The sequence below is a fragment of the Streptomyces sp. NPDC090025 genome, from assembly GCF_044748125.1.
In the GTDB taxonomy this organism is placed as follows: Bacteria; Actinomycetota; Actinomycetes; order Streptomycetales; family Streptomycetaceae; genus Streptomyces.
On sequence record NZ_JBIVFL010000001.1, the window covers coordinates 429,316 to 485,058 of the forward strand.

The 55,743-nt window shown below is 72.7% G+C and carries 51 protein-coding genes and 1 pseudogene (2 of these 52 cut by a window edge); 27 read left to right on the forward strand and 25 right to left on the reverse strand.

Features of this window, described 5'->3' with window-relative positions:
- Both ACIPXM_RS02070 and nuoN read left to right on the forward strand, forming a co-directional pair.
- On the forward strand, positions 1-794 hold the 3' end of the coding sequence (locus tag ACIPXM_RS02070) for an NADH-quinone oxidoreductase subunit M (RefSeq protein WP_401650864.1). The gene continues 805 nt to the left of window position 1, outside the view; the window shows 794 of its 1,599 coding nt (coding positions 806-1,599); the start codon falls outside the window, past its left edge; the stop codon is at positions 792-794.
- A complete protein-coding gene (gene nuoN / locus ACIPXM_RS02075) occupies positions 791-2,440 on the forward strand; it encodes an NADH-quinone oxidoreductase subunit NuoN (protein ID WP_401650866.1) in 1,650 nt (549 codons plus the stop codon). Before ACIPXM_RS02070 ends, nuoN begins: the two co-directional genes overlap by 4 nt.
- A gap of 91 nt (positions 2,441-2,531) precedes the next feature.
- On the opposite strand, the gene ACIPXM_RS02080 is transcribed toward nuoN, so the two are convergent.
- Complete coding sequence (locus ACIPXM_RS02080; RefSeq protein ID WP_401650869.1) at positions 2,532-3,044, reverse strand: hypothetical protein; 513 nt, start codon at positions 3,042-3,044, stop codon at positions 2,532-2,534.
- Positions 3,045-3,241: 197 nt separating this feature from the next.
- Between ACIPXM_RS02080 and ACIPXM_RS02085 the strand changes: the two genes are divergently transcribed.
- Together ACIPXM_RS02085 and ACIPXM_RS02090 are read left to right on the forward strand one after the other, a co-directional pair.
- The gene (locus ACIPXM_RS02085; RefSeq protein ID WP_401650871.1) at positions 3,242-4,141 is read left to right on the forward strand and encodes an AraC family transcriptional regulator; all 900 of its coding nucleotides are present in this window, start codon (positions 3,242-3,244) and stop codon (positions 4,139-4,141) included.
- Between the two features lie 40 nt (positions 4,142-4,181).
- On the forward strand, positions 4,182-5,039 hold the full coding sequence (locus ACIPXM_RS02090; protein WP_401650873.1) for a carbohydrate-binding protein: 858 nt from the start codon (positions 4,182-4,184) through the stop codon (positions 5,037-5,039).
- A 29-nt stretch (positions 5,040-5,068) separates the two neighbouring features.
- Here ACIPXM_RS02090 and fahA read toward each other — a convergent pair whose 3' ends face one another.
- Positions 5,069-6,298 carry a fumarylacetoacetase gene (fahA, locus tag ACIPXM_RS02095; RefSeq protein WP_401650876.1) on the reverse strand — a complete coding sequence of 410 codons (1,230 nt, stop codon included), beginning with the start codon at positions 6,296-6,298 and terminating at the stop codon, positions 5,069-5,071.
- 302 nt (positions 6,299-6,600) lie between these two features.
- On the opposite strand from fahA, the gene ACIPXM_RS02100 reads away from it, so the two are divergent.
- The 3 genes from ACIPXM_RS02100 (at position 6,601) to ACIPXM_RS02110 (ending at position 10,752) form a co-directional block, all read left to right on the forward strand.
- Positions 6,601-7,881 (forward strand): LPXTG cell wall anchor domain-containing protein, encoded by a 1,281-nt coding sequence (locus ACIPXM_RS02100; RefSeq protein ID WP_401650879.1) that lies wholly within the window; start codon positions 6,601-6,603, stop codon positions 7,879-7,881.
- A gap of 134 nt (positions 7,882-8,015) precedes the next feature.
- On the forward strand, positions 8,016-9,326 hold the full coding sequence (locus tag ACIPXM_RS02105; RefSeq protein WP_401650882.1) for an LPXTG cell wall anchor domain-containing protein: 1,311 nt from the start codon (positions 8,016-8,018) through the stop codon (positions 9,324-9,326).
- Positions 9,327-9,405: 79 nt separating this feature from the next.
- A complete protein-coding gene (locus ACIPXM_RS02110) occupies positions 9,406-10,752 on the forward strand; it encodes an LPXTG cell wall anchor domain-containing protein (RefSeq protein ID WP_401650884.1) in 1,347 nt (448 codons plus the stop codon).
- 60 nt (positions 10,753-10,812) lie between these two features.
- Here the strand turns inward: ACIPXM_RS02110 and ACIPXM_RS02115 are convergent, their stop codons facing one another.
- Positions 10,813-12,960 (reverse strand): CocE/NonD family hydrolase, encoded by a 2,148-nt coding sequence (locus tag ACIPXM_RS02115; protein ID WP_401650887.1) that lies wholly within the window; start codon positions 12,958-12,960, stop codon positions 10,813-10,815.
- 41 nt (positions 12,961-13,001) lie between these two features.
- Entirely contained in the window at positions 13,002-14,507 is a 1,506-nt protein-coding gene (locus ACIPXM_RS02120) for a peptide MFS transporter (protein ID WP_401650890.1), read from the reverse strand.
- Positions 14,508-14,808: 301 nt separating this feature from the next.
- Here ACIPXM_RS02120 and ACIPXM_RS02125 point away from each other — a divergent pair, with 301 nt between their 5' ends.
- The gene (locus tag ACIPXM_RS02125) at positions 14,809-15,819 is read left to right on the forward strand and encodes a polyprenyl synthetase family protein (RefSeq protein WP_401650893.1); all 1,011 of its coding nucleotides are present in this window, start codon (positions 14,809-14,811) and stop codon (positions 15,817-15,819) included.
- 188 nt (positions 15,820-16,007) lie between these two features.
- A complete protein-coding gene (locus ACIPXM_RS02130) occupies positions 16,008-17,276 on the forward strand; it encodes an outer membrane lipoprotein carrier protein LolA (RefSeq protein ID WP_401650896.1) in 1,269 nt (422 codons plus the stop codon).
- A gap of 97 nt (positions 17,277-17,373) precedes the next feature.
- On the opposite strand, the gene ACIPXM_RS02135 is transcribed toward ACIPXM_RS02130, so the two are convergent.
- From ACIPXM_RS02135 to ACIPXM_RS02180, 10 genes are all read right to left on the reverse strand, one after another.
- On the reverse strand, positions 17,374-18,687 hold the full coding sequence (locus ACIPXM_RS02135) for a M28 family metallopeptidase (protein ID WP_401650899.1): 1,314 nt from the start codon (positions 18,685-18,687) through the stop codon (positions 17,374-17,376).
- A gap of 292 nt (positions 18,688-18,979) precedes the next feature.
- Positions 18,980-19,537, reverse strand: coding sequence for a GNAT family N-acetyltransferase (locus tag ACIPXM_RS02140; RefSeq protein ID WP_401650902.1), 558 nt, complete (start codon positions 19,535-19,537; stop codon positions 18,980-18,982).
- A 146-nt stretch (positions 19,538-19,683) separates the two neighbouring features.
- Positions 19,684-20,436, reverse strand: a complete 753-nt coding sequence (locus ACIPXM_RS02145; RefSeq protein WP_401650905.1) for a class I SAM-dependent methyltransferase — start codon at positions 20,434-20,436, stop codon at positions 19,684-19,686.
- Positions 20,437-20,497: 61 nt separating this feature from the next.
- Complete coding sequence (locus ACIPXM_RS02150) at positions 20,498-21,235, reverse strand: DUF4232 domain-containing protein (protein ID WP_401650908.1); 738 nt, start codon at positions 21,233-21,235, stop codon at positions 20,498-20,500.
- 106 nt (positions 21,236-21,341) lie between these two features.
- Positions 21,342-21,938: a hypothetical protein gene (locus ACIPXM_RS02155; RefSeq protein WP_401650911.1), complete on the reverse strand. Its 597-nt coding sequence runs from the start codon at positions 21,936-21,938 to the stop codon at positions 21,342-21,344.
- Entirely contained in the window at positions 21,935-22,378 is a 444-nt protein-coding gene (locus ACIPXM_RS02160; protein WP_401650914.1) for a hypothetical protein, read from the reverse strand. Before ACIPXM_RS02160 ends, ACIPXM_RS02155 begins: the two co-directional genes overlap by 4 nt.
- Positions 22,379-22,569: 191 nt before the next feature.
- Entirely contained in the window at positions 22,570-23,217 is a 648-nt protein-coding gene (locus ACIPXM_RS02165) for a hypothetical protein (RefSeq protein WP_401650917.1), read from the reverse strand.
- Positions 23,214-23,957, reverse strand: a complete 744-nt coding sequence (locus tag ACIPXM_RS02170; protein WP_401650920.1) for an ATP-binding cassette domain-containing protein — start codon at positions 23,955-23,957, stop codon at positions 23,214-23,216. Before ACIPXM_RS02170 ends, ACIPXM_RS02165 begins: the two co-directional genes overlap by 4 nt.
- A 157-nt stretch (positions 23,958-24,114) precedes the next feature.
- On the reverse strand, positions 24,115-25,056 hold the full coding sequence (locus tag ACIPXM_RS02175; protein WP_401650923.1) for a helix-turn-helix domain-containing protein: 942 nt from the start codon (positions 25,054-25,056) through the stop codon (positions 24,115-24,117).
- Positions 25,057-25,338: 282 nt separating this feature from the next.
- The gene (locus ACIPXM_RS02180; RefSeq protein ID WP_401650926.1) at positions 25,339-25,731 is read right to left on the reverse strand and encodes an ATP-binding protein; all 393 of its coding nucleotides are present in this window, start codon (positions 25,729-25,731) and stop codon (positions 25,339-25,341) included.
- Between the two features lie 167 nt (positions 25,732-25,898).
- On the opposite strand from ACIPXM_RS02180, the pseudogene ACIPXM_RS02185 reads away from it, so the two are divergent.
- From ACIPXM_RS02185 to ACIPXM_RS02195, 3 genes and pseudogenes are all read left to right on the forward strand, one after another.
- Positions 25,899-26,763: pseudogene (locus tag ACIPXM_RS02185) on the forward strand (Scr1 family TA system antitoxin-like transcriptional regulator).
- A complete protein-coding gene (locus ACIPXM_RS02190) occupies positions 26,760-26,951 on the forward strand; it encodes a DUF397 domain-containing protein (protein WP_401650929.1) in 192 nt (63 codons plus the stop codon). Before ACIPXM_RS02185 ends, ACIPXM_RS02190 begins: the two are co-directional and overlap by 4 nt.
- Positions 26,952-26,953: 2 nt before the next feature.
- On the forward strand, positions 26,954-27,148 hold the full coding sequence (locus ACIPXM_RS02195; RefSeq protein ID WP_401652457.1) for a DUF397 domain-containing protein: 195 nt from the start codon (positions 26,954-26,956) through the stop codon (positions 27,146-27,148).
- An 8-nt stretch (positions 27,149-27,156) separates the two neighbouring features.
- On the opposite strand, the gene ACIPXM_RS02200 is transcribed toward ACIPXM_RS02195, so the two are convergent.
- Positions 27,157-28,140, reverse strand: a complete 984-nt coding sequence (locus ACIPXM_RS02200; RefSeq protein ID WP_401650932.1) for a GNAT family N-acetyltransferase — start codon at positions 28,138-28,140, stop codon at positions 27,157-27,159.
- Between the two features lie 169 nt (positions 28,141-28,309).
- Between ACIPXM_RS02200 and ACIPXM_RS02205 the strand changes: the two genes are divergently transcribed.
- Positions 28,310-28,828, forward strand: coding sequence for a DUF1203 domain-containing protein (locus ACIPXM_RS02205; RefSeq protein WP_401650935.1), 519 nt, complete (start codon positions 28,310-28,312; stop codon positions 28,826-28,828).
- 26 nt (positions 28,829-28,854) lie between these two features.
- Here the strand turns inward: ACIPXM_RS02205 and dapB are convergent, their stop codons facing one another.
- Positions 28,855-29,694 carry a 4-hydroxy-tetrahydrodipicolinate reductase gene (gene dapB / locus ACIPXM_RS02210; protein ID WP_401650938.1) on the reverse strand — a complete coding sequence of 280 codons (840 nt, stop codon included), beginning with the start codon at positions 29,692-29,694 and terminating at the stop codon, positions 28,855-28,857.
- A 95-nt stretch (positions 29,695-29,789) separates the two neighbouring features.
- The gene (locus ACIPXM_RS02215; protein WP_401650941.1) at positions 29,790-30,245 is read right to left on the reverse strand and encodes a VOC family protein; all 456 of its coding nucleotides are present in this window, start codon (positions 30,243-30,245) and stop codon (positions 29,790-29,792) included.
- 21 nt (positions 30,246-30,266) lie between these two features.
- On the opposite strand from ACIPXM_RS02215, the gene ACIPXM_RS02220 reads away from it, so the two are divergent.
- Positions 30,267-30,896, forward strand: a complete 630-nt coding sequence (locus ACIPXM_RS02220; RefSeq protein ID WP_401650943.1) for a CGNR zinc finger domain-containing protein — start codon at positions 30,267-30,269, stop codon at positions 30,894-30,896.
- Positions 30,897-30,941: 45 nt separating this feature from the next.
- Here the strand turns inward: ACIPXM_RS02220 and ACIPXM_RS02225 are convergent, their stop codons facing one another.
- The 3 genes from ACIPXM_RS02225 to ACIPXM_RS02235 form a co-directional block, all read right to left on the reverse strand.
- A complete protein-coding gene (locus tag ACIPXM_RS02225; protein WP_401650946.1) occupies positions 30,942-32,192 on the reverse strand; it encodes a GNAT family N-acetyltransferase in 1,251 nt (416 codons plus the stop codon).
- A 115-nt stretch (positions 32,193-32,307) separates the two neighbouring features.
- Positions 32,308-33,360, reverse strand: a complete 1,053-nt coding sequence (rarD, locus tag ACIPXM_RS02230; RefSeq protein ID WP_401650949.1) for an EamA family transporter RarD — start codon at positions 33,358-33,360, stop codon at positions 32,308-32,310.
- 122 nt (positions 33,361-33,482) lie between these two features.
- Positions 33,483-34,358: an NmrA family NAD(P)-binding protein gene (locus ACIPXM_RS02235; RefSeq protein WP_401650952.1), complete on the reverse strand. Its 876-nt coding sequence runs from the start codon at positions 34,356-34,358 to the stop codon at positions 33,483-33,485.
- Positions 34,359-34,468: 110 nt separating this feature from the next.
- Between ACIPXM_RS02235 and ACIPXM_RS02240 the strand changes: the two genes are divergently transcribed.
- From ACIPXM_RS02240 to ACIPXM_RS02255, 4 genes are all read left to right on the forward strand, one after another.
- Positions 34,469-34,930: a winged helix-turn-helix transcriptional regulator gene (locus tag ACIPXM_RS02240; protein WP_401650955.1), complete on the forward strand. Its 462-nt coding sequence runs from the start codon at positions 34,469-34,471 to the stop codon at positions 34,928-34,930.
- A 121-nt stretch (positions 34,931-35,051) separates the two neighbouring features.
- Complete coding sequence (locus ACIPXM_RS02245; protein ID WP_401650958.1) at positions 35,052-35,936, forward strand: hypothetical protein; 885 nt, start codon at positions 35,052-35,054, stop codon at positions 35,934-35,936.
- A 371-nt stretch (positions 35,937-36,307) separates the two neighbouring features.
- A complete protein-coding gene (locus ACIPXM_RS02250; protein WP_401650961.1) occupies positions 36,308-38,425 on the forward strand; it encodes a bifunctional serine/threonine-protein kinase/ABC transporter substrate-binding protein in 2,118 nt (705 codons plus the stop codon).
- A gap of 32 nt (positions 38,426-38,457) precedes the next feature.
- A complete protein-coding gene (locus ACIPXM_RS02255; protein ID WP_401650962.1) occupies positions 38,458-40,701 on the forward strand; it encodes a bifunctional serine/threonine-protein kinase/ABC transporter substrate-binding protein in 2,244 nt (747 codons plus the stop codon).
- Between the two features lie 38 nt (positions 40,702-40,739).
- On the opposite strand, the gene ACIPXM_RS02260 is transcribed toward ACIPXM_RS02255, so the two are convergent.
- From ACIPXM_RS02260 to ACIPXM_RS02280, 5 genes are all read right to left on the reverse strand, one after another.
- Positions 40,740-41,810, reverse strand: a complete 1,071-nt coding sequence (locus tag ACIPXM_RS02260; protein WP_401650965.1) for a 2-oxoacid:ferredoxin oxidoreductase subunit beta — start codon at positions 41,808-41,810, stop codon at positions 40,740-40,742.
- The gene (locus ACIPXM_RS02265; protein ID WP_401650968.1) at positions 41,803-43,740 is read right to left on the reverse strand and encodes a 2-oxoacid:acceptor oxidoreductase subunit alpha; all 1,938 of its coding nucleotides are present in this window, start codon (positions 43,738-43,740) and stop codon (positions 41,803-41,805) included. Before ACIPXM_RS02265 ends, ACIPXM_RS02260 begins: the two co-directional genes overlap by 8 nt.
- A gap of 359 nt (positions 43,741-44,099) precedes the next feature.
- A complete protein-coding gene (locus ACIPXM_RS02270; RefSeq protein WP_401652458.1) occupies positions 44,100-44,759 on the reverse strand; it encodes a LuxR C-terminal-related transcriptional regulator in 660 nt (219 codons plus the stop codon).
- Between the two features lie 224 nt (positions 44,760-44,983).
- Complete coding sequence (locus ACIPXM_RS02275; protein WP_401650971.1) at positions 44,984-46,273, reverse strand: sensor histidine kinase; 1,290 nt, start codon at positions 46,271-46,273, stop codon at positions 44,984-44,986.
- 212 nt (positions 46,274-46,485) lie between these two features.
- On the reverse strand, positions 46,486-47,685 hold the full coding sequence (locus tag ACIPXM_RS02280; protein WP_401650974.1) for a sensor histidine kinase: 1,200 nt from the start codon (positions 47,683-47,685) through the stop codon (positions 46,486-46,488).
- Between the two features lie 207 nt (positions 47,686-47,892).
- On the opposite strand from ACIPXM_RS02280, the gene ACIPXM_RS02285 reads away from it, so the two are divergent.
- The 9 genes in view from ACIPXM_RS02285 to ACIPXM_RS02325 are tightly spaced (at most 27 nt apart) and all read left to right on the forward strand, a layout consistent with a single transcriptional unit that may run on beyond the window.
- Positions 47,893-48,300 (forward strand): NADH-quinone oxidoreductase subunit A, encoded by a 408-nt coding sequence (locus tag ACIPXM_RS02285; protein ID WP_401650977.1) that lies wholly within the window; start codon positions 47,893-47,895, stop codon positions 48,298-48,300.
- Positions 48,291-48,944: an NADH-quinone oxidoreductase subunit B gene (locus ACIPXM_RS02290; protein ID WP_401650979.1), complete on the forward strand. Its 654-nt coding sequence runs from the start codon at positions 48,291-48,293 to the stop codon at positions 48,942-48,944. Before ACIPXM_RS02285 ends, ACIPXM_RS02290 begins: the two co-directional genes overlap by 10 nt.
- Positions 48,941-50,203: an NADH-quinone oxidoreductase subunit C gene (locus ACIPXM_RS02295; RefSeq protein WP_401650981.1), complete on the forward strand. Its 1,263-nt coding sequence runs from the start codon at positions 48,941-48,943 to the stop codon at positions 50,201-50,203. Before ACIPXM_RS02290 ends, ACIPXM_RS02295 begins: the two co-directional genes overlap by 4 nt.
- Positions 50,200-51,168, forward strand: coding sequence for an NADH-quinone oxidoreductase subunit H (locus ACIPXM_RS02300; protein WP_401650984.1), 969 nt, complete (start codon positions 50,200-50,202; stop codon positions 51,166-51,168). Before ACIPXM_RS02295 ends, ACIPXM_RS02300 begins: the two co-directional genes overlap by 4 nt.
- A gap of 2 nt (positions 51,169-51,170) precedes the next feature.
- A complete protein-coding gene (locus ACIPXM_RS02305; RefSeq protein ID WP_401650985.1) occupies positions 51,171-51,740 on the forward strand; it encodes a NuoI/complex I 23 kDa subunit family protein in 570 nt (189 codons plus the stop codon).
- On the forward strand, positions 51,737-52,321 hold the full coding sequence (locus tag ACIPXM_RS02310; protein ID WP_401650986.1) for an NADH-quinone oxidoreductase subunit J: 585 nt from the start codon (positions 51,737-51,739) through the stop codon (positions 52,319-52,321). The genes ACIPXM_RS02305 and ACIPXM_RS02310 overlap by 4 nt, the downstream gene beginning before the upstream one ends.
- On the forward strand, positions 52,321-52,698 hold the full coding sequence (nuoK, locus tag ACIPXM_RS02315) for an NADH-quinone oxidoreductase subunit NuoK (protein ID WP_401650989.1): 378 nt from the start codon (positions 52,321-52,323) through the stop codon (positions 52,696-52,698). Before ACIPXM_RS02310 ends, nuoK begins: the two co-directional genes overlap by 1 nt.
- On the forward strand, positions 52,695-54,692 hold the full coding sequence (locus ACIPXM_RS02320; RefSeq protein WP_401650991.1) for an NADH-quinone oxidoreductase subunit L: 1,998 nt from the start codon (positions 52,695-52,697) through the stop codon (positions 54,690-54,692). The genes nuoK and ACIPXM_RS02320 overlap by 4 nt, the downstream gene beginning before the upstream one ends.
- Before the next feature lie 27 nt (positions 54,693-54,719).
- A protein-coding gene (locus ACIPXM_RS02325; RefSeq protein WP_401652460.1) for a NuoM family protein crosses the window boundary here: on the forward strand, positions 54,720-55,743 show its 5' portion. It continues 530 nt past the right edge of the window; the window shows 1,024 of its 1,554 coding nt (coding positions 1-1,024); its start codon is at positions 54,720-54,722; its stop codon lies beyond the right edge, outside the window.

Here is a 55,743-nt window from a genome sequence, read left to right on the forward strand (position 1 = left end):
GGGAGGCCACCGCCCCGGTCGCCGTCCTCATCACCGCCGTCGTCGACAAGGTCGGCACCTTCGCGATGCTCCGCTTCTGCCTCGGGCTCTTCCCCGAGGCGTCGAAGTGGGCCACCCCCGCGATCGTCGTCCTCGCCCTCATCAGCATCGTCTACGGGGCGCTGCTCGCCGTCGGTCAGCGCGACATCAAGCGCCTGGTGGCGTACGCGTCGATCTCCCACTTCGGCTTCATCATCATGGGCATCTTCACGATGACCAGCCAGGGACAGTCCGGCGCCACCCTCTACATGGTCAACCACGGGATCTCGACGGCCGCGCTCATGCTCGTCGCCGGATTCCTGATCTCCCGCCGCGGCTCCCGGCTCATCGCCGACTACGGCGGCGTCCAGAAGGTCGCCCCGGTGCTCGCCGGGACCTTCCTCATCGGCGGCCTCGCGACCCTGTCGCTGCCCGGACTCGCCCCGTTCGTCAGCGAGTTCCTGGTCCTGGTCGGCGCCTTCGCGCGCTACCCGGTGGCCGGCATCATCGCCACCACCGGCATCGTGCTCGCCGCGCTCTACGTCCTCGTCCTCTACCAACGGACGATGACCGGGCCGGTGAAGGACGAGAAGGTCGGCCGGATGCCCGACCTGAGGGCCCGCGAACTGGCCGTGGCCGTCCCGCTGATCGCCGTGCTGATCTTCCTCGGCGTCTTCCCGAAGCCGCTCACGGACGTCGTCAACCCGGCGGTCCAGCACACCATGTCCGACGTCCAGCAGAAGGACCCCCAGCCCGAAGTGGAGGCGGCCAAGTGACATCCACGGCTGTCCACACCCTGTGGACGACGGCCGCCGGGCCGATCGACAAGATCCCGTCCCCGCACATCGAGTACACCCAGCTCGCGCCGGTCCTCATCGTCGTCGGCGCGGCCATCATCAGTGTCCTCGTCGAAGCCTTCGTCCCGCGCAAGGCCCGCCACTACACCCAGGTGTTCCTCAGCGTCCTGGCCCTCGCCGCCGCCTTCGCGGCCGTCGTCGGCCTCGCCGCCGGGGGCTACGGCTCCACCAAGGCCCACATCGCGGCCATGGGCGCCATCGCCGTCGACGGACCCGCGCTGTTCCTCCAGGGCACCATCCTGCTCGGCGCGATCCTCTCGGTGCTCACCTTCGCCGAGCGCAGGCTCGACCCGGCCGACCACGGCCACCAGGTCGACTCCTTCGCCGCCGAGGCCGCCGCCGTCCCCGGCAGCGACCAGGAGAAGGCGGCCGTCAAGGCCGGATTCACCACCACCGAGGTGTTCCCGCTCGCCCTGTTCGCGGTCACCGGCATGCTGGTCTTCCCGGCCGCCAACGACCTCCTGACGCTCTTCATCGCCCTTGAGGTCTTCTCCCTCCCGCTGTACCTGCTGTGCGCCGTCGCCCGCCGCAAGCGCCTCCTCTCCCAGGAGGCCGCGGTCAAGTACTTCCTGCTCGGCGCCTTCTCCTCGGCCTTCCTGCTGTTCGGGATCGCCCTGCTCTACGGCTACGCGGGCTCCGTGTCGTACGCGACGATCGCCGAGATCGTCAGCGGCGACGTCACCGCCATCGACCCGGCCCTCGCCGACACCATGGGCAACGACGTGCTGCTGCTCATCGGCTTCGCCCTGGTCGTCATGGGCCTGCTGTTCAAGGTCGGCGCCGTGCCGTTCCACATGTGGACCCCGGACGTCTACCAGGGCGCGCCGACCCCCGTCACCGGCTTCATGGCCGCCGCGACGAAGGTCGCCGCGTTCGGCGCGCTGCTCCGGCTGCTGTACGTGGTGCTGCCCGGGCTCACCTGGGACTGGCGCCCGGTCATGTGGGGCGTCGCCATCGTCACCATGCTGGGCGGTGCGATCGTCGCCATCACCCAGACCGACATCAAGCGGCTGCTGGCCTACTCCTCGATCGCGCACGCCGGGTTCATCCTGGCCGGTGTGATCGCGGCGACGCCCAGCGGCGTCTCGTCGGCGCTGTTCTACCTGGGGGCCTACTCCTTCGTGACGATCGGCGCGTTCGCCGTGGTCACGCTGGTGCGGGACGCGGGCGGCGAGGCCACCCACCTGTCCAAGTGGGCCGGTCTCGGGCGGCGTTCGCCGCTGGTCGCCGCGGTCTTCGCGGTGTTCCTGCTGGCCTTCGCCGGTATCCCGCTGACCTCCGGGTTCTCCGGCAAGTTCGCCGTCTTCAAGGCGGCGGCGGACGGCGGCGCGGGCGCGCTCGTCGTGGTCGGTGTGATCTCCTCGGCGATCGCCGCGTTCTTCTACATCCGGGTGATCGTGCTGATGTTCTTCAGCGAGCCGAAGGCCGACGGCCCGACGGTCGCCGTGCCGTCCGGGCTCACCTCGGTGGCGATCACCGCGGGTGTCGTGGTCACGCTGGTGCTCGGCTTCGCGCCGCAGTACTTCCTGGACCTCGCGAACCAGGCGAGCGTGTTCGTGCGCTGACCGCAGGCGCCATCGGCAGGGAGGGGCCCGGCAGGGGACTGCCGGGCCCCTCTCGTCGTACCCGGGACTGCTGCCCGGAACTGCCGCGCCGCTAAGGGCACTTCACATCCGGGTTGTAGCGGGCGAACAGGCCCTTCGGGTTGTCCTTGTAGAGCCAGACGTGCCGGTCGAAGATCTTGCCGAGGACCATGTTGTCGAACGGTCCGTCGAAGCTGCGGCCGAACATCTTCGGCGCGGGCTGACCGGTGCTGGGGACGACCCACTCGACGGCGACGAGATGCCGCTCGCCGTCCTTGCCGGTCGCGTAGATCACCACGGCGGGCCGCTCCGGGTCGGTCGAGCCGATGTTGGCGGGGTTCACATAGTGGTAGCCCATCCCGCCCATCGTCGGATCCGAGACGCACATGTCGGTGCGGGCGAAACCGTCCTTCACCGCCAGCGGCTCGTAGGCGTACTTCGCCGTCACCACGTACGCCTTCGACAGATCCAGCGGTACGGAGGACTCGTCGGCCCGGGCGGGGGCCGCCGTCAGCAGGGCGGAGGCCAGGACGGCGACACCGGTGCCCGCTATCAGCGGGCGGCTCCGGCGGGGCGATGCGTTCATGCGCTGCTCCTCGCGTGTGGGGGGATGCCAGCAGCGTCACCCCGGCGGCGGGGGCGGCGCACGCGGGGGTGACCCATTGGAGGGCCTGTGTCATCGTGAGTGACCGGATTGGTCTCGACCTGTCGACGGGCGCGGTCGGCGAGGACGGTCGACGCGGACGGTCGACGGGGACGGGCGACGAGGACGGAGGCGCCACGATGCGAGGGACCCCCGCGTTACCGGTGCACCGCCTCGAAGTCCGGCTCCCCGACGGGGTGCCGTTCGCCGTCGGCAGCTTCGACGACATCGGCCCCATGTCCCGGGCCGCCTTCCCGCACCGGCACACCTTCTACGAGTTCGTCCACGTCACCCGGGGCACCGGCACCCATGTCGTCGACCTGGCCCGCTGGGAGCTGCGGCCCCCGCACCTGGGCCTGATCCTGCCCGGCCAGGTCCACCACTGGGAGGACGCCCGGGACCTCGACGGCACCGTCCTGCTGTTCACCCCGGAGTTCCTGCTCGACGACCCCGGCGACCGGGAGCTCCTGCGCCGCCTCGGCGAGCGCCCCTGGCTGCGGCTCGATCCGGCGGCGCACGCCCGGATCGGCCGCCTGATGGGCGAACTCGTCGAGGAGTACGGGCAGGTGGACACCGGGTTCGCCACGGTGCTCCGCTCCCTGTTGCACGTCCTGCTGGTCCGCGCCGCCCGGCTCGGCGACCGGGCGCCCGCCGCTCACCAGCCGCCGCCGGGGCGGGCGGCGGTCGTCGCCGGGGAGTTCACCCGGCTCGCCGCGCGTACCGGGGCGGACAGCGCCCGTTCCGTGCGGGAGTGCGCGGAGCTGATCGGCGTCACGCCCGGCTATCTGACCGAGGCGGTACGGGCGGCCCTGGGCCGGACCCCGGCCGAGCTGCTGCGGGAGGCGCGGGCCACGGAGGCCCAACGGCTGCTCGTACGAACCGACCTGTCGGTCCGTCAGGTCGCGGCGCGGACCGGGTTCGACGACCCCGCGTACTTCTGCCGCTTCTTCCGCCGTGAGGTCGGGACGAGCCCGGGCGCCTTCCGAAAGCACCACGACCGCCGGGCTGCGTCCATCGAAGCGGACCAGGGCCCGGCCTAGGTTTCTGGTCGACCGTTCAGCCCCCCCACGAGGAGCAGGCATGGACAGCGAGACCAGCAGCACCGGGCATGTCACGAGGAAGGCCGTGCTGCGCGCGGCGGTCGTGGCCGGCATGGCCGTCCCGGCGGCGCTCATGGGCGTCCCCGCGCTCGCCCGTACGCTCACCGACGGCGGCGCGGCCGGGCCGGTCGCGCCCGAGCTCACGCCGGAGTGCGACGACGGCGACCACCCCACCGTCGAGCAGATCGAGGGGCCGTACTTCAAGCCCAACTCGCCGCTGCGGTCGAGCCTGTTGGAGCCGGGGGTGCCCGGCGTACGGCTCACCGTCAGCGGCTATGTCTTCGGGCGGGCCTGCCTGCCGGTGTCCGGGGCGCTGCTCGACTTCTGGCAGGCCGACACCAACGGCGCGTACGACAACACGGGCTTCCGCTTCCGCGGCCACCAGTTCACCGGCGCGGACGGTTCCTTCCGGCTCAGCACGATCGTGCCGGGCCTCTACCCGGGCCGCACCCGCCATCTGCACGTCAAGGTGCAGGCGCCCGGCCGGCCGATCCTCACCACCCAGCTGTACTTCCCGGGGGAGCCGCGCAACAACACCGACTCGATCTTCGACGCGCGGCTGCTGATGACCGTGCGGGACGCGGGCGGGGCGAAGGAGGCGGCGTTCGACTTCGTCCTGGACGTGCCGCAGAACCCCGGGCCCACGCCCACCCCCACCCCGACGCCCACCCCGACGCCCACCCCGACGCAGCCCGGGGGTACCTGGGCCGTGGGCACGGCCTACCGGGCGGGGGACGCGGTCACCTACGCCGGGCGGGGCTATGTGTGCCTGCAGGCGCACACGGCCCAGCCCGGCTGGGAGCCGCCGGCCGTGCCCGCCCTGTGGCGGGCGCGCTGAGCCGGAGGGCGACGGGCGCTGCGGGGCGGTCAGCCCGCGGTCGGCGCGATCCGGCCGGTGACCTCGCCGAGCGCGACCCGGGTGCCGTCCGGGCCCGGGGCCCAGGCGGTGAGCGTCACCTCGTCGCCGTCCTCCAGGAACGTCCGCTTGCCGCCTTCGAGTTCGAGGGCGTCCCGGCCGTTCCAGGTGAGTTCGAGCAGCGAGCCGCGCTGTGCGGTCTCCGGGCCCGAGACGGTCCCGGAGCCGTACAGGTCGCCGGTGCGCAGCGAGGCGCCGTTCACCGTCATGTGGGCCAGCTGCTGGGCGGCGGTCCAGTACATGGTGGAGAACGGCGGCTCGGCGACGACCTCGCCGTTGATCGTCACGGTGATCCGCAGGTCGAAGCCGCCGGGCTCCTCCTCGGCCGAGTCGTCGAGGTACGGCAGAAGGCCGAAGTCGCGGGCGGGCGGTGCCGTACGGGCCGCGTCCAGGGCCTCCAGGGGGGTCACCCAGGCGGAGACGGAGGTCTGGAAGGACTTGCCGAGGAACGGGCCGAGCGGCACGTACTCCCACGCCTGGATGTCCCGCGCCGACCAGTCGTTCAGGAGGGTCAGCCCGAAGACGTGCTCGCGGAAGTCGGCGAGCGGGACCGGGCGGCCGAGCGTGGAGGGGGTGCCGACGAGGAAGCCGACCTCCGCCTCGATGTCCAGCTTCACCGAGGGCCCGAAGACCGGCGCCGGGTCGGTGGGGGCCTTGCGCTGGCCGGAGGGCCGTACGACGTCGGTGCCGGAGACCACGACCGTGCCGGCGCGGCCGTGGTAGCCGATCGGCAGGTGCTTCCAGTTGGGGGTGAGCGCGTCGCCGTCCGGGCGGAAGATCCGGCCCACGTTGGTGGCGTGGTGCTCGCTGGCGTAGAAGTCGACGTAGTCGGCGACCTCGTACGGCAGGTGCAGCGTCACCGTGTCCAGCGGGTGCAGCAGCGGCTCCACCACGTCCCGGTGCGCGGGCACCGTCACCCAGCCGGTGAGCGCCCGGCGCACATCGCGCCAGGCGGTCCGCCCGGCCGCGAGCAGCGGGTTCAGGCTGGGCCGGTCGAGCAGCTCCGCGTACGGCGAACCGAGCGCGTGCGCGGCGGCCCCCGCGTCGAGCACGTACCCGCCGATCCGGACGCCGACCCTGCGGCGCTCCGGCTCGTCGGCGGTGGAGAAGACGCCGTACGGAAGGTTGTGCGGACCGAAGGGATCGCCTTCGGGCAGGTCGAGCGGGCTCTGCTCGGGCATCGGTGCTTGCCTCGCTTTCCGGGTGTGTGGGGGACACGTTACGGGCCGTGCGCCGAGCCGCCGATGAGATGGATCACACAGAAAGTGCGGCCTCCGTGGGCAACTGTCCGGTTATGCCGGAGATGTGGTCGCTGTGTGGTCGCTGTGACGTGAGGTGCACCTGACGGAGCCGTCAAAGACGCTGGTCGGGTGGCTTGTTCCAGTCTTACGATCAGGCCGTCGTCGCGCCGCGTGAGGAACCCGCAGGCGCACGGCCCCCACATTCGATGCACGTCTTGGCTCGACCAGAAAAAGGGTCCATCTTGAAGATCCGCCGTACCCTCGCGACCGCCGTGGCCGTCGCCGCCGTGACCGCTCCGGTGATGCTGCTCTCCGCCGGCTCCGCGTTCGCCGACACCAAGCCCGCGCCCGCCGCCGAGTCGAAGGCGAAGCCGTCGATCGAGGAGCTGCGCCTCGCGGTCACCGCGGCCCAGCACGTCTACGACGAGGCCGTCATCGCCGAGGCCAAGGCCACCGACGGCGTCAAGGCCGTCGACAAGGCCGACCACCCGCTGCAGGTCGCGGCCGCCGACGCCAAGAAGGCGTCCGCCCTGGCCGCCGAGGCCAAGAAGGCCGCGGACACCAAGCTCGCCGACGCCAAGAAGGCGCGCGAGGAGCTGAAGCCGGGCGAGGACACGACCGCCGCCGACAAGGCCGTCGCCGACGCCCAGACCGCGGCCGACGCCGCGAAGACCGAGGCCGAGACGAAGGCCGCTGCCGCCGCCGAGGCCGTCGACAAGCTCGACGACGCGAGCGTCGAGGCGTTCCGTCAGCTGGGCGTCGCCCAGACGGCCAAGAAGGACGCGGCGAAGAAGCTGGACGCGGCCAAGCGGGCCCTGGCGGACGCCGAGGAGGAGCCGGACGGCTGCGTCGACGTCACCAAGTCCCTCACGGTCAGCGTGACCGGCCCGAAGACGGTCGCCGCCGGTGCCACCGGCACCTTCTCGGTGCGCGTCACCAACGGCACCAACGGCACCCTGGACATGCCGGGCGCCGCCTTCAACCTGGTCAACGCGGCCAACGGCGACGACTCGATCAACAAGTTCCTGGACGTCAAGGCGTCCGTGGGCGGCTCGGCGTGGCAGGGCCTCGACGGGGACTTCGGCGTCGTCGCCCTGAAGGCCATGAAGCCGGGCGCCACCGCCGACGTGAAGCTCCGGGTCGCGGTCAACACCAAGGCCCCGAAGGCCGAGGTCGTCCTCCTCGCGGCAGCGGGCTACGACAACAAGGACGAGTCCTGCGGCTGGGGCGGCGAGGCGGACGCCGAGTTCGCCATCACCAAGTCCGGCGCCACCAAGCCGACCCCGAAGCCGACCGAGTCGGGCGACGGTTCGACCGGCTCCGGCAACGGCAACACCACCGAGCAGGGCGGCTCCTCGAAGACCCCGGTGACCGGCGGCACGTCGGGCAGCACCACGGGCGGCAACCTGGCCAAGACCGGTGCGGGTTCGTCGACGATGCCGATCGCCCTCGCGGGCGGCGCGGCCGTGGTCCTGGGCGCGGGCGCGATGGTCATCGTGCGTCGCCGCAAGACCAACGCCTGAGCCTTCGGCACGGGGCCTCTGGTCCTGATCGCCGAGCGCTGATCACTGATCGCTGAGTACTGAGCACTGAGCACCAAACGGGTCCCGGTTCCGCACTGCGGAGCCGGGACCCGCGCCGTACGAGAGGAACCACCATGAACACCCGCCGTATTCTCGCGACGGCCGTCGCGGCTGCCGTGTCGGCGCCGCTGCTGCTGGCGGCCACGGCTCCCGCGTTCGCGGCCGGGACGCAGCCGTCCACCGGCGTCGCCGCCGAGGGACAGAAGGAGACGAAGCCGTCGATCGAGGAGCTGAAGCTCGCGGTCGAGAAGGCGCGCGGCCGGATCCACGAGGTCCACGAGGAGGCCGTCGTGGCGACGCGGGAGATCATGGCCGTCATCAGCACGATGGAGCCGGGCGGCACCCATTCGCTCCGCGTCGCGTACGACGAGGCCAAGCGTAAGGCCGTCGCCGCCGCCACCGCGAAGCGGGCCGCGGACGACAAGCTGACCACGGCGCAGAACGCGCTGAAGGCGCTGCCGGAGACCGCGCCGCAGGCCGAGAAGGACGCGGCGCGACGGGACGTGGCGGAGGCCACGACCGCGGCCGAGTCCGCCGCTGCCGCCAAGACCGCGGCCGACGCGCTGGCCGCCACGGCGGACGACGCCATCATCGATGAGCAGGCGCGGCTCTTCCACGAGTACGCCGTGAAGTTCGTCCCGCTCAGGGAGCAGGCCGAGAAGGCCCTCGCCGACGCCGAGAAGGCCCTCAAGGACGCCCTCGCGGCACGCCCCCCGTGGCAGTGCGACGACACCGTGGCGAACCCCGGCCTGGTCACCACGGCCACCGGCCCGGCCACCCTCACGGCCGGCCGGGACGGCGTCTTCACCCTGCGGGTCACCAACAAGGGCACGACCGCCGTCGACAAGCTTCGTCTCGAAGCCGGGTCGTTCGGCGTGGACCAGGCCGCGAAGGACCACCGGCATGTCCGGGTCGCCTCCGTCTCCCCGGGCGTCGCCTCGCTCGCGGCGGGCGGATCCGTCCAGTTCTCGGTACGGGTCAAGGTCGACGAGCGGACGAGGGCGCGGCGGGGGGTGCTGACCGCGAACGTCCGGTACGAGAACAAGGACGGCGTGTGCGGCGTCGGCGGCGAGAGCGCCGTGCGCGAGTACGCCATCGCCAAGGCCCCGGGGAAGCCCGGTGAGCCGACCGCACCCGGTGAGCCGACCGCGTCCGCCAAGCCGACGGCGCCCGCGAAGCCCGGCACCGGGACGAACGACGACAGCGGCACCACCGGCTCCACCACGGGCACCACCGGCACCACCGGCTCTGCTGGCGGCAACCTCGCCAGCACCGGCGCGGGTTCCTCCACGATGCCGATCGCCCTCGCGGGCGGCGCCGCCGTCGTGCTCGGCGCGGGCGCGATGGTCGTCGTCCGCCGCCGCAAGGCCGACGCGGACGCCTGACGCTCCGCCGGGGCGCGCCCCGCCGAGGCGCGCCCCGCACCTCCTCCGCCTTCGTTCGATCCCGACCAGAGAGGTCCCCATGAAGATCCGCCGTCTTCTCGCGACCGCCGTGACGACCGCCGTCGCGGCCACCGTCACCACGCCCCTCGTGCTGCTCGCCGCCGCGCCCGCCTTCGCCGACGAGAAGCCCGCCGGTCCCGCCGGTCCCGCCGCGCGCGAGCAGCAGCAGGACGAGCTGACCGGGCTGCGCGAGGCCGTCGCCAAGGCGAAGACGGCCTACGAGGCGGCCTACGCGGCCTACGGCGAGGCGAACGCGGCGCTCGCCGAGCTTGAGTCGGGCACGACCCCGGTCCGTACCGCCGCCGAGGAGGCCGAGAAGGCCGCGGCCGAGGCCGCCGAGGCCAGGGCGGCGGCGGACGCCGTCGTCGTCGACGCGCGCAAGAAGCTCGACGAGGCCGCCGAGGCGGACAAGGCCGCCGCGCGGCAGGCGCTCGAAGCGGCCGAGGCGAAGGCGGCGGAGGCCGCGAAGGCCCAGGTCACGGCCGAGGCGAGGAAGAGCGACACCGCGCGGGAGCTCAGCGGCGCGCTCGCCGAGGCCCGCCGGGCGAAGGTGGCCGCGCTGACCAAGGTCAACAGTGCCAAGGACGCGCTGGACGCCGCGGAGAAGGCTCTGGCGGACGCCGAGGCGGAGGGCCCCTGCAAGCCGCAGCCGCGGCTGGGCGTCCGGCTGACCGGGCCTTCGAAGGTCACCGCGGGTGTCCCGGCGGACTACACCCTGCGGGTGACCAACGGCACCGGCGGCAAGCTGGACCTGGTGGGCCTCGACTTCGTGGCCCAGACGACCGACAAGCACGACGAGCCGACCAACGACCGGATGAGGCTCCAGTACTCGACGGGCGGCGGCTGGCAGCGGTACGACCCGACCCAGGGCCTGCCCGACCTCGGCGCGATGGCCGCGAGCGCGCACAAGGACGTCAAGCTGCGGCTGACGATGGACGCGAAGTCCCCGGCCGGGTACGGCGTGTTCGGGTACGGCGCGGCCTTCATGAACGACGACGAGTCCTGCGGCTACTCGCCCGACGCGCAGTTCCTCGACTTCGGCATCGCCGCGGCGAAGCCGGGCAAGCCCGGCAAGCCGGGGGAGCCGGGGGAGACCGGCGGCACGTCCGGCACCTCCGGCACCACCGGTGCCGGTGCGAACGGCGGTTCCGGCACGGGCGGCGGCAACCCCGCCGAGCAGGGCGGCTCGTCGAAGACCCCGGTCACCGGCGGGACGTCGGGCACCGGCACCACCACCAGCGGCGGCGACCTGGCCACCACCGGCACCGACTCCCGCACGATGCCGCTGGCCCTCGCGGGCGGCGCGGCCGTGGTGCTGGGCGCGGGCGCGATGGTCGTCGTCGCCCGCCGCCGCAAGAACGCGTAGGCGCGCAAGGCACGCGAGGGGCCGGGGGCGGGCGGGGGAGCGGGGCCCCGGCCCCGCTCCCTACCCCGCCGTCCTGGGGATCCGCTCCTCCCACGTCCGGTGGAACACGACCTCCCCGCCCTCCCGGCAGATCACCTCGTCCGACGTCACGAACGCGTCCGCGTCGCACCCGATCTCCGACCGCGTCTCGATCCGCACGTCCCACGCCAGTTCGGGCCGGTGCAGCCGGATCGACCAGTCCGAGCGGGTACGGGCCGTCAGCGGGCCCGCGTCGGCGATCGTGTACGTCTCCAGGGCGTCCTCGGTGAATTCGAGGCCGTCCGGGTAGACCCGGGTGCCGCCGTAGCGCGGGTCGACCTCCAGGCGCCACTCGCCCTTGGCGACGTCCCGCACCACCAGGCGCTCCGGGCGCGGCTCGTCCAGGGTGCGCGGGTAGACCACGCCGAGGGGTTCGGACTGCTCCGGCGGGCCGAAGTCGACGGCGTCCGCGGCCGCCGCCGAAGGGGCCGGGCGGGTGCGGACCGGCAGGGTCAGCGAGGAGCCGTCCGGGTCCAGGGTGAAACCGGCCGCGTCCGGCTGCGGCCAGATCCACGGCCAGTACGTGGAGGAGACGGCGAGCCGGACCCGGTGGCCGGGCGGGAAGGTGTGCCCGATGCCGTTCAGCTCGAAGACGAACTCCTCCGTCTCGCCGATCTGCGCCTCCACCGCCCGGTCCCGCCCGTAGCGCGCCGAGAAGTTCAGCGCGCCCCGGGTGACCAGCGTGGACGAGCCGTCCGGGGCCACGTCGCAGAGCCGGGCGATCACCTGCCCGGTCGGCGCCGCCGCGCGCAGCGCGAGCCGTACCGAGGGCCGCCCCAGGATCTCGATCGGCGTCCCGCCGTCCGCCGCCTCCGGCACCGGGAAGTCGAAGCACGCCCCGTACGCGTCCTCCGCCCGCTGGTCCGGCGGCAGGTCGGCGTCGTTGCCGAACGGGAAGAAGCGCCCCGCGTCCAGGCCGGTGTGCTGCGGCGAGTCGACCTCGACCGGGTCGCCCTGGAACCCGTACTCCACCGGCGTCACGTGCGGCGAGGGCCAGGCCGGGTCCGTCACCCAGCGCCCGGGCAGTTCCGCGTACACCGTCGCGGGCGGGTGCGAGTCGCTGATCCAGGAGCGCAGCAGCGGTTCGGCCATCACGTCGTTCTCGACGCCCTTGAGGTGGTGGTCCCACCAGCGCAGCGTCTCCTGGAGGAAGCCGATCGCCGGGCCCGGCGGCAGTCCGCGGTCCGGGTACTGGTGCGACCAGGGCCCGATGATGCCCCGCACCCGGTCCTGCGGCAGGTGCTCGGCGAGCCGCAGCACGGTGTCCCGGTAGGGGTCGTGCCAGCCGCCGACCGCGAGCACGGCGGCCTTGATCGCCGAGTAGTCCTCGCAGACGCTGCCGTGCTTCCAGTAGTCGTCCCTGGTCTGGTGGGAGAGCCAGGTGTGGATGAAGGGCCGGACCGCGTCGAGCCGTTCCAGCCACATCTCGCGCCACTTGTCGCCGACGAACTGAGGGTCCGGCGGCCGGGACACGAAGGCCAGCATGGTCGCCGCCCACGCGTGCATGTCGACGGCGAGCACCGAGCCGCCCATGTAGTGCACGTCGTTGTCGTAGCGGTCGTCGGTGGAGCAGACCGTGACGATCGCCTTCAGGGGCTCGGGTGCGAGGGCCGCGATCTGCAGGCTGTTGAAGCCGCCCCAGGAGATCCCGAACATGCCGACCTTGCCGGTGCACCACGGCTGCTCGGCGAGCCAGTTCACCACGGCCACGCCGTCCGCCAGCTCGACGGCGTCGTACTCGTCGCCGGGCAGCCCGCCGCTGTTGCCGTGGCCGCGCACGTCGACCCGTACGGACGCGTAGCCGTGGCCCGCGTACCAGGGGTGCCGCTGCCAGTCCCGGGGCGCGGTCCAGTCGCTCAGCCGGTAGGGGAGGTATTCGAGCAGGGCGGGCACGGGCTCGTCCGTGACCGGCCGCCACACGCGCGCGTACAGCTCGGTCCCGTCCGGCAGCGGGATGCGGACGTCCTCGTGCCGGGTCTCGTACGGGAAGTCGGTCCTGATCGCGGTGGGGACCGGGGCGGGGGCCGGTGTGGGGGTCAGGCCGGCGGCCGTGCCTGCGGCCGGGGTGACGGCCGGGGTGACGGCCGGGGTGGCGGCCGTGGTGGAGCTCGCGGTGGGGATGTTCGTCATGGGGCGGTCACCTCAGGGGACGGGTGCACGGGGCGGTCACCTCAGTGGACGGGGTGCATGGTGCGGCGCAGCCAGGGCGCGAGGGCGATGACGCCGACGCCGACGGCGACCGCGATGGCTCCGTTCACGCCGAAGTAGGCGGGCTTGGAGACGTCGTCGTACAGCTTCACGGTCTGGGCCTGGATGCCGTTGGCGAGCGCGAGGGACAGGAACCAGAGCGACATCGTCTGGCTGGCGAACGCCTTGGGCGCGAGCTTGCTGGTGGCGGACATCCCGGAGGTCTCCAGGAGCACGTCGCCGAGGCCGAGCAGCAGGTACGAGCCGACGATCCACCAGGCGGCCATCTTGTACGTGTCGTCCGCGTGCCCCGAGGTCGGCAGGACCATCAGGAGGAAGGACAGGCCGCCCAGGATCACCCCGTACGCGATCTTGTTCGAGGCGTGCGGCTGGCGGTGGCCCATCCGGGCCCACACGGCGGCCACCACGGGCGCCAGGAGGACCTCGAAGGCGCCGAGGGCGGAGGCGTACCAGCTGGCCGGGAAATCGAAGCCCAGGATGGTCGTGCGGGCGTTCGTGGAGGCGAGCAGCATCATCGTCGAGTACGCCTGGAACAGGATGAAGTTGAACGCCACCGAGGCGAGGAAGAGCACGATGTACGGCTTGAGCCGGCCGCGCTCCTCCGCCGTCACGCGCGGGCTCGCGAACATCACCCAGAAGTAGACGACCGGCGCGATCACCGAGATCAGGGTGAGCAGGTCGACGAACCGGTCCATGGTCAGCCAGCCCGCCATGGCGAGCGCGCCCGCGACCACGGCGACCACGACGGTCCCGATCACGATCATGCGGATCGCGCGGCGCAGCGCGTCGGGTGCGAGCGCGGACTCGGCGGAGTGCTTGCGTCCGGCCAGGTGGCGGCGCCCGGCCACGTACTGGATCAGGCCGAAGGTCATGCCGATCGCGGCGGCCGAGAAGCCCCAGTGCCAGCCCTTGTGGTCGCCGAGCCAGCCGGTGATCAGCGGTCCGGCGAAGGCGCCGATGTTGATCGCCATGTAGTAGAGCGCGAAACCGGCGTCGCGCCGGTCGTCGTCGGTGCGGTAGAGCTTGCCGACCATGGTGGCCACGTTCGGCTTGAGCAGGCCGGTGCCCGCGCTGATCAGGCCGAGGCCGACCCAGGTCATGGCGGCGGTCGGGACGGCCATCGAGTAGTGGCCGCAGGCGATCAGGATGCCGCCCCAGAGCACCGCCCGGTACGAGCCGAGGATCCGGTCGGCGAGCCAGCCGCCGGCCACCGAGACCAGGTAGACGAGGGTGCCGTACGCCGCCGAGACGGAGGCGGCGGTGCCCGGGTCCATGCCCAGGCCGCCGTGGGCCACGGTGTCGGCGAAGTAGAGGACGAGGATCGCCTGCATGCCGAGGAACGAGAACCGCTCCCAGACCTCCAGGCCCGAGAGGGTGAGCAGGCCCTTCGGGTGGCCGAGGAAGGCCCTGTCGTCCTCGGGCGGCGGCTGCTCGTCGTTCGTGCCGGTGTCGATCTCTGTTCGGGACAAAACGCCTACTCCTGGTCGTATGAGCTGATCACGAACATACCGGGGGTGACGGGAAGGCGCCCACGGTGATCGAAACGTGACCGGATACGCTGGCTTGAGTGAATGGACCGACACATCGACAATCCGAGTGATCGGCGTGCGGTTCAGGAGCGTCAGCAGGAAGCGTCCTCAGGTGTGTCGGCACCCGCGGACACCACACGCAGCACCCACGCACCACCCCATGCAGCACCCACGCACCACCCCATGCACCACATGCGTCATGGACAGCGTCAGCAGACGTCAGCAGACAGGAGAACCCCTCGTGACCGTCGTCGGGCCGTTCGGTCTTAGCGTGCGGGACCAGGCTCTCGAAGCCGATGTCCAGACCGGCTTGGCCGCCGTGGAGGCGGGACTCCTCGACGCCACCAAGAGCGACGTGCCGTTCATCACCGAGGCCGCCCAGCATCTGGTGCTCGCGGGCGGCAAGCGGTTCCGGCCGCTCCTGGTGATGCTCGCCGCCCAGTTCGGCGACCCGTACGCGCCGGGCGTGGTGCCCTCCGCCGTCGTCGTCGAACTCACCCACCTGGCGACGCTCTACCACGACGACGTCATGGACGAGGCGGCCGTACGGCGCGGCGTCGCCAGCGCCAACACCCGCTGGGGCAACTCGCTCGCCGTCCTCACGGGTGACTTCCTCTTCGCCCGCGCCTCGCACACGCTCGCGGACCTCGGACCCGAGGCCGTACGCATCCAGGCCGAGGCGTTCGAACGGCTGGTGACCGGACAGATCCTGGAGACCGCGGGCCCGCAGGAGGGCCGCGACCACGTCGACCACTACCTCGACGTGCTCGGCGGCAAGACCGGCTCTCTGGTCGCCGTCTCCTGCCGCTTCGGCGCGATGATGTCCGGCGCCGACGAGAGCGTCGTCGACATCCTCACCCAGTACGGCGAGCGGCTCGGCGTCGCCTTCCAGCTCGCCGACGACGTCCTCGACATCGCCTCCGACGGCCACGAGTCCGGCAAGACCCCGGGCACCGACCTCCGCGAGGGCGTCCCCACCCTGCCGGTGCTCCACCTGCGCACCGCCGTGGCCGCCCACGGCCGCCCCGAGGACGTGGCCCTCCTCGCCCTCGTCGAGGGCGACCTGACGGACGACGCCCGGCACGCCGAGGCCCTGACCCGGCTGCGCGCCCACGCCTGCCTGGAGCAGGCCCGCCAGGACACCGTCCGCTACGCGGAGGAGGCCCGCGCGATGCTGGCCCCGCTGCCGGAGGGCTACGCGAAGTCGGCGCTGCGGGAACTGTGCGACGCGGTGGTGCACCGGGCCGGTTAGGCCGCAGGCGGGGTCCCGGGTCCATGGGGCCCGGAGTCCGCGCCGGACCACCGCGTGGACTAGGGGGTCTCGGGGTCGGGTCATCCTGGAGAGGTACGTCAGGTTGATCCCGGGGGCTGACGATTCCGGTCCGCCGTCCTGGTGAGATGGAGACATCGACAACGGAGGGCACGGAGGTATCGCAGATCATGGCAGCTAAGCGCAAGGCAAGCCGTTACGTCGTCCCGGTCGCGGTGGCCGGGGTGGCCGCGGCGACCATCGGCCTGGTGCCGGCGCTCGCCGCGTCCGGCGACCCGGACCTGCCGGAGATCACGGCGCAGCAGCTCATCGAGAAGATCGCCGCCTCGGACACGCAGACGCTGTCCGGCACGTTCAAGATCAGCACGGACCTGGGCCTGCCGTCCATCGCGGGTCTCCTCCCCTCGGCCGTCCCGTCCGGGCCCGGCGGTGGCTCCTCGGTCGACCCGACCGAGAAGCTGACCCAGCTGATCTCGGGCTCGCACACCCTGCGGGTGGCCGCGGACGGCCCGGACAAGCAGAAGCTGACGCTGCTCGACGGCTCCGACGAGTACACCCTCGTGCACAACGGGGACGACGTCTGGGCGTACGACAGCAAGTCCAACGAGGTCATGCACGAGAAGGGCGCGGGCGAGCTCGGCGGCGACCGTGGCGACCGCGGCGGTGACCACGGGAAGGCGAAGACGCCCGGGAAGGACCTGCCGGTCTCCCCGAAGCAGCTCGCGGACGAGGTCCTGAAGGCGGCCGGGGACACCACCTCGATCACCGTCGGCGGCACCGCGAACGTCGCGGGCCGCGACGCCTACCAGCTCGTCATCAAGCCCAAGCAGTCCGGCTCGATGGTCGAGTCCGTGAAGATCGCGGTGGACGCCGGCACGGGCACGCCGCTGAAGTTCACGCTCGACTCGGTGAGCGGCGGCAAGCCGGTCCTCGACGCCGGCTTCACCAAGGTGGACTTCGCCAAGCCCGCCGCCGACACCTTCGACTTCAAGGCGCCGAAGGGCGCCAAGGTGACCGAGGGCGGCGCCGAGAAGGCGGGCAAGGAGTTCGGCGAGGAGTTCGGCAAGGACGCGGGCAAGGGCGGCCAGGACGAGTTCGGCAAGGGCTTCGAGAAGGGCCTCGGCGGCATCTTCGGCGACCTCGGCATGGGCGCCGAGGGCGGCAAGGGCGGCCCCGACGGCGGCTTCAACGTCATCGGCGAGGGCTGGACCACCATCGCCAGGCTCGACACCGGCGCCCCGGCGCCCAAGACCGACGAGGCGCCGAAGGAGTTCCAGGGCTTCCTCGACTCGTTCGGCGACAAGGTCACCGGGAAGTTCGGCTCCGGCACGGTCTTCAAGACCAAGCTGGTCAACGCCCTGATGACGGACGACGGCAAGATCTACGTCGGCGCCGTCACCCAGGACGCGCTGGTGAACGCGGCGAACTCCGCCAAGTAGACCGCAGGTTCCGCGGCCGACCGGACGGAGTCCGTGCGGAAGTGGTGATCCCGGGTGGGTCGGGGCTGATGTCACCGACCCACCCGGGCGTCTCTCGTTACGGGAACGTCAGCTTGAAGCCGCTGATGTAGCCCGTGTCGACCGCGGCCTTGTCCTGCACCCGCAGCTTCCAGACACCGTTGGCGACCTCGGACGAGGCGTTCACGGTGTAGGTGGTGTTGATGTTGTCGGCGCTGCCGCCCGCCCGGTTGTGGACGTTGTAGACCGAGCCGTCGGGCGCGATCAGGTCGACGATCAGGTCACCGATGTACGTGTGGACGATGTCCACACCCACCTTGAGGGTGGCGGGCGCGTTGCCCGTGATGCCGGAGACAGTCACCGACGAGGTCACCGCGGCGCCGTTGTCCGGGATGGACACGTCGGCCGTGTTCTCGAAGACCGTGCCGGTCGGCGGGGTCGTCGTACCGCTCGACAGGTTCCACACCGCGTACGCGATGGCGTCCGCGTTGCGGTCCAGGGCGGTGTCGTTGATGTTCGCCGTCGTGTCGCACGACGCGTGGTAGCAGCGGTCGAACGCCTGGCCCTGGGTGCCGCCCCACTTCTGCGCCTGCGCCGCCGTCTTGGTGTAGTCGGCGCCCGAGAACAGCCCGCCGACCGGCACGCCCGCGCTCTTGAACGGCGCGTGGTCGGAACGCCCGTCGCCCTCGGTCTCGATCTCGGTCGGGATGCCGAGGCCCGCGTAGTAGTCCTTGAAGGTCTGCTCGATCGTCGGGTCGTCGTCGTAGACGAAGTAGCCCGGGTTCGGCGAGCCGATCATGTCGAAGTTCAGGTACGCCTTGATCTTGGCGCGCTCGGCGGCCGGGGTGTTGTTGACGTAGTGCTTCGACCCGATCAGACCCAGCTCCTCGGCGCCCCACCAGGCGAAACGCAGGTGCTTGGTGGGCTGGAAGTTGGTGCGGGAGACGGCGAGCGCGGTCTCCAGGATGGCGGCGGAGCCCGAGCCGTTGTCGTTGATGCCGGGCCCGGCGGTCACCGAGTCGAGGTGCGAACCGGACATGACAACCTGGTTCGGGTCGCCGCCCGGCCAGTCGGCTATCAGGTTGTAGCCGGTGGCGCCGCTGGAGGTGAAGGTCTGGAGCGACGTGGTGTAACCGGCCGCGTCCAGCTTGGCCTTGACGAAGTCGATGGACGCCTTGTAGCCGGTACGGCCATGGGCGCGGTTGCCGCCGTTGGCGGTGGCGATCGACTGCAGGTCGGCGAGGTGCTGCTTGACGTTGGTGACCGAGATGTCGGGCGGCGTGACGGCGGCGGCCCCGCTGGGGGCGGCCGAGGCCGGTACGGCCGCGGCGAAGGCGCCGAGCACCAGGGCCGAGGCTCCGGCCAGGGCGGACAGTCTCGCGGAGAGCTTCATGTGGGGGCTCCGGATTCCGAACTGGGGATGGGACGGAACGTGCGAGCGCCTCGCGTCGTGGGTGAGCGCGAGGCGTTGAAGCGGAGGAGCGAGGAGCTGAGGTTCGAGGAGCTGAGGTGCGGTGCACCGAGGTGCGGCAAGCTGACGTGCGGCAAGCTGAAGTGCGGCGGTGCGACGCGCTCACGAGCGTGGAGTGCGGCTGTGCGGCTGTGCGGCTGTACATCCGTGCGGCTGTGCCGTGCGTGACGAATGTTCAGTGAGAGTTTGACTCCCCGTCAAGAGCGTAATCCGGTCAGGCTCGTTCGCTGAGCGGACGCCACTCCTCGGCGAGCAGCCCGAGCAGCACCTCGTCCAGGATCTCGCCGAGCACCCAGGCCGAGGAGCGCAGTACACCTTCCCTGACGAAGCCGTTGCGCTCGGCGGCGCCCAGCATGGCGGCGTTGTCCGCCAGCGTCTCGATCTGGAGCCGCCGCAGACCGCGCACCACGAACCCGTAGTGGCACAGGGTGTCCACGACATCGCTCGCGTACCCCTTGCCGCGCGCGGCCGGCATCAGGGCGAGCCCGATGTGCGCGAGCCGGTTGTGGGTGTCGATGCCCCAGAGGGAGGCGTTGCCGACGAGCGCGCCCGCGCTGCCGTCCTCGGTCAGCTCGACCACGGAGAACGGCACGTACCGTTGCACGGAGTCGTCCACCGCGAGATGGGTCTCCGGCGAGCCGGGCGTGAGCGGCCGCCACGGCTCGGCCTGCGCACGCGAGTGGGTGACCACGTCGTCGTACAGCGCGGCCTGGAGTACGGGAATGTCGTCGTCGTGCCGGGCCCGCAGCCCGATCCTCTTGCCCACCAGCATGGGCTCTTCCTATCCGCCGGTCGGGCGCAGCGGCAAACAGTTTTCCCGGCTCCTGGGGCCTGGGTCCCGGTCCTGGGTCCCGGTCCTGGGTCCCGGTCCTGGGTCCCGGTCCTGGGTCCCGGTCCTTGTCCGGCTCCTGGGCCGGGTCAGGCGGGCGGCCGCTGCGCCATGACGACGACGCCGGGGCCGCTGAACTCGCCTGCCGGAAGCCGCAGTTCGGCGACGGTGCGCAGCCCGGCCGCCTCGACGAGCGCCACGATCTCTTCCGGCTGCCAGCGGTGCGTGGTCCACCGTACGGGCACTCCGCCGTACGCCTCGGTACGGACGACGTCACCGTCGCCGACGTGGGTGGCCACGATCAGCTGCCCGCCGGGCCGCAGGGCGCGCGCGAAGCGCCCGTACACCTGGGGCAGGACGGTCCTGGGCAGGTTGAACAGCGACCACCAGCCCAGGATCCCGCCGAACGAGGCGTCGGCGAGGTCGAGTTCGGTGGCGGAGGCGACCTCGAAGCGGCAGCGCGGGTAGAGACGGCGGGCGTTCGCCACCATCCGCGGCGACAGGTCGACGCCGGAGGCGTCGATCCCGCGCTCGGCGAGATATCCGGTCACGATCCCGGGCCCGCAGCCGACGTCGAGGACCGGCCCGAGCCCGGCCACGGAGTCGGCGAAGGCGTCGACGGCGGCCTTGAGCCAGGGGTCGCGGCGGATGTCGCCCATGCCGGTGGTGGCGACCAGGTGGGCGTAGGTGTCGGCGACGCGGTCGTACGAGTCACGGACGGTGTCGAGATCGGCGGGCCGGTCGACGTGCCGGTCCGAAGGGGCGACGGGGCGGGCGGTGTGCCGGGCGGTGTGCTGGTCATCGGATCCGGCGGAGTCGGCGGGGCGGGCGGGTTCGGTCATGGGAAGCACCCTGACGCGGTGCGGCGCGTTCGTCCAGAACCGCCCGCCGCCGTCGACGCGGTCAGGACGAGGTGACCGGCCGCATGGCGAGCCCCTCGGTGCCCGCCCAGTAGGTGACGCGCTGGCCGTCGTCCGCCGGGAACGACCGGACCGGCATCCGCACGGCGACCGGCTTGCCCGGCTCGGCCTCGCCGCCGGGGCTGCCGAGGCCGAGCTTCATGGACGTCACGTCGTAGGTGTCCATGTGCCCGCCGGTGGCGAGCAGACCGGCGTACGCCTTGCCCCCGGGCGTGAGCGTGAGCACCTCACCGGGGTCGGTCTCCTGCTTGACCGGGGTGTGGCCCTTCGCGTTGCCGAGGGTGACCTCGGGGGCGCCCTGGAGGTCGCACTTCTTGCCGCTGGTGTTGGTTGCGACGATCAGGATGTGCCGTACGGACTGCCCCTTCGGGTCGTAGTTCGTCGCGGTGACGGCCAGGTCCTTGATGTCGCACAGCGGCACCTCGGAGCTGCCGCCGCCGCTGCGGCTGGTGCTGGGGCTGGCCTTCGGCGGGTCGCTCGACTCGGAGGGGCTGGGGGCTGGGGCATCCGAACTGGGCGAGGCGCTCGTGGTGCCCGGGGCGGCGGAGTCCGTGGCACTCGGCGCGGCGGACGTCGTCTTCCCGCCCCCGGCGGCGTCGTCCGACCCGCCCCCGCACGCGGCGGTCCCGAGCAGCGCGGCAACGGCCACCACCCCGAGCCCGACGGCCCGCCGCCGCCGCTCGCGACGGCCCTGGCTTCTCACAACTGCGGTGGTTCTCATGGCTTTTCCCCCTGGTGACCGGATCAACGGCCGAACGATGGCGCGTCAGGATCGCACGCACGGGGAGACGCCGAGGGGGCGCCTTCGGTTCTCGCGGCGACACGGCCTAGGTGTCGATCCGAAGCGGTGGTCGGGTCCAGAAGGCTGTCGTCGTCGCGCCGACGCACACAGCGCCAAGTGCCGTAGCCATGGCGAGGGTTGAGTCGGCGGGGTGAAGGAGCCACGCCCAGGACTTGGCGTCACCGCTCGGTCCCCAGCCGCTCGCCGCGAGGACGAGGGGGATCGCGGCGAGGGTGGCCCCGGTGAGTCGCGTACCCAGGACGGGGTGGAGCAGCAGGGCGAGGCCCACGTAGCCGGCCACGTTCCGGCCGAGGATCACCGCGAGGTCCGAGCTCAGAGCGACATGCGAGAGGACCGCGGCAAGCATTCCCCCGGCCGCGACGAGGAGGCCGAGAGCGGCGTCCCAGGACCTCAGGTCGCGTACGGCGATGCCCTCGGTCCGCGTCTCGCCTCGGCCGAAACCGTAGAGGAGGGTCACCGCCGGGATGAGGGTCATGAGATGCGCCAGAAGGAACTGGCCGGACTGCCCCACCAGGACGGGCACGGGAAGTTCGAGGTTGCCGACCAGCAGGCCGAGGGCGACCGTACCGATCGTCGCCAGCGCGATGACGGGCACGGCGCGGACCTTGCACCACCAGATCATCCGGCGGCCCCCGTGACGCCGGTGACGCCGAGTCGCGGCGGTGTGCCGCAGACAGTCATCGCCTTCCGGTTCCGCTGGTACCACGCGAGTTGCTTGCCTGCGGGCAAGGCCCTCACTTGCTCCACCAGGGCTGCCTCCTCGGTCGCGAAGTCCCCGGCCACGGTGCCGGACGGGACGCCCGCGGTGGCATAGAGCCAGGCCGTCAACGGTCCGGCGGCGGCAGCGGCGGGATACGGCTCTCCGTTCAGGGCACAGGAGGGGGGCTCGGGGAGCAGGCCGGAGGCGACCCCGCCGGGGATGTCCGCGGCCTGGGCGTCGGGCGCTATGTCGAGCTTCGAGGCGTCAGGTCCCGGATGGGCGGCCATCGTGAGCGTCCGTGGAGTCTGTATGCCCGCGGTCCTCAGTTTCTCCGCCGCGATCCGGACGTTCCGGCTGACCATTCCGGGATCTTCGACCTCGGGCCACAGGCAGACCCGGGGGCGGCCGGTCTCGTCGCAGACGAGTGCGTGCGTCGACCGGTCCCGTACGGGTTCGGGCCCCAGGTCACGCACCACGAGCCACGATGTGCCCAGCCCCGCGGCCACGACGGCCGTGGCCGCCGCGAGCGGAAGCGCCGTGCCGCGGAAGCGGATCAGCACGAGCGCGGCGCCCGTGACCCCTGCGGCGAACAGGGCACCTCCCCACAAGGCCCTGTCGTCGACCGACGCGTCACGGCGCAGCAACTGCTCAATCCTCCGCCCACGAGGTGGCGGAGCCAGAAGACGCCCCATGAGGCGGGGTAGGCGTTCATGAAGAAGCTGCCGATCAGGGCGAGCGGTGCTGCAAGGACCCCCGGCATCACGAGGCCGACGATGCTCCCGGCGAGGGTGTTCGCGACCAGGACCGCCGTGGCGACCGCCAGGATCCCGAAGTGCGGCAGGCCGAGCGGCACGTCGGCGGCCGTGGCAGCCGTGAACAGAGCGACGAGGATGCCCAGCACTCCCATGGCTGCCACGGGGACCAGCACAGGAATCGTGATGCCCAGTGGGCCGCGTACCGGCGCCTGGTCGAAGACGCGCCCCTTGGCGAGACGCGCTCCTTCCCATGCGGCGGACGCGGCACAGGCGGCGGCGACGAAGGGGAGGGCGAAGGCCGCGCCACCCGTGGCCGACGCCCAGTAGTGGGGCGTCACCCAAGCGGAGAGATCGTCACCGAGGGCAAGGAACACGAAGCCCACGAGAAGCGGCAGCAGGACGGTCGCGGACGAGGACCGCAGGACAGTGCGCAGGAGCATGGTCACGCCTCCCGGCCGACGAGCAGGGTGTACGCCGCCTCGGCGTTCTCGCGCGGGGAGCCGACTCCGTCGGCCAGCGCGTGGAACTCGCGCGTGCTGCCCTGAAACCGGACGGTACCCGCGTCGAGGACCACGACTTCCTGGTAGAGATCGGCCAGGTCCTCCGTCTGGTGCGTCGACACGACGACGCGGACCGATTCGCTGAGCTCCGCCACGAGGTCGCGGAACACGCCGCGTTGCGTGGGGTCGAGACCTGCGGTGGGCTCGTCCATCAGGACGATCTCGCTCTGGTGCGTCAGGGCTCCGGCGATCCCCATGCGGCGTAATTGCCCACCGGAAACCTCGTGGCTCTTGCGGCCCGCCAGTTTCTCCAGCCCCACGCGCGCGATCGCCTGCTCCGACACCTGCCACGCCGAGGCCCTGGAGAGGCCCTTCAGCCAGCCCGCGTAAGCGACTTGTTCGCGGACGGTGAGACCGGGAACGGGCGTGATCTGTTGCGGGATCCAGGCGACGGCTCGACGGTAGCCGGCCCGCTTGCTGCGCGTGGAGGGGGTAGTTCCGTTCCAGCAGACCCGTCCGCTCGTCGGCGTCAGATGCGATGCCGCCAACGCCATCAAGGTCGATTTACCGGCTCCGTTCGGGCCGAGGAGAACGGTGGAAGGACTCTCGAACTGTGCCGAGAAGTCCGAGAGGACGCCGCTCTTCCTTCCGTACCGGAAGGAGACACCCGCGAAGGTCAGGGCCATGGCACGCATTCCGCCGCACTCCCATCGGAGCCGGCTTGTCTGGTGGTTCCCGTGCAGGAGGGTGCCCCGGGGAGATCGTCGGCCTCCGGGGCACCCGAAGTATGCCTGCGCCAGTACTGCGTGCTCACGCGCCGGGAAGCCGTTTCCGGCCAAAGCCCTAAGCGGCAGCTCTCGTGGCGGGCCCGCAGTCCCGGCACCGGCCCGGCGCGGCTGCGCGGAAGGCGCGGTCGCAGATGTCGCAGGTCTGGAACGGGTCCCGGGGCGGTGGCGCCGGGGGGCCGGCGGGGAGCGGTGGCGGGAGGAGATGGGTGAGCCGGTGGGCGAGGAGCCCGGCCGGGTGGGCCAGCCGGTCGGGCAGGCAGGCGCAGAGGGTGCGGGCGACGGCGTCGGGGTGGATGCCCCGGTCCAGCCAGGCGGTGACGCCGGGTGCGAGCCGTCGGATGTCCCGGGCGGAGAGCAGTAGCCGGGGCTCGTGGCGGCGGAGTCCGGCGAGGAGGGCGGTGGCGGGTGCGTGGGTGGGTGCGAGGGCGGGTGAGGCGGGCTCCGGCTCAGGGGTGAATTCGGGCTCGGGCCCGAACTCCGGCTCCGGCTCGCGCTCGAACTCCGGCTCGGAGTCGAATTCGGCCTCCGGCTCGCGCTCGAACTCCGGCTCAGGTTCGGGCTCCGGCTCGGGGTCGAACCAGGGCTCCGGCTCCGGCTCGGGATCAGGCTCCGGGTCCGGGTCCGGAGTCGGGTTCGGGGTCTCCCGTACGGGACGGGGCTCAGCCACCGGCCGGTTGTACGAGATCGTGCGCGGCACGATCCGCCCGTCCGGCAGCCGTTCGCGGATTCTGGCCAGGAAGCCCCACAGCTCCAGCTCCCGGAAGGCCCGGGCCACACGCAGCTCGCTCTCCGGGAACTTCGCGGCGATGGCCTTGATACTGACCTTCGCGCCGACGGGGAGCGACTGGATGTGGACGCCGAGTCCGATGGCGAGCAGTGAGAGCCCGTGGTGCTGGGCGAACCGGTTGTCGACGACCAGGTAGTGGGTCGTCAGGAGCACGTTGCGATGAACGAGCCCGGAGGCGTGCGGAAGCACGCTACGGTGAGTCGAAGCCATCGGGAAGGTCCTTGCTTCCTCGGTGGTCAGGCCCCCGATCGGGATTGCGAGTCCCGGCCGGGGGCCGACGTCTGTCTGGGGTTGTGGCGTGAGCATATGGCACCCAACCCGCCGGAAATCCAGCCCAGTTGGCATATGTCACCCGTGTGAGTGACGCCAGGATTCCGGGGAGGTGGGAGGGGTGGGGTGGGTACTTTCCCTGGGTGCTTTTAAGGGTTTATGGCGAGGCTGAGCGCATCGCGATTCCCCGCATCGCGAACCCCCGCATCGCGGTTCCCCGCGTCACGGCAGCGCGAGCTCGGCCCACACGGTCTTCCTCGGTGCGGGCCCCTGCCTGACCCCCCACTCCCGCGCCAGCCCGGCGACCAGCACCAGCCCCCGCCCGCCCACCCCGTCCCCCGCGTCGCGGATCTCCGGGACACGGTCACCCCGCGTGTCCGTGACCTCGATACGGAGAGTGGTGCCCGTGGCATCGAGTGCGACCCGGAAGTCCCGCCCCGGCACCCGTCCGTGCGTCACGGCGTTCGCCGCCAGCTCGGCCACGATCTGCGCGGCGGACTCGGCGACGGCGTCGAGCCCCCAGGAGCGCAGCTGCTCGACGACGAGCAGCCGGGCGAGCCGTGCGCCGCGCGGGGTCGCGGAGAGCTGGATTCCGAATTGGCGTGTGGATGCCATGAGTTGGTGATGTTCGTGGTTCATGCGCTCCAGGGTGGCGACGCGCGCCTACGCTGCCCATCGAACAGGCCCTTACGTACGGTCACTGTCCTGCGGCTGTCCCGTCTTGTCTCGACTGTCTGCGGTCACGCTCCGGGTAGAGGGCCGCCACAAGGAGGTGGGCACGCATGAGCGTGGATGAGGTTGAGGGCGCGGACGGCGACGCGGGGTGGGAGCTGGATCCCGGCGACGAGTCGGGCGCGGCGGTGGTCGCGACGGTCGGGCGCCAGATCAAGGCGTGGCGGGAGGCGAAGGGGTTGCGTGTGGTCGAGCTCGGGCAACTGATCGGCTACAGCGAGGACATGATCCGCAAGGTCGAGCGGGGGGGATCGGATCCCGCGCCCGGAGTACCTGGACAAGGCGGACAAGGCGCTGGGTGCGAAAGGGCTCATCTCGGGGATGAAGGCCGACGTGGTGGAGGTCAGGTATCCGAAGAAGCTGCGGAGTCTGGCGAAGCTGGAGGCTCACGCGGTCGAGTTCTGCCTCTACGGCAACTACAGCATCCATGGGTTGTTGCAGACGGAGGAATTCTCGCGGGCACTGCTGCGGACGCGACGCCCGACGTACGGCCCGGCCGAGCTGGAACGCCATGTGACCTCACGTATGGCGCGACAGGCTGTCATGGGCACCGAGCCGGGAGCCGAGTTCAGCTTCGTCCAGGAAGAGGTGACGCTGCGACGGCCCATCGGAGGGACAATGGTGCTGCGTCGTCAGCTTGAACGGCTCCTGGAGGTGAGTGAATTGCCCCATGTGGAGATTCAGGTGATGCCGACCGAGTGTGCTGACCATCCCGGCTCGGGAGGGCTGATCGAGCTGCTGAAGTTCGGGGACGGCACGGCTGTCGGGCGTACCGAAGGAGGCTTCAACGGGCGTCCGGTCACCGATCTCAAGCGACTCCGGATCTTGGAACTGCGCTATGGCATCATCCGGGCTCAGGCCCTCACTCCCGGAGAGTCGCGGGTCTTCATCGAACAACTGCTGGGAGAGACATGATCGGCACCCCCGAGCTGGAATGGTTCAAGAGCAGCTACAGCAGCAACAGTGAGGGTGACGACTGCGTCGAGGTCGCCCGTACCCCCGGCGTCGTCCACGTCCGTGACTCCAAGCAGACCGCCGGTCCCCGCCTGGCCTTCGGCCCCGCCGCCTGGGCCGGGTTCCTGGACTTCAACTCCGAGGAGTAGAGATCAGCACCCCCGAACTGGACTGGTTCAAGAGCAGCTACAGCGACGGCGCCAACGGCAACGACTGCGTCGAGGTCGCCCGTACCCCCGGCGCCGTCCACGTCCGTGACTCCAAGGACACCGGCGGCCCCCAGCTGGCCTTCGGCCCCGCCGCCTGGGTCGGGTTCGTGAGCGGCAGCTCCCGGCTCGCCCGCTGACTGGTTGATCAAGCAAGCGGCTTCCGGTAGCGGACATGCTCGTTCCGCCGCCGGAACCCCACGCTCTCGTAGAGCTGATAGGACCGGTGCGGGTTTGCCGTTCCGGTGAACAGGCGCGCGGTCGTCGCACCCTGCGCACGAAGGCTTCGCAGTCCGTCAAGCAGCAGGGCTCGGCCGATTCCCAGGCGGCGCTGGTCCGTCCGTACGCTCAGCTCCTCGACCTCGCCCACGGTGCGGTCATGGCGGCGGATGGCGCAGAGGGCGACGCCGACCATGTCCTGCCCGTGCCACGCGGCCCGCCAGCACGCCGGGTCGGCGGTGTCGGCGAAGTCCTGGAACGGCCATCTCTGAGTGAAACCGGCGCCCGCGTACGAATCGACGACCGTCCTCCAGGCGGCGCGGTAGTCGCCCGGCTCGATCGCTCCCGTCCGTATCCCGGCCGGCAGTTCGCCTCCCCACTCGGGCAGCCGCCGCAGATCACCCAACTCCAGCTCGATCAGGCTGAAGACGCGCCGGTATCCGGCCGCGAGGAGGAGGGCGGTGGCATCCTGCTCGGAGGTCAGGGCGTTCGCGCCGATGACCGCCGTCCCCTTCGTTCCGTGCTGTTCGACGAGGCGGCGGATCCGCTCCTCGGCCCAGCCGAGCATGGCCGAGCCGACGCCCTTGCGTCGATGCCGCGGCACGAGGTAGCCGCGGTGCAGGTAGAGCCATGTACCGTCCTGCTCCTGCCACCACCGGACCGTCGCGTAGCCGACGACGCTCCCGTCGTACGTCACCAAGGTCTGGTTCGTGGACGGCTCGTCCAGTCCGGCGGAGGTTTCGGCGATCTCGGCCGCCGTCGGGAGCCCTTCCACGACCGAACGGGCATCGACCCCGTCCCGTTCGGCACCACCCAGCCGCACCGCGGCCATGGCGCCGTGGTCCTCGCCGCCGCGATACGGCCGGAATGCGAAGCCGACCGGAAGGTCCTGTCCTGGCGCGTCATCCGACATGACCGGATGGTCTCGAACGCGGAGGGAGCCCGCCACCCCGTTCTCGCCGTGCCGCCGTGCCGCCGTGCCGCCGTGCCGCCGTGCCGCCGTGCTGCCGGGCCGCCGTGGTCCGGAGCTCCGCGTCCGAATAGCGCCAGCGTTCCGGAGTCGCGCGCGTGAGGCTGAGGGCATGGAACTCATGACGTACAGCCCCCAGGCCATCCCGCCCGCCACCCTCGCCGAACTGCGCGTACGCGACGACGCCGGGCGAGAGTGCCGGCCGTTCGGCGTGGACGCCGACAGTGCGGGGAGTCCGCTGCGGTGCTGTCTGCGGCGGGCGGCGGAAGGGGAGCGGATCGCGCTCGTCTCGTACGCGCCGCTGCGGCGCTGGGCCGGGGAGACGGGGGCCGAGCCCGGGGCGTACGACGAGGTGGGGCCGGTGTTCATCCACACCGGGGAATGCCCGGGGCCCGACCCGGACGCGTCCGGGTACCCGTTCGCGCGGCCCGGGGTGCTGCGGACGCTGCGGCGGTACGACGCGCGGGGCCGGATCGCGGGCGGGCGGCTGGTGGAGCTCGGGGACGACCCGGCAGGGGAGTTGGAGCGGGCGTTCGCGGAGGCGTTCGCCGATCCGGCGGTCGCGCTCGTGCACGTACGGGCCGTCGAGTACGGCTGCTACCTCTACAGCGTGCGCCGGGAGTCGGCCTAGGGCGTGCCTTTCGGTGTCCCCTCCGGCTAGTCGAACAGCAGCGTGCCAAGCCCCCGCCGCACCCCCGTCGTCTCCGCCACCCGGCGCACCGCCAGCAGCGTCCCCGCCGCGTACGGCTCCGGTGACGGGCCCGCGTCGTGCCGCAGCGACAGCCGCTCGCCCTCGCCGCCGAACACCGCCTCCGTGCTGACGACGAAGCTCGGCAGGCGCACCGAGTGCACCCTGGTGCCCGCCACGTCCGCGCCGCGCGCCTCCTTCGGGCCGTGCAACTCGGCCACCGGCACGCCCTGTTCGGGACGGTGGACCGCGCTCAGGGACTCCGCCAGCTCGCGCGCGGTGCCGCTCGGCACGTCCGGCTTGGTCGCGCTCGCGTAGTCGATGACCTCCCAGTGGTCCAGGTGCTCGGCCGCGAGGGTCGCGGCGCGGGCCAGGACCGCCGCCATCACCGAGAAGTTGCCCGCCGCGACCACCCCGACGCCGTGCGCGCGGGCGAGCGCGTCGAGTTCGGCGTAGTCCTCGGCGGTCAGGCCGCTGGAGCCGACGACGACATGGACGCCCGCCTCGATCGCGGCCCGGACGTTCGCGCCGACGGCCGTCGCGCTGGTGTAGTCGATCAGTACGTCCGCGGGCGCGGCGGCCAGCGCCTCGGCCACCGAGCCGTACACCAGGCCGCCGTTCGTCGGGCCGCCGTCCACCGGGCCCGAACTCCCCGCGTCCGGCAGGACCTCGGCGAGCGGGCGCCCGGCGGCCGAGCGGGAGACCCCGGCGACCAGGGTCAGGTCCTCGGCGCGGGCGATCCCGGCGACGATGGGCGGGGCGGTCCAGCCGGTGATCCCGGCGAAGCAGATGCGGAGCGTACGGGTCATGGGGCCGAGCGTAGGCCGTGCGGCCGACGGGACCCCGTAAGCCCGGCCACGGGGCCCGCGCGACCCACGGAACCGGCCGCGCCCGTCGGCCCGGCTCAGTGCACGCAGAACTCGTTCCCCTCCGGATCCAGCATCACCGTCCACGCCCCGCCCGGCTCCGCCACCTCCCGGAACACCGTCGCCCCCAGCGCCGTCAGCCGCGCCACCTCCGCCTCGCGCGCCGTCCCCGGATCCGAGTGGACGTCGATGTGGAGGCGGTTCTTGACGGTCTTCGGCTCGGGGACGCGCTGGAACAGGATCCGGCGGCCGAGGCCGGTGTCCGAGTCGGGGTCGAAGGGCTCGTCCGGGTGGCGGACGGCGGCCAGATCACGCCACGCGGGCCGGTCGCGCACGGTGACGGTCAGCGCGGCCGGTACGGCCCCGGCGGCGAGCAGCCGGGTGACGAGGCCGCTGTGGTCCTCCTCCCGGTAGCCGAGGGCGGCGGCCCAGAAGGCCGCCTGCGCGTGCGGGTCGGCGGCGTCGACGACGAGTTTCCAATGGAGTGCGGTCATGTAACTAGTTATAGTGGTTACATGCCCGGAACGTCGATGACACTCCACCACCCCGACGGCCAGATCTTCCTGTTCGACGCGGGCGCGCTCTGTCTGGAACTGCTGCTCACCGGCGGCCCCGGCCCGGTCGCCGCGCGTTTCGAGGTCCTGGACCGGCCCGGCGGCGGGGGACTGCTCGACTGGGTGCGGGACTCCGCCCGGCTCGCGCCCGGCCTCGCCGACGTACTGCCCCGCACGGTGACGGACGCCGAGCTCGGAGCCGTACGGGAGACCCGCGACGCGCTCTGGCGGCTCGCCCTCGCCCGGGCGGGCGGCGGACCGCTCGGGCCCGCCGACCTCGCCCTCCTCAACGCGGCCGCCGCCCGGCCTCCGCTGGCCACCCGGCTCACCGCCGACGGCCGTCGGGAGTGGGCGCCCGGCGCCACCGTGGGCGGGCTGGTCGCCACGATCGCCCGGGACGCGGTGGAGCTGTTCAGCGGGCCGTACGCCGACCGCGTCCGGGTCTGCGGCGCCGCCGACTGCCAGCTCCTGTTCGCCGACACCTCGCGCCCCGGGCGCCGCCGCTGGTGCGCGATGGAACGCTGCGGCAACCGCCAGAAGGTGCGCGCCCACCGAGCCGCCCGTACCCCCGCCGAGGGAGGCACCCGATGACCACAGCCCGGCCCGAGCGGCGCCGGGCCGTGATGGCGTGGCCGGTCAGAACCAGTGGACGGAGTGCGGGGCGCGGTCCGTCGTGAACAGGGCGTCCGCCGTCGTCACCGCGTCAGCGTCGCGGGCCCGCACCCGGCCCGCGCGGACCAGGGTGCTGGGGCGGGTGCCGCCGAGGTAGACCGAGCCCAGGTCGCAGATGTCCAGGGTCAGGTCGGGAGAACGGTCGGTGGTGACGCACTCCGCCTTGCCGTCCCGGACGGTCAGCAGATACCGGCCGCCCTCGCCGAGGAACGGGTCGTCGACCGCCAGGACCAGTTCGCCGTCGCCCCGCCACCCGCGCGTGGTCAGCGCGCGGGGCACGTCGAGGAGCCGTACCCACAGCTCGTCGGTGATCCCGCCCGGCTCGGCGGCCCGGAAGTCCGCGAACCGCCAGCGCAGCGGGTGGTCCGGCGGCATGTGCTGGAACACCACCTCGGAGATCAGGTCGTGGTCGAGCGCGAACCGGGCCAGGGCGGTGAAGACCGTGTCGTCGAGCGCGATCACCTCGTCCACCGTCAGCGTCTTGAAGCTCTTGCCGATGGAGTAGCTGGCGTAGCCGTCCGGCTCGCCGTCCGCGTCACGGTGCACCGCCACGTACCGCGGTGTCGACGCCACCGGCGGCCGTCCCGCGCCCCTGCGCCACCACCGCTCGGGCCGCGACAGCGCGCCGGGCTGGGCGCGCCGGTGGCGGTCGTACACCTGCTGGAGCAGGTCTCCGCACTCGGCCCGCCGCAGCACCTCGATCGAGCCGGGGGCGTCCGCCCGGGCACCGCCGGTGGCCTCGGGCGCGAAGGCCGAGCGGTTGCGCGGGACGGTCAGCCTGCTGGAGTACGTGGCGGGGCCGTAGCCGAACCGCCGGTAGATCACCGCCTCCGACGCGAGCAGCACCGACAGGAACTCGCCGCGCTCGCGCAGCTCGGCCAGCTGGTGCCGCATGAGTGCGGTGAGCACGCCCCGCCGCCGGTGCGAGGGCAGCACGCCGACGCCCGTCACCCCGGACGTCGGGACGACGACCTCGCCGGGCAGGGTCAGTTCGAAGGTGTACGCGGCGGCCGTGCCGACCGGGCGGGCCTCGGGGCCCTCGCCTCCCGCGTCTCCCCCGTCCGGGAAGGCGAGCAGACCGCGGTCGGGTTCGAGCGCTGCCCACCAGACCCCGCCGCCGTCCGCGTCCGGGGTCTCGCGGACGAGGCCGAACGCGGTGTGGAGGGTGTCGATGAAGAGGTCATGGTCCTGTGCGGTGGTGCGACGGATCTCCATGGGGCAAGCACAGCGGGGGCCCGGCGCACCGGTCAAGCGAGTTCCGCCGTCGGGCGGGGGCGCGGGGGCGCGGGGATGCGGGGGCGCGGGGGTGCCGGGCGCGAAGGCGCGGGGGTCAGGAGCGCGCGGGCTCGTCCTCGGGGGCCCCGGTCCCGTTCGCCGTCCCCGCCCCGGCAGCCGCCTGCGCGTCGACCTCCATCGCCCCCGCGGTCACCTGCGCGGTCACCTGCGCGGCCGCCATCGCCTCCCGGCTCCGCCGGGCCGTCCGCAGCCCGTCCCACGTCAGCAGCGTCAGCGCCAGCCACACCAGCGAGAACCCGGCCCAGCGCTCGGGCGGCATCGCCTCGTGGAAGTACAGGACGCCCAGCAGGAACTGGAAGACCGGCGCGAGGTACTGGAGCAGGCCGAGGGTGGAGAGCGGGACGCGGATCGCGGCGGCGCCGAAGCAGACCAGCGGGACCGCGGTGATCACGCCGGTCGCCGCGAGCAGCGCGGCGTGGCCGGGGCCTTCGGTGGTGAGGGTGGAGCTGCCCTGGGCGGAGAGCCAGATCAGATAGCCGAGCGCGGGCAGGAACTGCACGGCGGTCTCGGCGGCGAGCGATTCGAGGCCGCCGATGTTGACCTTCTTCTTGACCAGGCCGTACGTGCCGAAGGACGCGGCGAGCACGAGCGAGATCCAGGGCAGCCGGCCGTAGCCGACGGCGAGCACGACCACCGCGAGGATCGCGACGCCGACCGCCGCCCACTGCGCGGGCCGCAGCCGCTCCTTCAGGACCAGGACGCCGAGGGCGATGCTGACCAGCGGGTTGATGAAGTAGCCGAGGGACGCCTCGACGACGTGGCCCGCGTTCACGGACCAGATGTAGACGCCCCAGTTGACCGTGATCAGCCCGGCGGCGAGCGCGATGAGCGCCAGCCTGGCCGGGGTACGGATCAGCTCGCGGACCCAGTCCCAGCGGCGCAGCGCGAGCAGCGCGAGGCCGACGACCACGAACGACCAGGCCATCCGGTGGGCCAGGATCTCGACCGCGCCCGCGGGGGCGAGCAGCGGCCAGTACAGGGGGAACAGGCCCCAGATGCCGTACGCGGCGATGCCGTAGATCAGTCCCGTGCGTTCCGTGCGGTCGGTGTGTGCCGCTCGTTCGTGATGCTGCTGCCCCGTCTCCACCGGACCTCCCGCCCTGCCGGCCCTGCGCCGCGCGTCCTGTCGAAGGTAGCGCCGGGCAGGGCCAGCTGTCATGTCCGTACCGGAATACGGTCATGACCTTGGGAGGGGCGGGCGACGGGCGCTCAGCGGGCGGCCAGCGCCGCGCCGATCGTGGCCGCGATCGGGGTGGTCGGGCGGCCGATGAGCCGGGTCAGGTCGTCGCCCTGGTTGGCGAGCCGGCCGCGCGCGATGGCCTCGTCGACGTCGACCAGGATCTCGGCGAACGGCTGCGGCACCCCGGCGCCGACCAGGATCTCCAGGTGGGTGGCGGCGGGCACCGAGGAGTAGCCGATCTCCTGGCCGGAGAGCCGGGCCACCTCGGCCGCGTAGTCGGCGAGGGTCCAGGAGACGTCGCCGCTCAGCTCGTACGCCCGGCCCAGGTGCTCGTCGAGCGGGCCGGTGAGGACGGCGGCGGCCGCGGCGGCGTAGTCGGCGCGGGCGGCGGAGGCCACCCGGCCCTCGCCCGCGTTGGCGACGACGGCGCCGTGCGCGAGCACCGGGCCGAGGTGGGCGGTGTAGTTCTCGGTGTACCAGCCGTTGCGCAGGAAGGTGTACGGGAGCCCCGCGTCGAGGATCGCCCGCTCGGTCGCCTTGTGCTCGTCGGCCAGCGCGAAGTCGGCGTCCGGGCCGCCGAGGATGCCGGTGTACGCGAGCTGGGCGACCCCGGCGGCCTTGGCGGCGGCGACCACGGCGGTGTGCTGCGGCACCCGGCGGCCGACCTCGCTGCCCGAGATCAGCAGCACCCGGTCACCGGCCGCGAAGGCGTCCGCCAGGGTCTCGGGCTTGTCGTAGTCGGCGATCCGCAGCTCGACCCCGCGCTCGGCCAGGTCGGCGGCCTTCGCCTTGTCGCGGACGACGGCGACGACGGACCCGGCGGGGAGCGCGGGCTCGGTGGCAAGGAGGGCGTCGATGACGAGACGGCCGAGCTGGCCGGTGGCTCCGGTGACGACGATGCTCATGGGGTGTTCTCCTCGGTGGGGCGGGGACCCGTGTTCCTCAGGGGTGCTGCACTCACCGTATGTCGGACACTAACCATTCGAAAGTACCCACTTTGAAGTAAGGTACTGGCATGGGAGTAAGTGATACGCGCGTGGCGGCCCCGACCGCCGACCCGGTCGGCGCCCCGGCGGGCGCCCCCGCCGTCGACCCGATCAGCGGCCTCTTCGCGCCCGGCGTCGACGGCGGCCTCTGCCCCGCCCGGCTCGTCCTGGAGCACGTCACCAGCCGCTGGGCGGTCCTGATCCTGATCGCGCTGCGCGAGCGCTCGTACCGCTTCAGCGAGCTGCGCCGCCGGGTCGGCGGGGTCAGCGAGAAGATGCTCACGCAGACCCTGCAGACCCTTGAGCGCGACGGCTTCGTCCACCGCGACGCCAAGCCGGTCATCCCGCCCCGGGTCGACTACAGCCTCACCGCGCTCGGCGAGGAGGCCGCCGACCAGGTCCGGGCGCTGGCCCGCTGGACCGACACCCGGGTCGCCGACGTGCAGGCCGCCCGCGAACGCTACGACTCCGCACGGACCTTGTCCCCGTAAGGTCTCAATAGGTCTCAATGATGTTGTAGCCAGGGCCCGTTGGGGTCGTACGTCGTACGATCTGCTCACCATGCGGGGGGCCCGGGACCGGGGCGCCCGTCGACCGTAGGTGGGGGGAAACGTGGCGCACGCGAGGCGAAGACTGCTGCGCGCCGGCGGGGCCTTGGCGGTGGCGGGGACGCTGCTCCTGGCCGGCTGTTCGGGCGGCGGCGACGACGGCGGGACCGACGGCAAGACCGACGGCAAGACGGGCGGTACGAGCACGAGTCCGGGTCCGAGCGGGAGCGGGAGCGGCTCGGCCGCGCCCGGCGGCAGCCCGACCGCGAAGCCCGCCCCCACCGCCCTCGGCTTCACCCCCGACCCCAAGCGCGTCCCCCGGACCTCCGCCGACGCCAAGCGCCTCGCGCTCGCCGTCGTCGCGGGCCCCGACGCCTGGGGCCCCGGCTTCGTGAAGCGCACCCCGTACCTCAGCGCCGACGACTACTGGCCGGTCCTGGGCGCCGACTGCGCCTGGGGCACCGGGCAGCGCCCCGGCTCCGTGCTGCACAGCGTCACCGCGTACAGCGAGATCCCCGCCACGGGCGGCCGCGGGGTGTTGCGGGTGGCCGCCACCGTCACCGTGCACCGCACCGAGGCCGACGCCGACTGGGAGATGGCCGACACCCTGGAGGAGGCGCTCAACTGCCCCGAACAGGAACTCCGCGACGGCGAGAAGATCACCGGTCTCATCTCGCTGGGCAACCCCTTCGGCATCGGCGGCAATTACACGGCCGACGACTCGCTCGGCGAGCGGGGCGGCTACGTCAACTCCGCGGTCAAGGGCGAGCAGATCTACGGCTGGTACCAGTCACGGATCGGGCAGGTCACCGTGGCCACCGTCACCAAGGGCGCGCCCGGGTACGCCGAAAAAGATTCCGCCACCGCCAAGGGCACGCTCGAACCGCAGGTCCAGGCACTCGTCACCATGCTGGAACGCCTCAAGGGCGAGCTGGAGGTCAAGTCGTGAGCGTCCCGCCCGAGCCCACCCGGCCGCCCGGCACCCCCGACCCGACGCCCGGTCCGACCCCTGACCCGACCCCCGGCCCCAAGGACCCCAGGATCCCCGCTGATCCCAGGGTCCCGGCCGACGCCGCAAGACCCACCGACCCCAGGATCCCCACCGGCCCCACCGGCCCCACCGGCCCCACGCCCCCCACCGTTCCCCCCACACCCCCCTCCGTTCCCCCCACGCCCCCCACACCCCCCACCCCGGCGGCCACCGCTCCCGCCCCCTCATCTCCCCCCGACCCCGACCCCGGCGCCCTCCACCCCCTCCTCCCCTCCGACCCCTCCGCCATCGCCGGATACCGCCTCCTCGGGCGGCTCGGCGCGGGCGGCATGGGCGTGGTCTACCTCGGCCGCACCGACAGCGGTGAGCTCGCCGCCGTGAAGGTCACCCACGCCGACCAGGCCGACCAGGCGGACTTCCGGGAGCGGTTCCGGCGTGAGGTCGTCGCCGCCCGCCGGGTGGTCAGCCGCTGGGCGGTGCCGGTGCTCGGCGCCGACCCGGACGCGCCCGAGCCGTGGATGGCCACGGCCTTCGTGCCGGGTCCGTCGCTCGGCGAGGCCGTCCGGGGCCACGGCGCGCTGCCGGAGCGGAGCGTACGGATCCTCGGCGGCGCCGTCGCCCGCGCGCTCGCCGCCGTCCACGCGGCCGGACTGGTCCACCGGGACGTGAAGCCCGGCAACGTGCTGCTCGCCGTCGACGGCCCGCGCCTGATCGACTTCGGCATCGCCCGCACCACCGGCGAGACCGGGCTCACCTCCGCCGACATGGTGGTCGGCACCCCCGGCTTCCTCGCGCCCGAGCAGGCCGAGGCGCGCGCCGACGAGACCGGACCGGCCGCCGACGTGTTCGCGCTCGGCTGTCTGCTCGCGTTCGCCGCCACCGGGCGCCCGCCGTTCGGCACCGGCGCGGTGGACGCGCTGCTGTACCGGACCGTGCACGACGAGCCCGACCTCAGGGGCGTACCGGAACCGCTGCTCGACCTCGTACGGCGCTGTCTGGCCAAGCGACCCGCTGATCGGCCCACGGCCGACGAGGTCGCCGGGCTGCTCAGCGAGGACGCCCCGGGCGCGCCCGCCGACTGGCTGCCCGCGCCGGTCGTGCGGACCATCGCCGAGCGCTCGGCGCGGATGCTGGCGCTGCCCGCGATCGACGCGACCGCCGCCGGTGCCCCGACCGCGCCCCCGGCCGGTCCGGGCCGCCGCCGGTTCCTGCTGCTCGGGGCCGGGGCCGCCGTGCTCGCCGCGGGCGGCGGGATCGCCGCCTGGGCGAACCTCGGCGACGACGGCAAGGGTCCGGGCGACGACAAGGGCAAGGGCAAGGCGCCCGTGCCCGTCAAGCGCACCACCTGGGCCGTCGGCGTCTACGCCGACCTCAGCGGCCCCGCCAAGGAGATCGGGCAGGCCCAGGAGCGCGGTGCCCGGCTTGCCGTCGAGGCGTTCAACGCCAAGCGCCAGGGCAAGCCGTTCCGGATCGAGCTCAAGGTGTCCGACGAGGCCGGGGACCCGGTGCGGGCGACCCGGACCGCGCGCGAGCTCACCACCGACCCGGGCGTCCTCGTCGTCCTCGGCCCCACCAACGACGCCGTCGGGCAGGCCAGTTCGGCCGCCTTCCAGGGCGCGGGGGTGCCGCTGATCACCACCTCCGCCGGGTACAACCTGCTCACCCGGGGCACCGAAGGCGCCCCGAACGAGACCGTGCTGCGGGCCGTGCCGAACCACATCATGGCGGGCATGCACCTCGGCTACGCGCTCGGTCTGCTCGACGGGGTCCGCAGGCCGGGCATCCTGGAGGAGCGCACCGACGACCACTACAGCTGGCAGGTCGCCCGCGGCGCGGGCTTCGGTCTCGGTCAGGAGGGGCTGAAGGCCCGCTACCGGGTGGTGCCGGGCCGGGCCACCGACTACAAGTCGATCCTCGCGGGCATGATCGACGACGGCATGGACGCCTATGTGCACGTCGGGGTGCGCGCGCCCGCCGTGCTCGCCGCCCGCGCCCTGGCCGAACTCCGCTTCACCGGACCGAAGTTCACCGGGCAGGCGGTGTTCGGGAGCGGCTTCCTGAAGGAGGCGGGGGCCGCCGCCGAGGGCTGGTTCGTCACCGCGCCCGTGCTCGACCCCAACACCCGCAAGGAGGCGGCCGGTTTCGTCGCCGCCCACCGCGCCAAGTACGGCACCGCTCCCGCCTTCTACGCGGCCGAGTCGTACGACGTGGTCACCATGGCCCTGGCGCAGCTCGTCGCCCAGGGCGGCGCCGGACCCACCAGGAAGGGGCTGTGGCAGGCCCTGCGGAAGGGCAAGTACACGGGTGTGATGGGCGGTTACACCTTCGACGAGAACGGCGACCTGTCCGGCGGCGGCACCTTCGTGTACGGGGTGCAGGGCGGCGCGTACAAGCTGATCGGCTCCGCGCCCGCCGTACCGAAGCAGTCCGGGAAGAAGAAGACCTAGGGCCGGGGGCCGAGGGGGGGAGGTTCAGGGACATGAGACCGCTGCACCGCGCCGATCCGTCCGGCATCGACGGCTACCGGCTGCTCGGGCGGCTCGGCGCCGGCGGCATGGGCGTGGTCTATCTCGCCCGGTCGGCCGGCGGCGCGCTCGCCGCCGTCAAGCTGATCCGGGCCGAGCACGCCGCCGACCCCGGCTTCCGGGAACGCTTCCGGCGCGAGGCGCGCACCGCCGAGCGGATCACCGGACGCTGGGTGGTGCGCGTGCTCGGCGCCGACCCGGAGGCCCACGAGCCGTGGCTGGCCACCGAGTTCGTGCCGGGGCCGTCCCTCGCCGAGGCCGTGGAGCTGCACGGCGCGCTGCCCGAGCCGACCGTACGGGCGCTCGGCGCGCGGCTCGCCGACGCCCTGCACACCGTGCACGAGGGCGGCCTGGTGCACCGGGACGTGAAGCCGGGCAATGTGCTGCTCGCCCTGGACGGGCCCCGGCTGATCGACTTCGGCATCGCCCGCAGCACCGGGGCGACCGCGCTCACCGCCACCGACGCGATGATCGGCACCCCCGGCTTCCTCGCCCCCGAACAGGCCAGGGTCGCCGGTTCCGGCGAGGTCGGCCCGGCCGCCGACGTGTTCTCGCTGGGCTGCGTCCTCGCGTACGCGCTGACCGGACGCCGCCCGTTCGGTACGGGCGCGGTCGCCGCGGTGGTCTACCGCACGGTCCACCAGGAACCGGACCTCGAAGGACTGCCGGAGCCGCTGCTCCCGCTGGTCACCGCCTGCCTCGCCAAGGACGCCGCCGCCCGGCCCACCGCCGCCGCCGTGCGGGCCGCGCTCGGCGCGTACGAGAGCGGCGCGGGCGACTGGCTACCGCCGGGGCTGCCCGCGCTGATCGCCGAACGCTCCGCGCGGGTGCTCGACCTGCCGGTGGCCGACCCCACCATGGTCGAACCCGAGGCACCGAAGGGGACCTCGCGCCGCCGTCTGCTCGCTCTCGGCTCGGCGGGCGCGGTCGCGGGGGTCGGCGGGGTCACCGCCTGGCTGCTCGGCCGCGGCCCGGGGGGTTCCGGCGGCGCGGGCTCGGGCGGCACCGGGTCCGGCGGTTCCGGCGGTGGTCAGGGCGGCGCCCGCGCCACGTACACCGTCGCCGTGCTCACCGATCTGACCGGTCCCGGCAAGGTCGCCGGGCGCGCCCAGGAGCGGGGCGTGCGGTCGGGTGCGCGGGCCTTCAACGCCCGCCAGGACCGGCCCTTCGACCTGGCCGTCAAGGTCGTCGACGACGGCGGCGACGCCCGGCGGGCGGAGGCGGCGGCCCGCTCCCTCGTCCGGGTGCCGGGGCTGCTCGCCGTGCTCGGCCCGACGAACCCCGCGACGGGAGCCGCCGCGGGCAACGTCCTCAGCCTGGCGCCGGTGCCTTTCCTGAACGTGGTCACCTCGGTCAAGAACGGCGTCATCGGGGCCCAGACCACCCAGCGGAAGACCTACTTCGAGCTGCGCCCCTCGCCCGACGTCATGCTCGTCCCGTTCGGCCGGGTGCTGACCGCGCTCAAGGTCATCCGTACCGCGGCCGTCGAGGACCAGGCGGCCGGGCAGTACAGCTGGCTCGCCGCCAAGACGCTGCGCACCTCGCCGCCCTCGGGCGACGCGGGCGGCCGTACGACGATCCATCAGGTCGCCGCCGACAGCGAGGACTTCGGCCCGGCGGTCCGCGAGGCGCTGGCCACCCGCCCCGGTGGCGTGTACTACCTGGGCGACTCGCCGCGCCGGGCCGCCCTGTTCGCCCGCGCGCTGCACGCGCAGGGCTACCGGGGGCCGCGCGGCACCGTCGAGGCGGTCATGCAGCCGGAGTTCCTCGACGCGGCGGGCCGGGAGGCCGCCGAGGGCTGGTACTTCGGCACCAGCTTCGTCGACGCCGACGCCCTCGGGACGGCGAAGGCGAAGGCGTTCGCCGCCGACTACCGCGCGCAGTGGGGGATCCCGGCCGGGACGCCGGTCGACCGGTACGCGATCGAGGTGTACGACCTGATCGGCTGGACCGCCGAGGCGACCAGGTCGGCCCTCGCCGACCACGCCCAGAACCTGCCCGCCGCCCTCTGCGACTACTTCATGAGCCATCCGTACCAGGGCATCGCCAAGCGCTACCGGACGGACTTCGACACCAGCCAGGACGCGGCCCTCAACGGCCTCTTCCTGTGGCACGTCCAGGACGGCGCGCCCCGCTTCCTCGGGCCCTACGACGAAGCCGCCCGCAAGCTCGCTGAGCAGGCGGACGGCTCGTCGTAGCGCTTCTCGCAAGGGCGCCAGGGCGGCTGACCGGGTGGCTAACCCACCACCGTCCAGGTGTCCTTGCCGGTGAGCAGCCCGCCCAGGTCGCCCTTGCCCTGCTGCTCGACCGCGCGCTCCAGCTGCTCGGCCATCAGGGTGTCGTACACCGGGCGCTCCACGGACCGGAACACCCCGATGGGCGTCTGGTGCAGGGTGTCCGGGTCGGCGAGCCGGGACAGCGCGAAGGCGGTCGTCGGCGAGGCCGTGTGGGCGTCGTGGACGAGGACCTGGGACTCGTTCTCCGGGGTCACCTGGACGACCTTGAGGTCGCCGGTGGCCTGGTCGCGGACCACGCCCTTGCCGAGGTCGGCGCCGAAGCGGATCTGCTCGCCGTGTTCCAGGCGGATGACGGCCTCCTTCGCCTGCTCGTTGTCCTTGAGGACCTCGAAGGCGCCGTCGTTGAAGATGTTGCAGTTCTGGTAGATCTCCACCAGGGCCGTGCCGTTGTGGGCGGCGGCCTGCCGCAGCACCTCGGTGAGGTGCTTGCGGTCGGAGTCGACCGTGCGGGCCACGAAGCTCGCCTCGGCGCCGATGGCCAGGGACACCGGGTTGAAGGGGGCGTCGAGCGAGCCCATCGGGGTCGACTTGGTGATCTTGCCGACCTCGGAGGTGGGGCTGTACTGGCCCTTGGTGAGCCCGTAGATCCGGTTGTTGAACAGCAGGATCTTCAGGTTCACATTGCGCCGCAGCGCGTGGATCAGATGGTTGCCGCCGATCGACAGCGCGTCGCCGTCACCGGTCACCACCCACACCGACAGGTCGCGGCGCGAGGTCGCGAGCCCGGTGGCGATGGCCGGGGCGCGGCCGTGGATGGAGTGCATCCCGTACGTGTTCATGTAGTACGGGAAGCGGGAGGAGCAGCCGATGCCGGAGACGAAGACGATGTTCTCCTTCGCCAGGCCGAGTTCGGGCATGAAGCCCTGCACGGCGGCGAGCACCGCGTAGTCGCCGCAGCCGGGGCACCAGCGCACTTCCTGGTCGGACTTGAAGTCCTTCATGGACTGCTTGGCCTCGGCCTTCGGCACCAGCTGCAGCAGGGACTCGGTCGTGGTGGCCGACTCACTCATCGATGACCTCCTTGAGAGCCGCGGCGAGCTGCTCGGCCTTGAACGGCATTCCGTTGACCTGGGTGTGGCTGCGGGCGTCGACCAGGTACTTCGCCCGGACGAGGGTGGCGAGCTGGCCCAGGTTCATCTCGGGCACGACGACCTTCTCGTACCGGCCGAGGACCTCGCCCAGGTTCTTCGGGAAGGGGTTGAGGTGGCGCAGATGGGCCTGGGCGATGGGGCGGCCCGCGACCCGCAGGCGCCGTACGGCGGCGGTGATCGGGCCGTACGTGGAGCCCCAGCCGAGCACCAGGGTGGTGGCGCCGTCCGGGTCGTCGACCTCGACGTCCGGCACCTCGATGCCGTCGATCTTGGCCTGCCGGGTGCGCACCATGAACTCGTGGTTGGCCGGGTCGTAGCTGATGTTGCCGGTGCCGTCCTGCTTCTCGATGCCGCCGATGCGGTGTTCGAGGCCGGGGGTGCCGGGCAGCGCCCAGGGGCGGGCCAGCGTCTCGGGGTCGCGCTTGTACGGCCAGAAGACCTCGGTGCCGTCGGCCAGTTCGTGGTTCGGGCCGGTGGCGAACCGGGTGCGCAGGTCGGGGAGTTCGTCGACCTCGGGGATCCGCCAGGGTTCGGAGCCGTTGGCGAGGTAGCCGTCGGAGAGCAGCATCACCGGGGTGCGGTAGGTGAGCGCGATCCGGGCCGCGTCGAGGGCGGCGTCGAAGCAGTCGGCGGGGGTGCGCGGGGCCACGACGGGGACCGGGGCCTCGCCGTTGCGCCCGTACATGGCCTGGAGCAGGTCGGCCTGCTCGGTCTTGGTGGGCAGTCCGGTGGACGGGCCGCCGCGCTGGATGTCGACGATGAGCAGCGGCAGTTCGAGCGAGACCGCGAGGCCGATGGTCTCCGACTTCAGGGCGACGCCGGGGCCGCTGGTGGTGGTGACGGCGAGCGAGCCGCCGAAGGCGGCGCCGAGCGCGGCGCCGATGCCCGCGATCTCGTCCTCGGCCTGGAAGGTGCGCACGCCGAAGTTCTTGTGCTTGCTCAGCTCGTGCAGGATGTCGGAGGCCGGGGTGATCGGGTACGAGCCCAGGTAGAGCGGCAGGTCCGCCTGCCGGGAGGCGGCGACGAGCCCGTAGGACAGGGCCAGGTTCCCGGAGATGTTGCGGTACGTGCCGGTCGGGAAGGCCCGGGTGGCGGGCGCCACCTCGTAGGAGACGGCGAAGTCCTCGGTGGTCTCGCCGAAGTTCCAGCCGGCCCGGAACGCGGCCACGTTGGCCTCGGCGATCTCGGGCTTCTTCGCGAACTTCTGGCGCAGGAAGCTCTCGGTGCCCTCGGTGGGCCGGTGGTACATCCAGGAGAGCAGCCCGAGCGCGAACATGTTCTTGCTGCGCTCGGCCTCCTTCCGGGAGAGCCCGAAGTCCTTGAGGGCCTCGACGGTGAGTGTGGTCAACGGCACCGGGTGGACCCGGTAGCCGTCCAGCGAGCCGTCCTCCAGGGGCGAGGTGTCGTACCCCACCTTGGCCATGGCGCGCTTGGCGAACTCGTCGGTGTTGACGATGATCTCGCCACCGCTCGGCACGTCCCCGATGTTCGCCTTCAGGGCGGCCGGATTCATCGCGACCAGCACGTTCGGGGCGTCGCCCGGGGTCAGGATGTCGTGGTCGGCGAAATGCAGCTGGAACGAGGACACGCCCGGCAGCGTGCCGGCGGGCGCCCGGATCTCCGCCGGGAAGTTCGGCAGCGTGGAGAGGTCGTTCCCGAAGGACGCCGTCTCCGAGGTGAACCGGTCACCCGTGAGCTGCATGCCGTCACCGGAGTCACCCGCGAAACGGATGATCACGCGGTCGAGCCGGCGGACTTCCTTCGCGGTGCCGTGCTCGCCCGTGGCCGGAGCGCTGCGCTGCTCCCCGACCAGGGCCTCACCGGCCTCGCTGCTGACCTGGCTGGTCACTGAACTGGACCTCCCTCGCGGCAAGGGGCTCTCTCCGACGAGATCGTCACCCGCGGAGAAGGCTCGGGAGACGACCGGTGGCGACCGGTCGTCCCGTGGCCCACCCTACGTCCGGAGGGGAGGGCTCCCCGGGACTTCTCGCATCATGGACCTCGTTTTGAGACGCCCAATCACGCCCTTATACGGTCAATTGTCGCTCTCCGTGAGCCATCGGGTCCACCGATGGCTCACGCTCCGCACATTGTCGGTCACGGGGCGGGGCCCCGGTGTCCGTTTCCGGACCTCGGTGATCACCCCTAAGGGTCTTCCGCGGATCCCCGGTCGGGTCTTCCGGCCTTATCTGACAGAGTGTCAGTTCGTCAGGAGTTGAGATAGGTCAGAACGGCCAGAACCCGGCGGTGATCCCCGTCACTCGGGGACAGGCCCAGCTTCAGGAAGATGTTGCTGATGTGCTTCTCGACCGCTCCGTCGCTGACCACGAGCTGCCGCGCGATGGCCGAATTGGTACGCCCCTCGGCCATCAGTCCGAGGACCTCACGCTCGCGCGGGGTCAGCGCCGCCAGCACGTCCTGCTTACGGCTCCGGCCGAGCAGCTGCGCCACCACCTCCGGGTCCAGGGCCGTACCGCCCCTGGCCACCCGCACCACCGCGTCCACGAACTCGCGGACCTCGGCGACCCGGTCCTTCAGGAGATAGCCGACGCCCGTGGAGGACCCGGCGAGCAGCTCGGTGGCGTACTGCTCCTCCACGTACTGCGAAAGGACCAGCACCCCGAGCCCGGGGTGCTCCTTGCGCAGCCGTACGGCGGCCCGTACGCCCTCGTCGGTGTGGGTCGGCGGCATCCGCACGTCGGCCACCACCACGTCCGGCAGCGCGCCCTCGCCCGCGAGGTCGGACACGGTCTTCACCAGCGCCTCGCCGTCCCCGACCCCGGCGACCACGTCGTGCCCCAGATCGGTGAGCAGCCGGGTCAGCCCCTCGCGCAGCAGCACCGAATCCTCGGCGATCACCACGCGCACCCGCCCCGCGCCGTCCCTGTCCGGCCCCGTCTCCGTCACTGCCCTGCCCCTGCCTTCCGCTGGTCGAGCTGAGCGTTCCCCAGCCTCGCAAGCATCGCAGCAGGAAGGACGCGGTGGGGGCGGGAGGGGTTCAACTCGGCCAGGGACGGGGAAGGAAGGAAGCGGTGGGCCCGGGTGCGTGCCAGGGCCCACCACCTTGCTGTCAGGCTTCGCGCACCTGGATGTCAGGCTTCGCGCCAGGGGAGTTCGACGGTGACGGTGGTGGGGCCGCCCGCCGGGGAGTCGACGGCGAGGACGCCGTCCACCGCGTCGATCCGCTCGGCGAGACCGGCGAGCCCGCTGCCCGCCGCCGGGTCGGCGCCGCCGACGCCGTCGTCCCGCACCTGGAGCATCAGCCGGCCGTCGGTGCGCCACACGTCCACCTGGGCACGGCGGGCCCGGGCGTGCTTGGAGACGTTCTGGAGGAGCTCGGAGACGGTGAAGTAGGCGATGCCCTCGATCGCGGCGGCCGGGCGGCCCGGCAGGTCGACGTCCACGGTCACCGGGACGGTCGACCGGGCGGCCACCGCCGACAGGGCGGCGTCCAGACCGCGGTCGGTGAGGATCGCCGGATGGATCCCGCGCGCGAGGTCGCGCAGCTCCTGAAGGGCCAGCTTCACCTCGCCGTGCGCCTCGTCGACCATCACGGCGGCGGCCTTCGGGTCGTGCGCCAGCTTCTCCTTCGCCAGACCCAGGTCCATCGCGAGGGCGACGAGCCGGGCCTGCGCGCCGTCGTGCAGATCGCGCTCGATGCGGCGCAGGTCGGCGGCGGCGGTGTCGACGACGACGCCCCGGTCCGACTCCAGCTCCGTCACCCGGTTCGCCAGCCGCGAAGGACCGAGCAGACCGGAGACCATCGCCTTGTCGACGGCGACCAGACCGCGCAGCAGCCAGGGGGCGATCAGCACGAAGACCAGGCCGACCAGGCAGGTCACGGTGATCTCGAACGGCGAGTCCAGGTAGATGTCGTGGGTCTCGTCGCCGTAGATCTGCAGCCCGTCCTGACCCGCGTACATCGGGAACACCCAGCGCCACAGCGGGTACGTGAACAGGCCCCAGCCGTAGGCGAAGAACGTGAGCGAGAGGGAGAAGGACAGCACGGCCCACGGGAAGTGCAGCAGCGCGTACAGCAGGTGCCGCCAGGACGCCCCGCTCTTCAGGGACGCGCCCATCCACGACAGCGCCCCGCCGGTCTTCCCGCGCACCGGCTCCGGCGCGGCCACGTCGAGCCCGAGCATCCCGCGCGCCCGGGTCCGCTCCGTCGCGCCGAAACCGCGGCACACGGCGAGCGCGGCTGCCAGCACCGGGACGCCGAGGAAGGTGACGAGCAGCCCGGCGCCGGCCGACACCATCGTGATGGCGACGCAGAAGTACCCGACGCTCAGCGGGAACCCGGTCAGGACATAACCCAGCTCACGCCAGGTGCGCCCTTCGAACGGCGCGCGCACGGCGGCGGGGAGGCGGTGGGAGGCCATCGGGAGATCCGTTTCTGGTGGTCGGCGGCTGATGATGTCCAGCCTCGCGGAGCGGAGGGGGTCCGGACCATGAGGCAGGTGGGCGTCTGTGACCGGGGGTTTTCCCTACCCGGGGCTTTCGGTACGGGGGTGGGCTCCGGCACGGGGGTGGGCTCGGTCACGGGGGTACGGGGCGGGCCCGGCCCCGGTCAGGGACCGGGTCAGGGACCGGGTCAGGCGGAGCCGGGGCGGGAGCGCCACGGCAGCTCGGCGGTGACGACCGTCGGGCCGCCCTCGGGGGAGTCGACGACGAACACCCCGTCGACCGCGCCGAGCCGGTCGGCCAGCCCGGCCATGCCCGTACCGCCGCCGTCGAGCCGGGCGCCGCCGACCCCGTTGTCCCGCACCTGGAGCATCAGCCGGTCACCGGCCCGCCACACGTCCACGGCGGCGGACGTGGCGCGGGCGTGCTTGGAGACGTTCTGGAGGAGTTCGGAGACGGTGAAGTAGGCGATGCCCTCGATCGCTTCGGCGGGCCGCTCGGCCAGGTCGACGGAGACCTGCACGGGCGCGGTGCAGCGGGCGGCGACCGCCGAGAGGGCGGCGTCCAGACCCCGGTCGGTGAGGACCGCCGGGTGGATCCCGCGCGCCAGGTCGCGCAGCTCCTGGAGGGCCAGCTTCACCTCGCCGTGCGCCTCGTCGACCATGGCCGCCGCGGCCTCCGGGTCGTCGAGCAGCTTCTCCTTCGCGAGCCCGAGGCCCATGGCGAGGGCGACGAGCCGGGCCTGGGCGCCGTCGTGCAGATCGCGCTCGATGCGGCGCAGGTCGGCGGCGGCGGTGTCGACGACGACACCCCGGTCCGACTCCAGCTCGGCGATCCGCCGCTCCAGCTCGTCCGAGGGCGAGAGCAGCCCGCGGACCATGGCCCGGTCGGCGTTGGCGAGCCCGCGCGCCACGAACGGCAGCAGCGGCCACAGCACGACCAGCGAGATCAGGGTCAACGCGAAGGTCAGGACGCCCCAGGGCAGCCGGATGAAGCCGTAGAGCTGGCTGCGCCAGGCCACCGGGTCCTTCAGCTGCGCCCACAGCCAGGGGAAGAAGCCGTCGGCCTTGGGCAGCGGGCTCGGCCGGTCCACGTGCAGCCCGAGCAGCGCGCGGGCCCTGGCCCGCTCCGTCCCGGCGATCCCGCGGGCCCCGGCGAGGCCGAGCGCGAGCAGCGGGAGACCGATGACGGTGACGGCGAGCCCGACGCCGACGCAGACGGTGACGACCGCGTACCCGAAACCGAGCACCGCGCAGGGGAGGTTCGCGAGGAGGTGCCCGATCTCCTTCCAGGTGTGCCGGCCGTAGGCGAAACGGGCGGGCGGCGGGGGCCCGGGCCGGGTGTCGGTGTCGGTGGAACCGGTGTCGGTGGGACCGGTGAGGCTGCTCATGAGGACAAGGCTGCCGGTCGGGGGGTGCGACGCGCCATGGGGGAGGTCGCCGATGCGGAAGGGGGGATAACCCCCCTCACCCCGTGCGGGGGTCTCGACCCGGCCTCGGCCGGGGCTCGGCCTGGCCCGCTTACCGTCCCTTTAGCAGGGCCTAGACTCGCGTCCGTAAAAAACTAGGGAACGAGACACCGAGACCGAGGGGCGGACGTGCGGGAACCGACCGTTGTCGTCGCGGCTGACCAAGCGGCGGACTACTTCCAGACGTACTCCGTCGTCGGACTGCTCGCCGTCGTCGGCGTGCTCTTCGTCGCGGTGGCGTTCGGCGCCGGGCGGCTGCTGCGCCCGGTGGTGCCGACCCCGGAGAAACTCCTCACCTACGAGTGCGGTGTCGACCCCGTGGGGGAGGGGTGGGCGCACACCCAAGTGCGCTACTACGTGTACGCCTTCCTCTATGTGATCTTCGCCGTCGACTCGATCTTCCTGTTCCCGTGGGCGACGGTGTTCGCCGCGCCCGGGTACGGGGCCACGACGCTGGTCGAGATGTTCGTCTTCCTCGGCTTCCTGGCCGTGGGACTGCTCTACGCGTACAAGAAGGGCGTCCTGGCATGGCTGTGACCCCCCTGCCGGACCCGGCCCTGCCGGATCAGGCACCGCTGCCGGACCAGGCACCCGCCCGGCTCGGCGTCCTGTCGCGCCTCGCGCCCGAGCCGATGAAGGTGGTCCTCAACTGGGGCCGCCGGTACAGCCTGTGGGTCTTCAACTTCGGCCTCGCCTGCTGCGCGATCGAGTTCATCGCCGCGTCGATGGCCCGTCACGACTTCATCCGGCTCGGCGTGATCCCCTTCGCGCCGGGCCCGCGCCAGGCCGACCTGATGATCGTCTCCGGCACGGTGACGGACAAGATGGCGCCCGCGGTGAAGCGCCTGTACGAGCAGATGCCCGAGCCGAAGTACGTCATCTCCTTCGGCGCCTGCTCGAACTGCGGCGGCCCGTACTGGGACTCGTACTCGGTCACCAAGGGCGTCGACCAGATCATCCCGGTCGACGTGTACGTGCCGGGCTGCCCGCCACGGCCCGAGGCGCTGCTCCAGGGCATCCTCAAGCTCCAGGAGAAGATCGCGCGGGAGAGCCTGGCGGAGCGGTACGGGGCGGCGGGGACGCCGTCGGTCGGCCAGCTGACCAGCGGCCTGGTGCGACCGCCGCAGGCCGGGTCCGGGACCGGGGCTGGGGCCGGGGCCGGGGCGGAGGGCTCGGCGTGAGCGACTACTACGGCGACGCGTTCGCCGCCCTGCCGGACGGCGTCACGGAGATCTTCGGCGAGGAGGCGACCGCCGAGAAGGCGTACGAACTCCTCACCGTCGACGTGCCGGTCGGCTCCTGGATCGCCGCCCTGGAGATCGCCCGCGACAAGCTGGGCTGCACCTTCTTCGACTGGCTGAGCGCGGTCGACGAGGCGGGCACCGGCTTCCGCGTCTGCGCGCACGTCGCCTCGGTCGCCCAGGGCGGGGTGCGGCGGCTGCTGCTCCGTACGACGGTGCCGCACGCGGCGGCGTCGCTGCCGTCGGCGGTCGCGGTGTACGCGGGCGCGGAGTGGCACGAGCGCGAGACCTACGAGATGTTCGGCATCACCTTCACGGACCACCCGCACCTGGTCCACCTGCTCCTCCCGGAGAACTTCGAGGGCCACCCGCTGCGCAAGGACTTCGTCCTGGCGGCGCGCGTCGCGAAGGCGTGGCCGGGCGCGAAGGAACCGGGCGAGTCCCACGACCCGAACGCCCCGAAGCGCCGCCAGATGCTCCCCCCGGGCGTCCCGGACCCCAACGAATGGGGCCCCCTCAAGGGCCAACTCCCCCCGGCCCCGGCCCGCCCGGCCCGCGCGGCGGCGGGCGACCGCCCGGTGCGGCGGACGAGGACGGCGACCGCGGGCTCGACGAGCCAGGCGCCGGAGGCGCCCGCGGCTGCGCCTGCGGCGGGCGAGGGCGTGGGCCCGCGCCGCGCGCGTACGGCGGCGGAGGGCTCCGCGAGCCAGGGCCCGGAGGCCCCGGGCGGTGCTTCGGCTGCGGGTCCGCGCCGGGCGCGTACGGCGGCCGAGGGTTCGGCGAGCCAGACCCCGCAGGCACCTGCGGCGGCCGAGCCGCCCCCGGCGGGTCCGCGCCGCAACCGCACCGCGAGCGCGGGTTCGGCGAGCCAGCGCGAGGAGCCGCAACCCCCCACCGACACCCCCCGCGCCGCCCCGCGCACCCGCAGCGCGGACGCCCCGTGGCACCACGCCCGCCCGGCCTTCACGGAGGACGCCGCCACCGGCGACACCCCGAAGCCCGCCGAGTCGGCGCCCGGCACCACGGACCCGGCTTCGGCGGCGCAGCCCGCCGCGCCCGAGTCCGAGCCGGGCTCGGGCGACAGCCCGGCGCCCCCGCGACCGCCCGCCGCAGGCGAAGGCCCGGCCCCCGCCGACCCCGCCGCAGGCGAAGGCTCCGACCCCACCCCCACCGACCCCGCCGGAGGCGACCCCGCGTGAACGACGTACTCGACGTCGCCCTCCGGCTGATCATCGTCTTCGCCGTCTTCCTCGTCCTTCCCCTCGTCGTCGGGCAGACCGAGCACAAGGTCATGGCCCACATGCAGGGCCGCCTCGGCCCCATGTACGCCGGTGGCTTCCACGGCTGGGCCCAGCTCGTCGCCGACGGCGTGAAGTTCGCGCAGAAGGAGGACGTCGTACCGAAGGACGCCGACCGGCGGGTGTTCCAGCTCGCGCCGGCCGTCGCGCTCCTCCCGTACCTCCTCGTGCTCGTCGCCGTCCCCGTCGGCCCCGGCGACGGCGCCGTCGGGCAGGTGGTCGACGCCGGGATCTTCTTCGTGCTCGCCGTGATGGGCGTCGGCGTGCTCGGCAGTCTGATGGCCGGGTGGGCGTCCGCCAACAAGTTCTCGCTGCTCGGGGCGCTCCGCAGTGCCGCCCAGCTGCTCGCGTACGAGCTGCCGATGCTGCTGGCCGCCGCTTCCGTCGCGATGGCCGCCGGGACCGTGTCCCTGACCGGGATCCTGGACGCCTTCGAGTGGTGGTGGGTGCCCTGGCAGATCGTCGGCGCGCTCGTGTTCTTCGTCGCCGGGCTCGCGGAGCTGCAGCGTCCGCCGTTCGACATGCCCGTCGCCGACTCGGAGATCATCTTCGGCGCGTACACCGAGTACACCGGTCTCCGCTTCGCCCTCTTCCTGCTCGCCGAGTACGCGGGCATCGTCGTCCTGTGCGGCCTCACCACCGTCCTCTTCCTCGGCGGCTGGCACGGCCCCGGCGGCGCCGACGGTCTCGGCTGGGTGTGGACCCTGCTCAAGACCGCCGTCCTCGCCTTCGTCGTCATCTGGCTGCGGGTCTCGTACCCCCGGCTCCGTGAGGACCAGTTGCAGAAGCTCGCCTGGACGACCCTCGTACCCCTCGCCCTCGCGCAGATCGCGCTGACCGGCATCGTGAAGGTGGCGATCCAGTAACCATGCCCCCGATCCCCGGATCCGGCCTCGCCAAGGGCCTGGCCGTCACCCTCCGCACGATGACGCGCAAGTCGGTCACCGCGCAGTACCCCGAGACGCAGCCCGAACTCCCGCCCCGCACCCGCGGTGTGATCGGGCTGTTCGAGGAGAACTGCACGGTGTGCATGCTGTGCGCCCGCGAGTGCCCCGACTGGTGCATCTACATCGACTCCCACAAGGAGACGGTGCCGGCCGCCGCCCCCGGCGGGCGCGAGCGCAGCCGGAACGTCCTCGACCGCTTCGCCATCGACTTCTCGCTCTGCATGTACTGCGGGATCTGCATCGAGGTGTGCCCGTTCGACGCGCTCTTCTGGTCGCCGGAGTTCGAGTACGCCGAGACCGACATCCACGAGCTGACGCACGAGCGCGACAAGCTCCGCGAGTGGATGTGGACGGTGCCCGAGCCGCCCGCGCTCGACCCGCGCGCGGAGGAGCCGAAGGAACTGGCCGCCGCCCGCAAGGCCGCCGACAAGGCCGCCGCCCAGCAGGCCCAGGAGCAGGCCGCGTCCGAGGCCCCGGAGGACACCCCGTGATCCTCGCCGCCCAGACCGCCGCCCAGAGCGCCGTGCAGACCACGGGGCCCGGTTTCCTCTCGCCCACCGGCGTCGAGATCGCCTTCCTCCTCGTCGGCCTCGTCACCCTCGGCGCCGCCCTCGTCACCGTCACCACCAAGCAGCTCGTGCACGCCGCCCTCTGGCTGGTCGTCACCCTCGGCGGGCTCGCCGTCGAGTACCTGCTGCTCACCGCCGAGTTCATCGCCTGGGTCCAGGTGCTGATCTACGTCGGCTCGGTCGTCGTCCTGCTCCTCTTCGGGCTGATGCTCACCCGGGCCCCGATCGGCCGCTCCCCGGACGCCGACTCCGGCAACCGGCCGGTCGCCGTCGCCGTGGCGGTCGCCGCCGCGGCGGCCCTCGTCTGGGTGGTCGTGGACGCCTTCCGGACCACCTGGATCGCGCTCGACGGGCCCGCCCAGGGCTCCACCGAGGTCACCGGCCAGATCCTGTTCCGGCACTGGGTGCTGCCCTTCGAGGCGCTGTCGGTGCTGCTGCTCGCCGCCCTCGTCGGCGCGATCGTCCTGTCCCGCAAGAAGCAGAGCCCGGAGGACGAACGCTGATGCACCTCGTCTACCCGGCCGTCCTCGCCGCCCTCCTCTTCTCCATCGGCGTGTACGGCGTCCTCGCCCGCCGCAACGCGATCCTGGTCCTGATGTCCGTCGAGCTGATGCTCAACGCCGTCAACCTCAACCTGGTCGCCTTCGACGTCTGGCTCCGCGACACCCTGCACGCGGGCCAGGCGCTCACCCTCTTCACCATCGCCATCGCCGCCGCCGAGATCGGCATCGGCCTCGCGATCGTCCTGATGGTCCACCGCAACCGCGGCACCGCGGACGTCGACCGGCTGCGGGACACCAAGGAACCGCCGGACGGCGCACCGGACCCGCTCCACGACACAGGCGCCGCCGCCGACGAGAAGGCCGAGGCCACCGCGTGACCACCACGACCCTCGCCGTCCTCGTCCCCGTCCTCCCCTTCCTCGGCGCCGTCGCCGGTCTGCTGCTCGGCCGCACCGCGCCCGGCTTCGTCCGCCCGCTCGCCGTGCTGCCCACCGTCGCCGCCGCCGCGCTCGCCGCCGTCGTCGCGATCCGGCAGGGCGGCGACGCGCCCCTCGACGCGGCCACCCGGCTCACCCCCACCGGCTCGGTCCCGATCGACCTCGCCCTGCACATCGACGGCTTCGCCGCGCTCGTCGCCGTCCTCGTCGGCGTCGTCGCGAGCTGCGTGCAGATCTACTCGACCGGCTACCTCCGCGACGACCCGCGCTACCCCTCGTACACGGCCCTCGTCTCCCTCTTCACCGCCGCGATGCTGCTCGTCGTCTACTCAGGCGACCTGATGGTGCTCCTGGTCGGCTGGGAGATCATGGGCATCTGCTCGTACTTCCTCGTCGGGCACTACTGGGAGACCCCCGAGGCCCGCTCCGCCTCCCTCAAGGCGTTCCTGGTCACCAAGCTCGGCGACGTCCCCTTCCTCTTCGGTCTGTTCGCGCTCGCCGCCGACGCGGGCACCTTCCGGATCACCGGGATCCTCGGCACCGTCGCCTCCGGCGGGCTCGACCACCCCACCCTGATCGCGCTGCTGCTGCTCGCGGGCGTCGCGGGCAAGTCGGCGCAGTTCCCGCTGCACACCTGGCTCCCCGACGCGATGGCCGGCCCCACGCCGGTCTCCGCGCTGATCCACGCGGCGACCATGGTCGCCGCCGGCATCTACTTCGTGGCCCGGCTGCTGCCCGTCTTCGCCGCCTCCGCCGCCGCGCTGACCGTGCTCGCCGTCATGGCCGCGGTCACCATGGTCGGCTCGGCGCTCGCCGCGCTCGCCCAGGACGACATCAAGCGGGTCCTCGCCTATTCGACGATCGGCCAGCTCGGCTACATGTCGGGCGCGCTCGCCGTCGGCGACCGGGGCGCCGCCGTCTTCCACCTCCTCTCGCACGGCGCCTTCAAGGCCCTGCTGTTCCTGGCCGCCGGGGCGGTCATCCACGCCGCCGGGACCAACTCGCTCACCGCGATGTCCCGGATGAGCGGACTGACCAGGCGGATCCCGGACGCCTACTGGACGATGACGATCGGTCTGCTCGCGCTCGCCGCGATCCCGCCCTTCGCCGGGTTCTTCTCCAAGGAGGCCGTCCTGGTCGCGGCCGAGCACACCGCCACCGGCGAGCGGACCGTCGCCCCCGCCGGAGCGGGCTGGATCGTGCTCGTCGCCGCGCTGCTCACGGCCCTGCTGACCGCCGCGTACGCGACCCGGCTGTGGCTGCTCGCCTTCCGCGGCCGGGGCGCCGAGGTCCCCGACCACGGCCGCCAGCCGATCGCCATGACCACCGTCCTGTGGGTGCTCGCGGTGCCCTCGCTCGGCTTCGGGCTCACCGCCTTCTCCCTGGACGACTGGTTCGACGGGCACCCGCTGACCCCGACGCTCACCACCGTCGTGCTCGGCACCGGACTCGCGGTGGTCGGCGCGGCCGTCACCTACGCCGTCCGCAGCTCGCTCACCGCCCGAGCCGCGACAACGGCCGCGACAACGGCCGGGGCGACGGCCCCCCGGGTCGCCCACCCCGACGCCGACGCCGGAGAGGTCGAGGCCGAAGCCCTGGACCTGCCCCGCCCCGCCGCCGACCCGGCCGACCCCGGGCGCGCGCTGCTCGGCCCGCTCCACCCGTACGCCGCCGACGGCTTCCGCCTCGACGCCGTCTACCGGACCCTGTTCGTCCGCCCCGTGCTCGGCGCCGCCACCCTGGTCCGCTTCCTGGACCGCGAGGTCGTCGACACCTATGTGCGCGGCGCGGGCGCCACCGCCAAGGGGCTCGGCGGGCTCGTCCGCCGCGCCCAGACCGGCAATGTGCAGACCTATCTGAGCGCCCTGCTCGCCGGCTCCGTCGTCCTGGCGATCGTCGCCGTCGTCCTCGCCAACGCCGCCGCCGGAGCGTGAGCCGTGATCGATATCAGCCCGTCCGTGATGCAGTTCCTTCTCGCGTTGACCGTCGGCGGCCCGCTCCTCGGCGCCGCCGCCGCGCTGCTTCCCGCCCCGCCGGGACTGAAGGGGAAGTCACCCGACCAGGCCGTGCTCCGCCACGGCGTCACCGTCACCGGCGTGATCCTGCTCGCCGCGATCGCCCTCGCCCTCGGCTTCGACCACGACCATCCGTCGACCATGCAGGCGACGACGGACATCAGCTGGATCAAGAGCCTCGGCGTACGGATCCACCTCGGTGTCGACGGCATTTCCCTCCCCCTCGTCGTCCTGACCGCGCTGCTGACCTTCCTCTGCGCGCTGTACAGCTACTACAAGCCCCCCACGGGCCCCTCGCCCAAGGCGTTCGTGGCCCTGATCCTGGTCCTGGAGGCCGGCACCCTCGCCACCTTCGCCGTCCTCGACCTGATCCTCTTCTTCCTCGCCTTCGAGACCGTCCTCATCCCCATGTACTTCCTGATCGCCCGCTGGGGCGGCGCCGGCCGGCAGGCCGCCGCCTGGAAGTTCATCCTCTACACGCTGCTCGGCTCCGTCGTCATGCTGCTCGGCCTGCTCGTCATCGGCATGAAGGCGGGCACGTTCGACATGGTGGCACTGGCCACTGACAACGGCCGGGGCCTCACCACGTCCGCCCAGGTCATCGCCGTTCTGGCGATCGGGATCGGGCTCGCCGTGAAGACCCCGATGTGGCCCCTGCACAGCTGGCTCCCGGACGCCCACACCGCCGCCCCCACCGTCGGCTCGGTGCTGCTCGCCGGAGTGCTCCTGAAGATGGGCACGTACGGCTTCGTGCGCATCCTGCTGCCGGTCACCCCCGACGGCATGCACACCTTCGCCCCGTACCTCGCCGCCTTCGCCGTCGTCGGGATCATCTACGGATCCCTCGCCTGCCTCTCCCTCGCCCGCCCCGGCGGCAAGGGCGACCTCAAGCGGCTCATCGCCTACTCCTCCGTCGGCCACATGGGCTTCGTGCTCCTCGGCATCGCCACCATGACCCCCACCGGGGTCA

Excerpts from the sequence above, each read along its gene's own strand:
- ACIPXM_RS02080 (WP_401650869.1), bottom strand. The coding sequence starts at position 3,044 with ATGAACGCATCGCCCCGCCGGAGCCGCCCGCTGATAGCGGGCACCGGT.
- ACIPXM_RS02085 (WP_401650871.1), top strand. The coding sequence starts at position 3,242 with ATGCGAGGGACCCCCGCGTTACCGGTGCACCGCCTCGAAGTCCGGCTC.
- ACIPXM_RS02090 (WP_401650873.1), top strand. The coding sequence starts at position 4,182 with ATGGACAGCGAGACCAGCAGCACCGGGCATGTCACGAGGAAGGCCGTG.
- fahA (WP_401650876.1), bottom strand. The coding sequence starts at position 6,298 with ATGCCCGAGCAGAGCCCGCTCGACCTGCCCGAAGGCGATCCCTTCGGT.
- ACIPXM_RS02105 (WP_401650882.1), top strand. The coding sequence starts at position 8,016 with ATGAACACCCGCCGTATTCTCGCGACGGCCGTCGCGGCTGCCGTGTCG.
- ACIPXM_RS02110 (WP_401650884.1), top strand. The coding sequence starts at position 9,406 with ATGAAGATCCGCCGTCTTCTCGCGACCGCCGTGACGACCGCCGTCGCG.
- ACIPXM_RS02115 (WP_401650887.1), bottom strand. The coding sequence starts at position 12,960 with ATGACGAACATCCCCACCGCGAGCTCCACCACGGCCGCCACCCCGGCC.
- ACIPXM_RS02130 (WP_401650896.1), top strand. The coding sequence starts at position 16,008 with ATGGCAGCTAAGCGCAAGGCAAGCCGTTACGTCGTCCCGGTCGCGGTG.
- ACIPXM_RS02135 (WP_401650899.1), bottom strand. The coding sequence starts at position 18,687 with ATGAAGCTCTCCGCGAGACTGTCCGCCCTGGCCGGAGCCTCGGCCCTG.
- ACIPXM_RS02140 (WP_401650902.1), bottom strand. The coding sequence starts at position 19,537 with ATGCTGGTGGGCAAGAGGATCGGGCTGCGGGCCCGGCACGACGACGAC.
- ACIPXM_RS02145 (WP_401650905.1), bottom strand. The coding sequence starts at position 20,436 with ATGACCGAACCCGCCCGCCCCGCCGACTCCGCCGGATCCGATGACCAG.
- ACIPXM_RS02150 (WP_401650908.1), bottom strand. The coding sequence starts at position 21,235 with ATGAGAACCACCGCAGTTGTGAGAAGCCAGGGCCGTCGCGAGCGGCGG.
- ACIPXM_RS02155 (WP_401650911.1), bottom strand. The coding sequence starts at position 21,938 with ATGATCTGGTGGTGCAAGGTCCGCGCCGTGCCCGTCATCGCGCTGGCG.
- ACIPXM_RS02160 (WP_401650914.1), bottom strand. The coding sequence starts at position 22,378 with ATGGTCAGCCGGAACGTCCGGATCGCGGCGGAGAAACTGAGGACCGCG.
- ACIPXM_RS02170 (WP_401650920.1), bottom strand. The coding sequence starts at position 23,957 with ATGGCCCTGACCTTCGCGGGTGTCTCCTTCCGGTACGGAAGGAAGAGC.
- ACIPXM_RS02175 (WP_401650923.1), bottom strand. The coding sequence starts at position 25,056 with ATGGCTTCGACTCACCGTAGCGTGCTTCCGCACGCCTCCGGGCTCGTT.
- ACIPXM_RS02180 (WP_401650926.1), bottom strand. The coding sequence starts at position 25,731 with ATGGCATCCACACGCCAATTCGGAATCCAGCTCTCCGCGACCCCGCGC.
- ACIPXM_RS02190 (WP_401650929.1), top strand. The coding sequence starts at position 26,760 with ATGATCGGCACCCCCGAGCTGGAATGGTTCAAGAGCAGCTACAGCAGC.
- ACIPXM_RS02200 (WP_401650932.1), bottom strand. The coding sequence starts at position 28,140 with ATGTCGGATGACGCGCCAGGACAGGACCTTCCGGTCGGCTTCGCATTC.
- ACIPXM_RS02205 (WP_401650935.1), top strand. The coding sequence starts at position 28,310 with ATGGAACTCATGACGTACAGCCCCCAGGCCATCCCGCCCGCCACCCTC.
- dapB (WP_401650938.1), bottom strand. The coding sequence starts at position 29,694 with ATGACCCGTACGCTCCGCATCTGCTTCGCCGGGATCACCGGCTGGACC.
- ACIPXM_RS02215 (WP_401650941.1), bottom strand. The coding sequence starts at position 30,245 with ATGACCGCACTCCATTGGAAACTCGTCGTCGACGCCGCCGACCCGCAC.
- ACIPXM_RS02220 (WP_401650943.1), top strand. The coding sequence starts at position 30,267 with ATGCCCGGAACGTCGATGACACTCCACCACCCCGACGGCCAGATCTTC.
- ACIPXM_RS02225 (WP_401650946.1), bottom strand. The coding sequence starts at position 32,192 with ATGGAGATCCGTCGCACCACCGCACAGGACCATGACCTCTTCATCGAC.
- ACIPXM_RS02235 (WP_401650952.1), bottom strand. The coding sequence starts at position 34,358 with ATGAGCATCGTCGTCACCGGAGCCACCGGCCAGCTCGGCCGTCTCGTC.
- ACIPXM_RS02240 (WP_401650955.1), top strand. The coding sequence starts at position 34,469 with ATGGGAGTAAGTGATACGCGCGTGGCGGCCCCGACCGCCGACCCGGTC.
- ACIPXM_RS02250 (WP_401650961.1), top strand. The coding sequence starts at position 36,308 with ATGGGCGTGGTCTACCTCGGCCGCACCGACAGCGGTGAGCTCGCCGCC.
- ACIPXM_RS02255 (WP_401650962.1), top strand. The coding sequence starts at position 38,458 with ATGAGACCGCTGCACCGCGCCGATCCGTCCGGCATCGACGGCTACCGG.
- ACIPXM_RS02260 (WP_401650965.1), bottom strand. The coding sequence starts at position 41,810 with ATGAGTGAGTCGGCCACCACGACCGAGTCCCTGCTGCAGCTGGTGCCG.
- ACIPXM_RS02275 (WP_401650971.1), bottom strand. The coding sequence starts at position 46,273 with ATGGCCTCCCACCGCCTCCCCGCCGCCGTGCGCGCGCCGTTCGAAGGG.
- ACIPXM_RS02280 (WP_401650974.1), bottom strand. The coding sequence starts at position 47,685 with ATGAGCAGCCTCACCGGTCCCACCGACACCGGTTCCACCGACACCGAC.
- ACIPXM_RS02290 (WP_401650979.1), top strand. The coding sequence starts at position 48,291 with ATGGCTGTGACCCCCCTGCCGGACCCGGCCCTGCCGGATCAGGCACCG.
- ACIPXM_RS02305 (WP_401650985.1), top strand. The coding sequence starts at position 51,171 with ATGCCCCCGATCCCCGGATCCGGCCTCGCCAAGGGCCTGGCCGTCACC.
- nuoK (WP_401650989.1), top strand. The coding sequence starts at position 52,321 with ATGCACCTCGTCTACCCGGCCGTCCTCGCCGCCCTCCTCTTCTCCATC.